Raw genomic sequence first — 57,671 nt, 5'->3', positions numbered from 1 at the left:
CGCCAGATGGGGCAGGGCCGCGCGGGTCATGTAGAAATATCCGTTGATATTCACATCCATATGGCGTTGCCACATGGCATCGGAAATATCGGTCAGATCCTCGCTGATATACTGCACGCCAGCATTGTTCACCACAATGTCGAGCCCGCCCAGCGTCCGCACCGTGGCTTCCACCGCCTTGTCGCAGACCTCGCTTTTGGAAACATCGCCTTGGATGGCGAGGGCTTTCGTACCCTCCGCCTCGATCAGACGTACGGTTTCCTGCGCATCTTCCTTTTCTTCGAGATACAGGATCGCGACGTCCGCTCCTTCGCGGGCAAAGTGCAGGGCCGCGGCCCGGCCGATACCGCTATCGCCCCCCGTAATCAGCGCACGACGCCCCTTCAGCTTCCCGCTGCCACGGTAATCGGCGCGGATATGTCGCGCCTGCGGTTCCAGCAGACGTTCGACACCCGGTTGATGACCCTGGCTTTGAGGGGGAATAGTCTGGCCCATGCGCTCTCTCCTGCATCAAGGCGGTGACAGAGGGGCAGGTGGCGGCATTACTTGAAGATCGCCTGCCACGTGCCTGATTCTAAAACTCCTATAAACAGAAAGGGTTGCAGAACCTTTAAAAGCGGGCACGGCCAGGGGGCGCGATCGGCAACCTTTTCGCCGGCTTGACCTTATCACCACGACCATTGGCATGATGCGTGGGCTCCGCCACCCCACAAAGACCCAAGAAGCCGTATTCGGGCCAGGAGCACGCAATGAAGGGATTTTCACGACTGGCCTTCGGGATTGCCAGCATCATGCTGATGCTGCTTTCATTCGGCCTCATTTTCTACGGCCTGCTCAACCTGCTGGCGGTCCTGCTGACATCCTGGCACGAAGGACGGGACGCCGTGCTTCTGGCGATCAGCTACGTGGTGATCGCGATTGCCGTTTTCGACGTGGCAAAATATTTCATGGAAGAAGAAGTCATCAAGGCGCGGGTCAATATATCGGCCGTGGAGGCACGACGCAGCCTGACCAAATTCATTACGACCATTGTCATTGCCGTCTTTATCGAAGGACTGGTGTCGGTCTTCGAGGTCAGCAAACAGGATATCGAGCAGATCGTCTATCCGATCGGCCTGCTGGTCACGGCGACCGTCCTTGTCCTGTCCCTTGCCCTGTATCAGCGCATCAGTGTTGAAACAGAACAGCGCGAATTACGCAAAATTCAGGACGGTGCCCGTGGGGCCGCTACGTCCTGACAACCATGGCGTGCGGCGGTCCTTTGGGGCTCAGGGCTCGCAGGAATCATCGTTTTGCCGGGCGGTCTCGCGTTCGCGCAATGCCTGTTCCAGACGGGTGGCGACTTTTGTTGCGAAATCCGCCGGGACGGCCTTGCCCAGTTGGGGGAGAATACGCTCCACCGCCAGCAGCACATCGGGGGTGGCATCGGGCAGGGCCTGCTCCCACCAGTGCAGGGCCTGTTGCACATCCCCCGCTTCGGCCAGCAAGGTGGCGTAGTTGTGCTGGCCCCGGTAATCGCCCTCTTGTGCTGAACGATGATACCATTGCCGGGCCATGGCCCGGTCCTGATTCACCACCCAGCCTTCTTCGTAAAACCGGGCCATGATGTTCATGGATTTTGCATGGCCTGCCTCCGCCCCGGTGCGAAAAAGCGCAAAGGCCGTGGGCAGGTCCTGCGGGCGGCCAAGCCCGCGCATGGTCAGGATGGCCAGATTATAACGGCCCCAGTTGTCACCCAGTTGGGCGGCCCGGGCATAGTGCTGCCCGGCGTCTTCCAGGCTGCGCGGGCAGCCCCAGCCAAAATGGCTGCAACGCCCCAGCATGTTGTGCGCCGGCCCATACCCCGCATCCGCCGCCATGCGGAACCATACCAGTGCCGCCTTGGGGTCGGGGGGCATGAACTGGCTGTTGAGCAATACCTTGCCCCACAGCACCTGTTCGAGATGATGCCCCAGCAAGGCCCGCTGCCGAATGGCCTGAATATCATCAGGCAGGGCAGGGCGGACCGTGCGGGGGCGCGGCCTGGGCCCCCGGCGCAGAAGCTTGCCAAACAGGGTGCGGGACATGGTACCGATCAGTAGTCCGCCGCCAGGTTGAACAGGAACGCCCGACCGATGGACGGCGTGACACGATTGGAGAACAGGCTGCCGTAATTGAGACGATTATCCAGGTTGTAGCCGTTCATCGTCACCTTCCAGTGGTTGTCGAAGTGATGCGAGATCACGGCATCGAACTCGACATTGGCAGGCACGCGCGCGGTGTTCGCGGCATCCAGGTAAACACCCTCGCGCCAGGTCAGGCCGCCACCGAACATGACGTTGTAAGGCGTCTGGGGTGCGATTTCATACGTGGACCAGACCGTCGCCTGGTTGCGCGGCACGAACTGCACCTGCTTGCCACGATCCGCCGCCGTGGCGGACGAGGTGGTCTTGCTGTCGTAACGGGCATAGGTGGCAATGATGTTCCAGTTCTTGAGGATCCGGCCGGAGGCGCTCAGTTCCACGCCCTGGTTGCGCTGGCTGTCGCTGGAAGCCGAGATATCCCCATTGCTGTCGGTCTGGATGGAATTGCCTTTCTCCAGCCGGAACACGGAGGCGGTAAAGCCCATACGATCGTGGAAAGCGGAATATTTCGCACCGATTTCATATAGGTTGCTCCGCTCGGGCTTGAAGCCTTCCGTGGTGGATTTGAGCGGCTCGGAACTGTTGGTCACGTACAGGCCCAGCGGGGTCGTCGATTGCGCCCAGTTGAAATAGATCATGGAATGACTGTTGGGCGTATACATCAGGCTGACATTCGGGTTGAACGTGTCCTGCTTCTGCCCCAGATAGGTATCGGCCGTGGCTGTGGAACCGCCCGTGGCACTGTAATGGCTGTTCCAGTGATCCCAGCGGAAACCCGCCCGGACCGAGAACCACGGCACCAGCCACGCCTGTTCGGACAGGAACGCCCCGACATCCGTGGCGTCACCCGTCTTCCACTCCTTGCGGCCGACGCCGCCGGGCATGTTGGTCAGGTTCCCCGGGTATTGACCCGCCCCACCCAGCACAAGGCCCGGCACGGCCGATGACGGATCAAGCAGGCTGGTTCCGGGTCGTGTGGTGGCATAGGCGTAATTCTGCCGCCGGTCATAGACATGTTCGACATCCACACCACCCACGATCTGGTGCCGCACACTCCCCGTTGAGAAATTGGCAACGGCGGAGGCCACGTTCTGTGCCGACCAGTCGTTCTGGCGATAGGGATTGGGCCCGCCAAGGCCGCCGTTACGGCTGATGGTGGCAAGCTGCGGTGTGCTGGAAAACAGGTAGTTGGAGCATGTCAGGTCGCACGCTTCCTGCGAGGCTGAGAAATAGCGGTGGTAGATACCAAAACGCGTGTCGTTATAAACCGAGACATACTGGTTGACGTCCCATTTCAGGCGGCCTGTCAGCATGTCGGTGCTGCTGTTGTCCTGGTCATAGGTCGTGCCGTACCAGTTGGTGCGGGAAACGCCGTATTCGGTCACCGGCTTGTTGATGCGGTTCGTAAAAGACGTGGTCGGCACGCCATAATCGGGTATGCGATTATCGGTCTGATGGAAATAGTCGATCGTATAGGAAACTTTCTTGCCCACCCCGAAGGTGATGGACGGGGCAATACCCCACCGATGCGAGAAAAGATCGTTTCGGCCCACGGTGTTGTTTTCATTGCCCATGGCGGAAAAACGCAGGCCGATACTATCGGTTATCATGTGGTTGACGTCGAGCGTGCCACGGTAATAAGCACCGCTGCCGCCCGAGAACGTGGCATTGACATGGTCCTTTGTGGTCGCGGTCTTGGTGGTGATGTTGATCGCCCCACCCGTCGTGCCGTTACCGAATAGCTGCGAGCTGGGCCCCTTGATGACCGCGACATTGTCGTAGTTGAAGCTGTCACGCGTATAGACACCGAAATCGCGCAGGCCGTTTTCGTAAATGTCGTTCTGGGCCTGGAAACCGCGGATCAGGAACTGGTCGCCCGCCATGCCGCCTTCGCCCTCACCCACGGACGCGGTAATGCCGGGCACGTTTTTCAGCGCCTCGTCAAGCGACTTCACGTTCTGCTGCTGCATCAGCATCTGCGGGACGATGTCGATGGTCTGCGGCGTATGCAGGACATCCTGCGGCAGGCGGCTGATACCCATGGGAGTATGCAGCGTATTCATGGGGGAGGCAGTGACCAGCCATTCCTCTGATTCCGTGCCGTCAGCCTGCTTATGGGTGGTCGGGCCCTTGCCACCACTATTCGCAAGCTTTGCCGTCTGCCCGGAAGACTGGACGTCCTGCGTGGTGGCGGGCGCTGCAGGCGTGGTATCCGTGGTTGTATCCGCAGCGCGTGCCGCGTCGGTCATGAAGGGGAGAGTGCCATACCCGACTGCCAGGCCAACGGCCAGGGGTGCGGAATTGATATACCGCCGGATAGGGGATGTTGCCATGACTGCTCGGTGCCTTCCGAATAATGCCTCTGATTCGCAGTTGCAAATAACTGTATCTGATAATGATTTGCAACTTCGCCACCCATGCGTGCTGGTCATGGCTTATATGACTGTGGCATTTCCATCACAGGCACTGTGACCGCACCGGCCAGATTTCAGGGAAATGGGGCGCTGATCGCGCGACACTGCTCGCAATATAGTGAACGGGTGAGGCAGGGCGTATCGGCGGCCCGGTCAAGGTGCCAGGGGTTTTATGGCACCAATTGCAAAAACATCCATCCGCGCGTGGCTATGGACGGCAGGGCCATATCGGGGGTTGGCCCGAACAGGCCTTGGCCATGTCGCCTGGCGCATAACCAGCCTTTACGCGCCGCGAACATGGCCTGGCATCAGGGCCTGGTATCGGGCTCTGGGCTTAATGAATGACGCCGCAGGCGATACGGTCCCCCGAACCGCCAATCGGCTGGCTTTGGTAATCATCGGGCTTGGCATGAATGACAAGGGCCGCGCCATCGGCATCAAGCAGGGCAGGGCGGCTGCCTTCCCCCTTGAGCGAGACCAGGGTGGAATACACTTCCACCGTAGCGGAACCATCGGCTGCGACAAAGAGATTGGGCAGGTCGCCTTCATCATTCGCGTTCGCGTTCAGCAGCCCATGCACCACAGGTTTGGTCGTATGGACATGCGCACCGGCGCTGGTGAATTTTGGTGCCTCGCACACGCCTTTTTCATGAAAATGCATGCCGTGCCAACCCGGGGTCAGTCCTTTTGCCTCGATATGGAGCAAAACCCCCTTGGGCGCATCGGTAACATGAACCGTGCCAAGGTCTTTACCATCCGCACCTGTCAGGCTTGCTGTCGCCGTATCAGCGGCAAGACCAAGAGAAGGAAGCAGGGCAAGCCCGCAGGCCAGGGCGACTATGGAGCCGTTACGTCGTGTAAACATCTGGTCTTCCTTTATCAAAAAGGGGTTATAACATCCCGCAAGCAGGCTGCCGCAATTCACGCCTCATCGCAACAAGAGCGCCTTGGGCCTTTTTGCATGGCTGTTAACGCCTGTCGGCGCATTCGTATGCTTTGCAATTTTCCGTACCACGCTGCGCTATGACCCGCTCTTGCCACCCCCCGCCGTGAATGGCAAAAAGATCGGGCTATTCGCGACCGAGAATCACTTGCATATAAAAGAATATATGAAAAACAATAAGTTATATCAATAAATTGGACATTTTCAGGCCCCACACGACCCTGATCTGTATCTGCAAAGACACAGTTTGACGGCGATGTCGAATTTTCGAGGATTATGTTAATGAGAATCTTTCTCATTCGTGCTGAAAGTCAGTCTCTCTCCTCGGCGGTATAGGAATTTTCAATCTGGAGACTGATGGATGAAACATCCCGGCTTATCTCCTGCTCCCGGCGCGGGCTCTGTTCCAGCCATGGCCCGGGCTGCTTCAACATGGCACGTCCCGCCCTTGCCGAGGGAGATCGGACCAGCGTGGCAGGGGGCATGTCTCATGACCCGATGCCGGTTTTATAATCCCGCATTTGCTTGAACCGCAGCACCGTGCCTGCATTTTTTTGCTCTAGGAGGTCTTTTTTAATGCCTGCCGATCCTTCCACGAACCCCGCTGGCACCGCTGCCCGGACCAGGACGCAGAACCCGCTGAATGTCTTTATGAACCGTTACGGCACACCGCTGACAACGGGCTTTTTCGTCATTTCCGCCGTAACCGGCATAGCCCTGTTCTTCCATTGGGGTCCGGGATCGTTTCACCCCATGCATGAATGGCTCAGCATGGTGCTGCTGGTGCCGTTTATACTGCACATGGTGCGTAACTGGAACGGGCTGGTCGGCTATGCACGCCGTGGCACGCTTTACGTGCCGCTTCTGCTTTCGGTTCTTGCGGCCGCGTATTTCGTATTCGCGCCCGCCAGCCCGCAGGTGGGCAACAGGCAGGTCGCCTTCCGTCTGGCGTCCCTGGCGACGAAGGCCCCGATCTCCCAACTCGCACCGGTCCTGGGGATGGATGTGCCGGAACTGACACACCGGCTCCGCGCGGAGCATTTCACCGTAGAGGGCGAAAACCAGTCCCTGGATGAAATATCCCAGGCCAATAGCCGCACCACGAACGAGGCACTGGCCGCCATCATGCAGATGCACGGCGGAAGGCAGGGCAGGGGCCAGTCAGCCAGACAGGCCGACGGGCAAGCGAACGGCCAGGCGGGGGATCACGCAGGCGATCAAGGGGGCAGCCATGCCGACGATCAGTCCGGTGACCCCATGAACGGCGAACACAGGGGTGACCATCACCGGGACGACAGACCTGCCGAGAATTAAGGCAAGGCCCAAACCCGTCTCAAGCGAGCATGCCTAGTCATGAACGCAGCCCCAGGCGGGTAGAGGGATGGGTACGCGCCCACATTGTAAGGCGCGGCCCATCCCCGGCGTTAAAGCAAAGCCCACGGCCTCTTTCCTGGTGACATGGTCGTTGGCAAGGCGTTAAAAGGCAGGCATGAGCGTAGTGCCCAGGCATTGGACGGGACATTCCCGGCCGCCGAGCCATTCTTTTCGGGGGCCGACTTTCGGCTTTGGGCCTCTGCATCTGTGGGCACGAAACAGGTGGGCGAAAAAGCCGTTTCCCATCCCCGGTGCCCTGTTCAAGGCGGGCTTTCATATCGCCTGTCACGGCCTGTTGGCCCTTTCCTGGCTGGCGATGGATGGCAGCGCCCATGCGCAAGGCTGCGCGCCCCTTCCTGACGGGCGTAACCCATGCCCGGTCCAGCTTGTCCGCCCGGTAGCGCGGCCTCTTTCAGCCATGGCGCAGGTCGGGCGGGACATTTTCTTCGATCAGGCTCTTTCGGGGAGCGGGCATCTCTCCTGCGCGTCGTGCCATGTGCCGCAGAATGACTACGCGCCTGCGGGCACGACCGGGTTCATGCCGGGCGGGCGCAGGCTGGAGCGCCAGGGCAGCAGGAACGTGCCCTCCCTCATGTATCTTGAACGCCAGCCCCCGTTCAGCATCGGGCCCGATAACGCCGAAAGCGAAGGAACAGGCACGCCACCCGCTGCGCCGCTTCCCACCCCAAGCCAGTCGCCGCCTGCGGGCACATCACCCACGCCTTCAACCGCCCCACCACCCGCCAAGACTGCGCGCAACACCCAGGATTCAGCCGCAAATCTTGTCCCGCAAGGCGGATTGTTCTGGGACGGCCGGGCCGACACGCTGGAGGAGCAGGCCAATGGCCCGCTTTTCAACCCCGATGAAATGGCAGCCGACAAAGCAGCCGTCATCCACCATTTGCAGCATGCATCCTATACAGCCGCACTTCTCGCGCTGATCGGCCCCAATGCCGCGAACAAGCCGGACCTCCTGCTGTCCGAAGCGCTTTTTGCGCTGGCACGCTACCAGATGGAAGAACAGCGCTTTCACCCCTATTCCAGCAAGTTCGATCTCTGGCTGGAGGGAAAAGCAGCCTTCACCCCGCAGGAACGGCGCGGCTACCTGGCGTTCAATGACCCGGACCGGGCAAATTGCGCGGCCTGCCATGTCGATCTGGTGGGGCCGGACCGCGTGCCCCCCCTTTTGACGGATTACCAGTTCGAAGCGCTTGGCGTTCCCGCCAACGCCCATACGCCCCGCCCCACGCCTGACCTTGGGCTGTGCGACAGCGGGCGGCTTATTGCCAAAGCTGCCGGCTATTGCGGCATGTTCCGCACCCCCAGCCTGCGCAATGTTTCCCGGCGACAGGTTTTCTTTCATAACGCCGCCCTGACAAGCCTGACACAGGCCGTTGATTTCTATCGGCTGCGCGACCCGATGCCGCAGGCCTTCTATCCACGCAACAGGGCCGGCCAGGTCTTGAAATACAATGACCTCCCGGAACGCTTCCACCCCAATATCGACACGCAGGACAAGCCCTTTGGCCAGGCGGAAGGGATGGCCCCGGCCTTCAGTGAACAGGAACGCGATGATATTATAGCTTTTTTAAAAACGCTTGCTGACAGACGCCAGCACTAGACAGATTACGGAACGCGCCGCATATCTTGGTATGGAAAACAGAGCTGCGGAATGGCTTTGCCAGTCTTGAGGAAAAACTCCGTAACTCTTTGTTTTTAAAATATAAATACTTTCTTTCTGCGTCATCACCACTGGGGAAAGCCATTCAGTATGCCAAAACCCGTCACTCACCTAGCTGCGATGGCATGCGTGCTTTCCCTGTGCTCCACCGCCCTGGCGGCACCGGCCCCGCACCCCAAAAAGGTTACGGCCACGCCCATCCGCCATCTGGTTGTCATCTATCAGGAAAATGTCTCCTTCGATCATTATTTCGCGACATATCCCAACGCCACCAACCCTGCCGGCGAACCCGCCTTTGTCGCCCAGCGGGGCACGCCGGGGGCGGATACGCTTATAGCCGCCGGGCTGCTGGAAAATAACGCCAATAACAGCCCGGCCAACGGGGCCGACGCCGCAGCCCCTTTCAGGCTGGACCGCAGCCAGGCCGCGACATCGGACCAGAACCACGACTACACGGCCGAGCAGATGGCTTATGACCATGGCCGGGCCGACCTGTTCCCCCGCTATACCGGCACCGCATCACCCGGTGGCGTTGGCGCCTTTCATACAAGGGGGCAGGTCATGGGGTATTTCGACGGCAACACGGTCACGGCATTCTGGCGCTACGCCCAGCGTTACGCCATGAGCGATGCTTTTTATACCGATACGTACGGCCCCTCCACCCCCGGTGCGCTGGAAGTGGTTTCCGGCCAGACCAACGGGATGATGATCAAGAAAACCACGCAGCACCTTGCTACCAGAGAGGTGACATCGCCGTTCATCAGCGACGGGCAGGGTGGTTTTACCATGATCAACGACATCGACCCGGCGGATGACGTGTGCTCGACCCCGTCGGATCAGGTGTGGATGGCAGGGCAGAATATCGGCGATCTTCTCAACGCGGCCCATATCACCTGGGGCGGCTTCATGGGCGGGTTCGACCTTTCCGTTCGGAACACCAACGCCACCACGGGGTGTGGCAGAAGCACATTCTCGCCCACTGTCTCGCAAAGCGTGGTCGATTACATTCCCCACCATAACTGGTTCCAGTATTTTCCCAGCACGGCCAACCCCACCCATGCGCGCCCGTCTTCAACGGCTGCCATCGGGCATAGCCTTGAAAGTGACGGCAAATCCCGCGATCCCGCAAACCATGAATATGACCTGAAAGATTTTCTGACGGCCGTTCGGGCGGGCAACATGCCAGCGGTCTCGTTCCTGAAACTGCCTGCCTTCCAGGACGGGCACGCAGGCTATTCGAACCCGCTGGATGAACAGGCAGGCATTGTCGGGCTGGTCAATTTCATCCAGAGCAGGCCGGAATGGAAAGAAACCGCCATTATCATCACCTATGACGATTCCGATGGCTGGTACGACCACGCATTCGTCGCCCCCGCGCATGGCTCCTTCGATCCGGAGGCTGACCAGCTTGATGGGCCGGGCCGCTGTGGCACCGCCCCCGCACCGCTGGGTGTTACGGGCAAACCGGTCAATGGCCGCTGCGGCCCGGGCACGCGCGTGCCCCTGCTTGTGCTGTCCCCCTGGGCGCGGCGCAATTATATCGGCCATACGCTGATCACCCAAAGTTCGATTACGCGCTTTATCGAGGATAACTGGCTGAACGGCCAGCGGCTGGGCAAGGGCTCGTTCGATGAAACAGCGACCCCGCTGGACGAGCTTTTCAATTTCCGCACCCGGCCTGACTTGGCTCCCCTGTTCCTGACCCCCGACAAGGCCGACCCGACATCGCGCAAAAAGCTGGCGCTGTAGAGCCCGCAAAAGCCGTGTAAAGCCTATCCGCGCGCGGCGTGCCCGCCCGGTCTCCCCCACCGGGTTGGGCCGCGATCGGGCCAGCCGCGGTTTACAAAGTCGCGTAGCTGGCCGCGTAGGCTTCAGCCAGTGCGGCTTCAAGCTCGCGGCCTTCGCGATAGGGATCGAGCGTGTGCGGGCGTTCGACCCCGGGCAACAGGCGCGGGCAGGGCTCGGGCTTGCCCAGGACCGTTCGCACCGGAATGCGCTCGGCATAGATCGGCAGGCTGTAATCCTCCTCATTATCGCCAATGCCCTTTGTACGGACCTTGGCGGAGGCCCGTTCGATATCCATGGCGATCACCGCCGTGGCCTTGATCTCCTGGGCCGAACTCTGCCGCAACAGCGCCGTCCTGTGGGGGAACAGGCGGTCCACCATCATGACCAGGGCGCGTTCCTTTTCGGCCGGATCGGTGACCAGCCTTGCCTGGCCGAACACCATGACCGACCGAAAATCCACCGAATGGTTGAACCCGCAGCGCGCCAGCACAAGGCTGTCCAGTTGCGTGACGGCAAGGCAGGCGGGTTCCCCGTTCGAGAGGTTGCGCAGCATGCGGCTTGCACTGCTGCCGTGCCAGTACAGGCGCGTACCCTCGCGCCAGTAGAGTGTCGGCGTGCAATAGGGTTGCCCCTCGATCACGTAGGAGACGTGGCACAGCATGCCGCCATCGAGCAGCGCATGAATGGTCGCATGATCATAGGCACCGCGTTGGTGAAGCCGCTTGACGCGGTTGACGGTATCCACGGGGTAGGCTGTCGCATTGTCGCTTGTCATTTCGATCTCTCCGGCGTTGTGCCCCATCACAAGCACGGATAAAGTGGTCGGAACGAGTGCCAATTATGGGCAAAGAATGCCAACCACTTTAAAGCGTCCCGGTGCCGTGCTTGATATTCCCCTGCCACTGGACCGCGCGGCAGGGGGGCAGGCGCTTCAGGTTCATGCGGGTTTGCGCGCCGCCATTCTGGATGGGCGACTGGCTGCGGGGCTGCGCTTGCCATCCACCCGCGCCCTGGCCCAGCAGTTGCATGTCAAGCGCAATGCCGTGGTCATCGCCTATGAGCATCTGCAAAGCGATGGCCTGGCCGAAGCCCGCACGGGCTCGGGCACCTTCGTTGCCGCGCTGCCCGCCACCGCCCGCCATAAATCCACGACAAAAGCGCTTTCGACCACCATAAAACCCCTGCCGGGCCGCGTGTTCGCCCTGGGCAAGACCTATGCGGACCCGCGCCTGCTGGGCAGGCTGGCCACGGCCATGCGCCGCCGGATCATGAAGGGTAATGACCTCGAATTCAGCTTTGGCGACCCGCGCGGCCACCCCCTGCTGCGCGAACAGGTCGCCCGTTATCTTGCGGCCAATCGCGGTGTTATCTGCGATCCGGCGTGTGTGGTTATCATCAACGGCACGCAGCAGGGGTTGCGGCTTTGCGCGCAGGCCCTTTTGCACCCGGGCGATACGGTCTGGGTGGAAGACCCCGGCTACCCCGCGGCCCGCGCGACCCTGGCTGCTTCGGGCCTGAACGTATGCCCCGTGCCGGTGGATGCCGAAGGGCTGGATGTCAGCCAGGGTGCTGCGCGGGCGGCAGGGGCCAGGGCTGTCTATGTCACGCCCTCGCACCAGTTCCCCAGCGGCGTTACCATGTCCATGAACCGGCGCGCAGCCCTTGTCGCCTGGGCACGCGCATCCAATGCCTGGATTTTGGAAGACGATTACGACAGCGAATTCCGCTATGCGGGCCCACCCCTGACGGCACTGGCCGGTATTGGCGGGGGTGACCGGGTTATCTATCTGGGCACGTTTTCAAAAATCCTGGCCCCCGGCCTGCGCCTGGCCTACATGGTTGTCTCGCCCGATACGGTTGAAGCCATTGTAGCGGCGCGGGCCGGGCATGACCGCTTTCCACCCGGCCATATGGCGGGGGCCGTGGCGGAACTGATGGAAGACGGCTTCGTGGCCGAGCATATCCGCCGTATGCGGCGCCGGTACCGCATTGCACGCGATACCGTCGTTGCCACGCTGCGTGCCTCGGCCGCCGGCGCGCTCGACGTGGTTACGCCCGAGCAGGGGCTGCACCTGCTGGCGCGCCTGCCACCCGGCTTACCGGATGATGCCGCAACCCATATCCGGAAGCGCGCGGGGGTCGAGGCCCGACTGCTGGCCGAAACCTATGCCGAACACGCGCCAAGCCAGGGTTTCATCCTTGGATTCAGCGGACATGACCTGCACGACCTGACCTCCGCCGCGGGCGCACTGGGTCAGGCCGCCCGCAACTATTGTAACGACAGGGGGTAACGGGAGCATCTGTCCCGCGTTGCCGAAAGGGTTTTCAGGCATCATGGGGAGAGGACTGCGAAAAATCCCCCGCCTTCCACGTGAGGTGAAAACGCGGCGTGGCGCTGGAATTATCGTAGACCGCACAGTCCACCCGTTCCGCCCCGAGTGTGAAGACGGCACTGGCCAGCGTATTTTCGTTATCCGGATCGTCGGGCTGGGTTCTGAAGATAGGCAACACCTTGTCATGCGTGTCGCGCAGGATCGCCAGGGCGCCGTTCGCATCGTAGTACGTGCAGGCTGCCAGCAAAGCATCCGCACGCTCCTGCCGCGCATGTGAAGATGGGGTGATTTTCTGCGCTGCACTGCGCATGGCGTCATGCACAAGATGGTTCGCATGCGCACCGGGGCGCACCACCGGCAGGGCCGAAAGCCTGCCATGCGTGATTTCGATGCTGAAAATATGAGCCTCCCCCGGCCGGGCCAGGGTCAGATGATAGCCACCCGAACGCGGGAGGGCGCGCAGCAGTTCCACCCCCTCGCTGATCGAACCGCAATCCAGCAAGGCCCTTGTCAACACCATGCGGGGCAGCCCTTCACCCCCTGCGAGTGAGCGAATGTTGTTCACGGTCATCACCAGCCCCGCATCATTGAGTGAAAACGCATGACCGGGGATGGACGCAGGGTAGACAAAGGCCGTAAAGGCACGCCCCTGCGTGGGGCGGATCGTCGCCAGCGCACAGCCCGGTCGCAGGCCGGGGTCGCCATCTTCGTTATGGGCCACAAGCTGGGGTGGGCCAGGGAACTGCACGGTCGTGCAGCCATCGGGGTTCATCGCCCGGATATCGCCCCGGCAGTTCCAGGCGAATACGGCATCGAACGGCAGGTCCAGGCCATCCGCCAGACCGTGCAGTTCCTCGTAGAAATGGGGAAAACGGGCCTGTGTCAGCGCGCGGGCCGCATGCACGTAGGGCTGGTCGCAAAAACTGGTCACCGCCGCCCAGGCATGGGTGCGCACAAGATGCCCGTGCGCCGTCGCAGCACCATGCCGCCCCAGGGCCAGCCCGATTTCATACGGGGTGCCGCTTATGTCCAGTTTGGCAAGACGGTGAGGGGGCTCAGTGTACATGATGCAGGAACTCACGCAGACGAGGGTTTTCGGGGTTGTCGAGCAGGGCTGCCGGGTCGCCATCGACCGTGATCTTCCCGCCTTCCATGAAAATAAGCCGCGTGCCGACCTTGCGGGCAAAGCCGATTTCATGGGTTACGACGATCATGGTCATGCCTTCCTCGGCCAGGGACTGCATGACCCGCAGCACCTCCTGGCGCAGTTCGGGGTCCAGTGCGGATGTCGGTTCATCGAACAGCATCAGCTTGGGTTTGACGGCAAGGGCCCGTGCAATGGCCACGCGCTGTTGCTGACCGCCCGACAGTTCGGCGGGATAATGGTGGCCACGTTCGCCCAGCCCCACCTTGGCCAGCAGAACCTCGGCCTGCACCAGGGCCTCGGCCCGGTGGGTGCCGCGCACATGCCGTGGGCCGAACGCCACGTTCTCAAGTGCGGTCAGTTGCGGGAACAGGTTGAACTGCTGGAACACCATACCCGCTTCCTGCCGCAGGTGGCGTATGCGCGTGCGCTTTTCGCGCACGCTGATACCATCCACCACAAGGTCTCCGCCATCGATGGTCTCCAGCGCGTTGATACAGCGCAACAGGGTGGACTTGCCTGAGCCCGAAGGGCCGATCAGCACCACGACCTCACCACGCTGTATGCTCAGGTCCACGTCCCGCAGGACCGTCACCGGGCCGAAGGTCTTGGTTACATTCCTGAATTCGACAATGCTCATAGAATGCGCATCCTCTTTTCCGTAAAGCGCAGAGCAAGGGTCAGCGCACTGGTCATGATGAGGTACAGGATCGCCACCGCCGTCCAGATTTCGACCGCGCGAAAATTCGAGGCCATGATTTCCTGCCCCTCACGCGTCAACTCACCCACACCGATCACGATGAAAAGCGACGTATCCTTGAGGCTGATAATGAACTGATTGCCCAAAGGCGGTATCATCCGGCGCAGGGCAATGGGGCCGATGACAAAGACCAGCACTTTCCAGGTCGGCAACCCCAGGGCCAGCCCGGCCTCCTTCAACCCCTTGTTGACGGACAGAAGGGCGCCGCGCACGATTTCGGCAATATAGGCCCCGGCATTGATGACGATCGTCGCAATGGCGGCACTGAGCGGGGTAATGCGGATATGGGCCAGCATGGGCAGGGCGAAATAGATGAACATGACCTGCACCACAATGGGGGTGCCACGTATGAGTTCGACATAAACCAGGGCCAGCGCATTGAGCAGCCTGTTGCCAAAGGCGCGGGCGAAACCGGCAACAGTGCCGACAAGCGTGCCGCCCACAAGCCCTGCGGCTGCGATAAGAACGGTCAGCTTTGCCCCACCCAGAAGGGCTGGCAGCGCATCGACCACCACCGACCAGTCGAAATCCATAGGCTTACTCCCCTTGGTGCATGGGCCAGGTTGAAAGTTCAGGGCTTGGGTTCAACACCGAACCATTTTTTATAAATGGCGACATATGTGCCATCTTTGCGAAGCCTGGCGAGTGACGCATTGACCCTGGCCACCAGCGGGCTGCCCTTGGGAAAGCCGAAACCATATTGCTGCCCCATCATCTGTTCGCCCACGGTCTTGACCTTCCCGCGTCCGATCGTGTTGATGTAGTACAGGACATTGGGGCTATCGTGCATGGCGGCATCGACACGGCCGGTCATCAGTTCCAGATAAGCATTGTCGAAATTCGGAAACAGCCGAAATTCCGTATCCTTGAAATGCTCCTTGGCGTAATCGGCCGATGCCGTGCCGGTCTTGAGCGCCAGGATCTTGCCCTTGAGATCCTGCGGGCCGGTAATCGCGCTGTCCACAGGTACCATCAGCAGGACGCCGCTATCGTAATAGCTGTCCGAAAAATCGATGACCTTGCGGCGTATTTCCTTGATGGTCATGCCTGAAATGGCCACATCAACCTGGCCGGTCTGCAAGGCGGGAATAATACCGCTGAAATCCATGGGCTGGAGGGTATAGGTCACGCCGATATCCTTGGCGATGGCATCCCACAGGTCGATATCGAAGCCGACATACTTGCCGCCCTGCTTGAATTCGAACGGCATGAACGCCGTATCGGTCGCAACCACAAGATCGGCGGCAAAAGCCGGGCAGGCCGACAGCACAAGGGCGAAAAGCCCAAAAAGCCAGCGGGGAATACGCATTGTCATGAAAAAAATCCTTTACGCCTGAAAACGTGTATCACCCCAAGCAGGCCAGACCGACAAACCCGCCTGCCACGATCAGAACGAGACCAGGGCCGCATCCACCGCATCGCCCAGGCGTTCGACAATCGCTGCGATATCGGTCTGCGCGACAATGAAAGGTGGGGCTATCAGGACATGATCGCCGTTCTGCCCGTCGATCGTCCCACCCATGGGGTAGACCATCAGGCCGCGGGCCATGGCTTCCTTCTTGATGCGGGCGTGCAGTTTCAACCCTGCATCGAACGGGGTCTTGCTGCTGCGGTCCTGCACCAGTTCCACCGCGCGGAACAGCCCGCGCCCACGAATATCGCCAACATGCGGGTGATCGGCAAAACGCTGGACCAGACCGGCATGCAGCGCATCCCCCATGGTCCGGACATTGTCCAAAAGCCCGTCACGTTTGAGAATGGTCTGCACCGCAAGGCTTGCGGCGGCCGCCATCGGGTGCCCGGCATAGGTATGGCCGTGCTGGAAATACCCCGAACCCTGGGCGAAGGCCTCGAAAATACGCCCCGACAGCAGCACGGCCCCCACGGGCTGGTAGCCACCCCCCAGCCCCTTGGCGATGGTCATGAGATCGGGGGCGATGCCATCCTGTTCGCAGGCATGCAGCGTGCCGGTCCGGCCCATGCCGCACATGACTTCATCCAGGATCAGCAAAACACCGTATTTATCGCAAATGCGGCGAATATGCCTGAAGTAATCCGCAACCGGCGGCACTGCGCCCGCTGTGGCCCCCACCACGGTTTCCGCCACGAAGGCCATGACCTGATCCGCGCCGAGTTCTAGAATTTTCGCTTCCAGTTCTCCTGCGGCCCGCCGGGCATAATCACCATCGCTTTCGCCCTCACGCTGGCCGCGATAAGCGAAGCACGGTGCGATATGATGGGTTTCGATCAGCAGGGGCAGGAACCGCGCACGCCGCCATTCATTGCCGCCCGTTGCAAGTACGCCCAGCGTGTTGCCGTGGTAGCTCTGCCTGCGTGCGATGATATGGCGGCGCTGGGGTTCGCCTTTTTCGACAAAATACTGCCGCGCCATCTTCAGCGCCGCCTCCACCGCTTCAGACCCGCCGCTGACAAGGTAGACGTGTTCCAGCGCTGCTGGCGCATCGGCAATCAACCGGTCCGCCAGTTCCTCCGCCACCTGGGTGGTGAAAAAGCTGGTATGCGCATAGGCCAGCCGGTCAAGCTGGGCATGCAGCGCGGCCTGGACCTCGGGGTGGTTATGACCCAGACAGGAGACCGCCGCCCCGCCCGATGCATCGATATAGGATTTGCCATCCGCATCGAACAGATGAATGCCCTTGCCACCCACGGCAACGGGCAATCGGCCATGAATGGAACGATGCAGCAGATGTGTCATGAGCCTGTCCTGACAGTAGAGGCGGGAAGATGGGCCTGAACGGCGTCAAGCCATGCGTCGGAGCGTTTTAGGGCCGCCAGCGTGCGTTCACCCCCATGGCCCGCAATCAGCGCGCCCAGCACCTCCGCCACGGCAAAGGCAGGCACCAGGCTGTGAAAGAAGGAGGGGCTGTCCGTCTGCACCAGGACGGAGGCATCCGCCATGAGGGCGAGGGGCGAGACCTCGCTATCGGTCACGGCAATAACGGGCACGCCCTGGCTGCGTGCATATTCGGCAATTTCTATGCTTGTACGCGTATAGGGCATGATACTGACGACCAGCAGCGCGTCATCCTTTTCCGCCTGGGCGATCGGGTCGGCCCCGGTGCCCGCGATCCCGTCGAGCAAAACGGATTTGCCCCCGCTGAGCGAAAGGATGTAATGCAGGTGCCATGCCACGGGGTGGCTGGCCCGCAGCCCCAGGCAATAAACAGTGCGGGCCTGGGCCAGATGTGTTGCAGCCGCCGCAAGCCGGGGCAGGGCGTGCGGGGCTGCCAGATGGGCGATCTGCTCACGCATCGAGGCCAGTATTTCCGCCGCCAGCGCGCCATCCCCCAGCAGCTTCTGGTGCTGCGCCTGTGCCCCCGCCTTGCCCGCAAAACCTGCCAGCCTGTCGCGCATGGCGTCCTTGTACAAGGTGCGGATCGCATCGTAGCCGTCATAGCCAAGATGCTTGGCCAGGCGTGTCATGGTTGCGGGTTGCAGTTCCGCCCGCCGGGCCTGTTCACGCATGGACAGCAAGGCGACATCCCGCGGGTTATCGACAACATACCGCGCCGCAGCCTGAAGCTGGGGGGAAAGCGCTTCAAAACCAGCGATAAGCGCGTCGTGCAGGGGGCCTTTGTCCACGGAGTGCCTTCGGTCTGATAGGGAGAATGAAACATACGTATCATAATATGAAATTAAAATACAAATGTATCTTTCAGGCAAAACAGGGAGAATCTTTCAAACTCCCGCGACCTGCCGCAAAACCGGTGACATGTTATTATTCATATGTATAATTATCCCATGTCCGATCTTCCGTGGACCCCAACATATCCGAGGAATGGCGGGCAGGGGGCTGTGTGCGGGCCGACTTGCTTGCAAGGGATCCGGACCAGCGCGGGCGGAGCCGGGGTAGGGGGCGTTCTTTTACCCGGCCCTAGCCTCAACCCTGCGCAGGGTCTGATAACCGATCGTAACATTTTCATTGTTCGGGCTGATTTTTTATATTAAACACATGACTAATATCAGCGTAGCGTCGTGGCGAGTCCGCCGTGGAGACCAAGACCATGAACACCAGAGCCCTTCCCATCACCGAGCGTGACGGCTGCCAGGACCCCGTGCTGCTCAATGACTGGCACGTCGTCGGCTTTTCGACCGATTTCGAACCTGGAAAACTGTATCCGCTGACACTGCTCGAACGCGACCTTATCGTCTGGCGTGACACGCATGGGGCCGTCCATGTATGGGAGGATCTGTGCATCCACCGCGGGGCGCGCCTGTCCAAAGGGTGGGTGCAGGACGACCAGGTCGTGTGCCCCTACCATGGCTGGCGCTACAATACGCAGGGCCGCTGCACCCTGATGCCCGCCGCCCCCGATGAAACGCCCATGAAAAAAGCCATGGCCTTCACCTACAAGGTGGTGGAGCGCTACGGGTTTGTATGGATGAGCCTGGGCGAACCTTCCCATGATATTCCGGTCTTTCCCGAATGGGATGATGCGGATTTCATCAAGGTGCATTCGGGCCCGTATATTTACGAAGCCAATGGCTACCGCTCCGTCGAGAATTTTATCGACGCGACCCATTTCCCCTTCGTCCACGCAGGTCTTAACGGCGTTACGGACAACCCCGACCGTCTGCTGCCCTACAGCGTCGAACTGACACCGACAGGGCTTAAATCTTCCGAGGTCAGGGTGTTCCAGCCGCAGGGGGATTTCCGGGGCATACCGGTGGTGGCCTTCTATACCTACCACGCGTTTCGCCCGCTGGTGGCCTATTTCTCCAAGCGCACGCAGGATGCGGACGCACAGGGCAACCCTGTCACGGATAAAAGCAATCTGTTCACGACGTTCTTCACGGTCCAGGCCGTTAACGACAAACAGTCGATCGTGCGGATCTGTGCCGCACTCGACATCAAACCGGCCCCTGACGCGGAACAGACACGCAAGCGGGCCGACGTAGTCTTCAACCAGGACCGCGAGATTGTCGAAACCCAGCGCCCCGAGCGCATTCCCGTGGAACTGCGCTACGAACTGCACCACCGCACCGATCTGATGGGCCAGCGCTATAGGTCCTGGCTGCGCGACCTGGGAGTAACCTACGGTGTCTACTGAACCGCAAAGCCTGCTGCTGCGGCTTGACGCCGTTGAACAGGCCGCCCGCGACATCAGGATTTTTCGTTTCAAGCCCGCCAATGGGGGAACACTTCCCCCCGCCAGCCCCGGTGCGCATATCGACCTGGAGATCGCCCCCGGCATGACGCGGCAATACAGCCTGGTGGACCTTGACCCATCGGGGAGCACATACAGCATTGCCGTGCAACGCCAGCCCAACGGGCGGGGCGGATCGGAAAGCCTGCACGCCCAGGCCACGATCGGTACGGAGTACCGGGCCCACGCCCCGCGCAACACCTTTCCCTTAAGCGAGAGACAGGGGGAAAGCGTGCTTTTTGCCGGGGGGATCGGTGTCACCCCACTGCTGACCCATTACAACGCCCTGCGTACGCGGGGGGAGGCTGTGCGCCTGTTCTACTGGGCCCGCACATCCGATGCATTTCTACACCATGCCACCCTGGCGGCGGACCCGAATGTCACCCTCTACGCCACCGAGGAAATGACAGCCCCCCGGCTTGAAGCGCTGCTCCCCGATATCGACCCTTCGGCACAGCTTTACTGCTGCGGCCCGGTGCGCATGCTCGAAGCCTTCAACCGCGCGACAGCCGACAGGGCAGCGGACTGCCTGCACACAGAGTATTTCGAAGCCCCTGCGGCAGCACCCGGCACATGCTCGGCCCCTTTCCGCGTGACCCTGGCGCGGCAGAACCGCACGCTGGAAATTGGCGCGGAACAGACAATTCTGGATGCGTGTCTCGCCGCAGGCATAGACGTTCCCTATTCCTGCGAGGAAGGGGTTTGCGGCGCCTGCCAGGTGCGTGTGCTCGAAGGCGGCGTGGACCACCGCGACACGGTCTGGCCTGCCGCCACCCATGAGCGTGAAAGCACCATGATCATCTGCTGCTCCCGCGCATCGGGCGATAGCCTGGTTCTGGATATCTGACGGCAGATACGAGATTTTTCAAATTATTCCGCCACTTCGCCATGAAGCCGAAAGCCTTTTCTTCATGCAGCCAAGGGCGCAGCAGACTGGATGACACCATGAGCAAGACATTAACGGTAGGCATTATCGGCGGCGGCATTGGCGGTGTGGCACTTGCCCGGGCACTTTTGCAGGCAGGCATCGAGGTGCGCCTGTTCGAAAAAGCCGCAGCCTTCGGCGAGGTAGGGGCCGGTATCCAGATGACCCCCAACGCTGTGAAAGTGCTCCAGGCACTGGGGCTGAAGGAAGGGCTGGAAAAAATCGCCTTCCTGCCGCAGGCCCTGGTCGGCCGGAACTGGAAGACCGCGCAGGAAAACTTCCGCACCCCGTTGGCGGGCGAATGCCCACGCCTGTATGGCGCGCCCTTCTACCACGTCCATCGTGCCGATCTGCATGCCCTGCTGGCGTCCGACCTGCCGGCCGATATCACGCAGTTCAATACCGGCTGCGTGGGGGTCGAACAGCGCGGCGACAAGGCTGCGGCCCTTTTCGAAGATGGCAGCGAATTCGAAGCCGACCTGATCGTGGGGGCCGATGGCGTACGCTCCACGGTGCGTGGCGCTCTTTTCGGGGCGGAAGCGCCGAATTTCACGGGCAAGATGTGCTACCGCGCGGTCGTACCGTTCGAGCATATGCCCGATTTCGTCAGCCCCGATTCCTCCTTCTGGATGGGACCACGCGCGCATGTCGTAACCTATTACGTGCGGTGTGGCGCCGCCGTAAACATTGTGGCGGTGACCGAAACCAGCAACTGGGTCGAGGAATCCTGGAGCGTTCCCAGTTCGCGTGAGGAACTGCTGGGCGTGTTTTCGGGCTGGCATGAAAACGTCATCAAGCTGTTCGAACGCACGGATACGGTTTTCAAATGGGGCCTGTTCGATCGCGACCCCATGAAAACCTGGTCCGTCGGTCATGTCACGCTGCTGGGTGACGCCGCCCACCCCATGCTGCCCTTCCTGTCGCAGGGGGCCGCCATGGCCATCGAGGATGCATTCGTCCTGGCCAAGGCCCTTGCGGCGAAGGGCCACGACATACCGGCCGCCCTGGCCGCGTATGAGGGCGAGCGCCTGCCCCGCACCAGCCGCGTGCAGCTTGAATCGCGCGAACGCGGCAAGACCTACCACAAGCAAAGCCGTTTCGCGCAGTTCAAGCGCGATCTCAGCTACAAGATAAAGGGGCTGTTCAACCCCCATGCCTCGGGCATTCAGGCCAGTTGGGTCTATGCCTATAACGCAACGGATTTCGACCCCAACCGGGTAAAGACCGCCGCATAAAGGCAGGGAGAAGCGTCAATGCTCTCTCTCGCCACCCAATGTCCGCCCTGCCGGGGCCTGACAAGCCCCGGGCCTTTCACGCCTGACTGGTGATGCATGGGGGGATTGGCCCAAACATCCCTATGTGTTCTGGATTGGACTTTCCCCCCTGTCTTCAAGGGGCTAAACCCCTTGAAGGGGAGAGAGACAGGACCATGACCAAGACAGCCAAAGCACCACGCAGGCCAGGCCGACCGGTGGAATCCCTTGATACCCGCGACACCATTCTCGACGTGGCGGAGCAGCAATTCGCAGCACTGGGCTTTGCGGGCACGACCCTGCGCGATATCGCCCGCCAAGCAGATGTCAATCAGGCGCTGATCGGCTATTATTTCGGTTCCAAGCAGACCCTGTTCGAAGCCGTGTACAAGCGCCGCGGGAGCGAGGTCAGCACCCTGCGCATGCGCGCCCTGGACGCCGTGGAGGCCGCAGCCAATGGCAGCCCGCCCGACGCACGCAGCATCATTCTTGCTTATTTAAGGCCGCAATTCGATATCAAGCGGCAATATTCCGCCTGGAGCAGGCTTCAGGCCCGTATCCATACCGAACCCGAATACAATGCCTTCCAGATCCGCAAGGATGTTTATGACGTTGTCACCCAGCGTTATATCGCAGCACTCGAAAAAGCCCTGCCGCATATAGACCCCGCAGATATCCACTGGCGCATGACCTTCATGATCGGGGCCTATCTGTACGTGCTGGCCGATGTCGCGCGACTGGATGAAGTCTCCACCCAGCGTTACAGGGGCGACGATATCGATGAAACGATAGACAGGCTCGCCAGCTATTTCGTGGGCGGCATGCTGGCCCCCAGCACCTATGCGTTCCCGCCCGCCCCGGAAAAAAGCAGGCCCGCAAAGGACAGGACTGCGGGCCGTTCAGCGGTGCAAACCCAGCCTGGCTCCCCCGCGCCGGGTTAGGGGGGACGTTTCGTAAATCTATCCGCGAAATATTCTGTCGTTGCATAGTAGTCTTTGGCCGTTACCTTCTTAAAAGGTGGTGTTCCCTAAAGCTTTTGGAAAAAAGCTTCACCAAAAACTTTTATTTTTATTGTTCACTGCGTTATTTTGAGGCAACTTTTGACGGGTACAGCAGCCTATTACCGTCAGGCTTCTTCAACCGTTAGCGGACGGGCACCCAGAAAACACCCTAATCCCGCGCTGTCAGCGCCACTTTTTTCGTGTCTTTTGCCATGCAGACAGCCAGAAGCGTCAGCCACGCCGCACCGATAATCCAGCTTGCGGACAGGAAATATGCGTATTTCAGATGCGTGAACAGGGTCATGACCAGCGGTGTCGTACCACCAAAAACCGTGTTGGAGAGATTGAACGCCACGGCAAAGCCGGAATAACGTACCTGGGCCGGGAAAAGACCTGCCAGGAAGAACGGCAACGCCCCGTCTGCCAAGGCAAGAAATGCCGCCAGCAGCAATTCGCACGCCAGAATTCCGCCGGGCGGCAGATGCGGCATCAGCCACAATATGGGCAGGTAGAAAAGCATGAAGCACAGGGCCGATATGGCCAGGACTTTTCGCGCCCCCAGCCGATCAGCCAGGAAACCCGCCCCCATGACGGCCGGAACAAAGACCAGCAGGGGCAGTATTTCCCATTTCACAGTGTTCCGTCCCGCGATCAGGCCGGATGAGAGCAGGAAAGTCGGCAGAAAGGTCAGCACAAAATAAAAGCCCACTGCGTCCAGAACGGCAGCCAGGAACCCGATCAGCAACGTGCCGCGATACTGGCCGACAAGATGGCGGATGGGCGTGATATCGTGGGTAAAGGTGCTTGGTGGCGTGGCATCGAACACGCGCCTGCGCAGGAAAAACGCCAGAAGACCAAGCGGGATCGAGACCAGAAAAGGCGCGCGCCACATCCAGTCCTGCATTGGACCGCCATGTGACAAGATGGAAAAACCATAGATTAGGCACGCACCCGCCAGTAGCCCCATGGCTTCCCCCGCGGGCACGACCGCCGTCAGCACGCCACGCAGTCGGGCGGGCACGGTTTCGGCCAGGATAATGGCCGCACCGGCGTATTCACCTGCCGCAGACAACCCTTGCAAGAGCCTGAAGAACAGGAGCAGGCAGGGCGCGTAAATCCCGATTGCATGATAGGCGGGAATAAGCCCGATACAGGCCGTACTGCCCGATATCAGCAAAATGGAGGCCGAAAGCGAGACCTTCCGGCCGAAGCGATCCCCGATAAAGCCCCAGAACACACCGCCCAGGGGACGAACCAGAAAGGACAGGGCAAAGACCGCGAATGTTTCCATCAGCGCGATCGAGGCATCCCCTTTCGGGAAAAACGTGACTGAAATGGATGTCGCCAGATAACTGTACAGCGCATAGTCGTACCATTCCAGGAATGTTCCCAAAAAGCACCCGAGCACAAGCGGTATCAGACGACGATCCATGGTACTTTACCCGCTTTCAGTGTTCATGACCCGCACGACCCACATCTGCGCGCCAGGCAGACAGATGCAGGCAATAACGGACACAACCCGACGCCACGCCCCGCTTATTCGCCCGCCGTCACGGCTTTTGTGGCGCGGCAATGCAGGATACGGCCGATCAGGTTCAGCAGAAGCTGGGCGGCCAGGATGGAGGTGATCTCCGTCGGATCGTAAGGGGGGGCCACCTCCACCAGGTCAATCCCCACAATCGGGCCTTTGGCCGCAACACCCGCCAGCAGTTCCAGCACCTCGTAATACAGGAAGCCCCCATGGCTGGGCGTGCCCGTTCCGGGCGCTATGGACGGGTCGAAGCCGTCAATATCGATCGTGAGATAATAGGGTACGCCCTCGGGTATGCGTGCCAGAACGGCCTCAAGCCCCAGGCGGCGGACATCGCGGACCGAGAGAATATCGCACCCGGCGGCCCGTGCCGCTTCATAACCTTCCCGCGCGGTGGATGATACATTGCGGATACCGAACTGGGAAATGCCTTTGACATGCGTATGTTCGGATGCCCGGCACATCGGATTGCCGTGACCGTTGCGCACGCCATGCCGTTCATCCACAAAATCGAGATGCGCGTCGATCTGGATAATGTAGATCGGCCCGAAATCCGAAAACGCATTGACACAGGGAATGTTGATCGAGTGGTCCCCCCCGATCACGACCGGAATGGCCCCCGCTTTCAGGATCGCGCGCACACCTTTTTCAATATTGGCGTGGCTGGTCTGGGTATCGGTGTGCACCATATCGGCATCGCCAATATCCACGATACGGGCCTGTTCCAGGTAGGTCACATCGTCTTCATGGTCGTATGCGCCGGCATGCCCGAAGGAAAACAGGGTGGATGCCGCACGCACGCCACGCGGCCCGAACCGCGTGCCTGAACGAAACTGCGTTCCCATGTCGAACGGAGCGCCAAGGATCGCGACATCGGCCTGGATGTTGTCCCAGTCCAGGGCAAGGGGGAATTTGCCGAAGGTTGAAATACCCACAAAAGGCAGGTCGAGCCGCCCGGAGTCATAGCTGTTGCCCAAGAGATATCTCCCTGTCGTGATGAATGCCCGGGCCGATACTGCACGTCACGCAAATGGCCTGTTTCATTACCGATACGATATGTGGCAGACCTTGCACATACGGAAGTTTTGATCTTTATATTGGCCTTGCTTATGTAAAAAGGCGTCACGCTTCCATGCAGCTTGCCCCGGCCGATATTCGCGCCCTTCAGGTTTTCCGCGCGGTGGTGGAGCATCAGGGCTTTCTGGGGGCGCAGGTCGCCCTGGGGCTGAGCCAGCCTGCCATAAGCCAGCATCTCAAATCGCTGGAGGAACGGCTGGGCGCGGTACTGTGCCACCGGGGCCGCCAGGGTTTTGCCCTGACCGAGCAGGGGCGACTGGTTTATGAGGAAAGCAGGCCGCTTTTTTCCGCACTGGGTGCGTTCAACAGCGCGGTGCAGCATCTGGGCCATGATATTCGGGGCATGGTCAGGCTGGGGGTGGTAGACAATACCATCACCAATCCCGATCTGCCTGTTTCCGTGGCATTGCACCGCTTTGGCCTGATTGCGCCCGATGTCTCCCTTGGCGTCAAGGTCGCAGCACCCGAAGAACTGATAACCGAACTTTCGAACGGTCATCTGGATATCGCGATCATGCCCGCCTTCATGGACAATGACAGTATCGTCTTCATTCCCATGATCTTGGAATATCACGCGCTTTTTTGCGGCAAGACGCATCCTCTCTACCAGCGGGCGGACGAACCCGGGCTGACGCGGGACGATGTAGCGGCCCATCCTTTCGTGGTCCGCCGCTATGCCTCCAGCCAGGATCTGAGCGAATTTCCCAACGCCCGGGCCACGGCCGCCGCGTCGAATATGGAGGCGCAGGCTATCCTGATCCTCTCGGGCCGCTATATCGGCTTTCTGCCCGAACATTACGCGCAGATCTGGAGCCGACAGGACGAATTGCGCTGCCTTGGGCAAAGCCAGTGGCGCCAGATCTCGCGCTTCGGCATTGCCGTGCGCCGCTCGGACCGTCAGTCCGCGGCACAGAAAATCCTGATCCGCGAACTGCTTTGTGCCTGCACAGGCACGCCCGACGCCGCCTAGCGAAGGCAGCGCTCGGGACTGGCCAGCAAAGTCTGGAGGAAACCCCGCCACAAAAGGGCCGCGCACAGCCTGCCACGCACAATGACGCGCGATGCATTCAGGCAGGCAAGGTACACGCCCCGGCCAATAGGGCGCGTTCAGGCGGGCAGGGCGTTCGGGTGGAGTGTGGTGGCGGGCTGCAACCATGCGGGCGGATTGTCCGACACTGCACCGGTGCGGGCGGCCTCGACACAATCCGCCAGACTGCCGAAGCGCACGCGACAGCCGACCAGCCCCGGCGCATAATGCGCGTATTTACCGGAATTGGTCATGATCGTATGCGTATCGGGTGGGACGATCGGCTCACCCAGCATGCACCAGCACGTGTCCTGGATGACCTGCACCCCAAAAGCGTCCAGGCGTGCAATATCCCCGGCCTGTGTCGCCTGCTCGAACACGGCTCGCCCACATGTCACGACGATTTTGACCTGTTCGCTGCACATGCGGCCTTCCAGCAGGTCGGCAAGGCGGTGCATTTCCGAGGCCGAAAAATGCGGGTTCCCCAGGCTGACCAGGCCGATACAGCCTGCATCCCCCGTGTTCAGTTCCTTCCACCCTTCCAGAAGATCCGCAACCGACAGGATGGTTCGGGGCAGGTCGGGCTGCCGGTCGGCCTCTGGCGTCACACCCGCAATATGGAACATGGGCGCTCCGGCCGATGTCGCAAAGGCCGCGCCAAAGGCCTTGAGATCGTCCAGCGTCGGGCAAGTGTTCTCCAACCCGCGCACAAGCGGGATTTCATGCCGGGCAATCGCTCCGCAGCAATACCCCACCAATGGCCAGAAGGAGTCATCGGCCCCTTCGGGCATTTGCACATCGATGGCGCAGGTTGCGCGGCGGCCTTCGTCCCGGTGGCAGCCCGCATAGGGGGCACGGCCGGTTATGGCGATACAGATATCCATGAAATCGGGGTATTTCATGGTCCGGGCCCCCAGCACGCTGTTGGCGTAGACCACGGCGTTGGATTCCGCCCAGCCAATTTGCGCACCGAAGGCGGGCGCGCTGTCCAGCAGGTATGGCGCGCAGGTAAAGGTGGGCCGTGCGCCCATGTCGGTATAGGTATCGGCCAGGGCACTTGCCGGCTCGCCCAATGTCGCATCCACCCCCAGTTCGCGCCAGCGCCGCCGGTCCACCGAGATGGCGTTGAGCGTGGTGGGCACGCGCACCTTCGCCCCCAGGTCGCGCAGCATCTGTGCAAAACGCAGGCTGGCCGGGCCGATATAAATGCAGCCGTCGATATGCGCCTGGGTCACATCCATGAACCGTGTGGCCCCTTGCAGTTCCGCCATTTTCAGCACGAGCCGCATGGCCACCTGGGCCGCCTTGCCGTGCTCGCCCGCAAGAAGGGCCCTGTCGATGGGGGCGAGTGCGATGTCGTGCCCCCCGGGCTCCTGCGCGATGGGCGCGGACGGGGCTGGCATGGCCGTTGTCGGTTCGTCGGACAGGATAAGTGTCTGCCCTTCGATCCGGGCAAAACGATACTGGCCGAGCAGGACGAATGCTTCGCGGCTGATTTGCAGGACCGGCATGGTGCGATCGAAAAACACCTGGGCGATCAAGGCACCCAGCGTATAAATTTCCTCATGCTCGCATACGATAATGGCCGCAGGGGCCACGCCGTTCAGAATGAGTTCGAGCATGACGCAACTGCCCGTGCAGGACCCGCGCCCGCCCGGTACCGCCAGCACCTTGCCGGTCAGGCATTCACCCGCAAGGGGATGGTGCCGGTCAAGCACGATCCCGTTCAGCGGATCCACCCCACCCCAGAAACTCAACCCGACGGGGGCGGTCACGACCGGACCACCTGCCTGACCGGAACACAGCATACGACCACTGACCTGAACGGACCTGCTCAACACGACATCCTTTTGCATTCATTCATGCGACCAATTTCCCGCACCTGATCCAAGGCAGCCTCGCCGTTTTTTTTTAAGCGCTGCCCGAACTGCAAACGGGAATAGCGTTTACAGACTAGCACCGCCTGCATCGGACCTGAACAGGCCAGCCACCGATTACGGGCCCGATAGAATTCAGCGTGCTTTGCGCAGGGCAAGAAAGGCAAGAAGCGTAACAGGGGGTGATACCAGCCAGCCTATATTGATACCGTGCAGCAGCGGCACGAGAGGGCCCGTGAAAAAGGCGTTTGTCGTAATGGGAATTTGCACGGCAACACCGATCAGGAACGCGGTGCAGGCGGGCCAGTCGAACAACCCGTAACGCCCGCCATCGGCCCGGAAGAACGACGCGATATCGTACCGCCCTTTCCGCAGAATATAAAAATCGCACAGATTGATCGTCACCCACGGGACCAGAACGATCAGCAACGCCACCACGATATCGATAAAGACCGGCACCGCGCTATCGGGGAATGCACCTGCAACGCCCAGGCAGCCGCACAGGACCACCCCGGCAATACCGATCCGTGCCCCGCGCCCGGGCTCCCACGACGCTATAAAGGTCTGCAACATGGTGATCAGGGCAAGCACTGCGCCATAAACATTGAGCGCGTTATGGCTGATGATATTAAGCAGGAACAGGAACAGCAGAACCGGCCCCACCAACCCCGTGGCCGACGATACCGCCAGCATGGGGTCGCCCAGTTGGGGCATGCTGGCCGCGACAACCGCGCCGAAGATAAAGCTGAGCGAAGCCCCGGCCGCCGAGCCTGCCAGGCTGGCCAGAAAAGGCCGCCTCAACCCGACTGTTTGCGGCAGGTAGCGCGAATAATCGGAGGTATAGCACGCGTAGGATGTGTTCCACACAAGGGCTGTCGAAAAACACAACAGCCAGCCCAGCGTGTTGAAGCCATGCAAAGTCCAGGCGGCAGCGGGCATGCGCACCATGACACAGGCAAACGCCGCCAGAAGGGCCGCGGCCATGAACCACATGCCCACCCGGTTGAGCAGGTGGATGGTCCTGTAGCCCAGCACACCGATCGTGACCGCGCACAAGGCAGCAAGCACGCCGCCCACACCAATGCCGATCACGGGCACCAGCCCATGCAGGGCCTGGCCCGCCAGAACGGTATTGGAGGTAAAAAACCCCAGATACAGAAGCGCCGATATGGAGACGATCAGCAGCGCGCCATACCGGCCGAACTGGCCGCGCGCCTGAACCATCTGTGCCAGCCCCATTTGCGGCCCCTGGGCGGAACAGGCGGCCAGAACCAGGCTGCCCAGCAGGTGGCCGCATAAAATCGCACTGATCGCCCATAGCAGGGACAGATGCGACTGCGCGGCAATGGTCGCCCCCGTTACAATGGGAAAAGGGGCGATACTGGTGGTGAACCACAAGGTGAACAGGTCCTTGACCTGCCCATGCCGCGCGGAAGGCGGAACAAAGGAGGTGCTGTTCTGTTCGACAATCTCGTACGGACTATCCCCGGAGACAGCACCTTCCATCATGCAGGGGCAGCGTCAAAAAAGGGCAGGGGTTTCATGATCTTGTTTTCCATCGTCTCGATCAGACACTGGATCTTGGGCAGGAACGCCACCCACCTGGGGTCGGCCGCCAGGGCCGCGCGCCGCGCGTCACGATCGGCCAGGTCCTGATACGCCCAGATATGCACAATTTGGTTAAGCGGGCCGATTTCGGAAAAGAAATACCCCGCCAGCGTGCCAAGATGCGGCTTTTGTATAAGAATACCCTCTTCGGAGACGACCTTGACGTAGGCAGGTACTGCCCCTGTCTTGAGCTGGTAGGTGCGAATCTCGTAAATCATGGAAATCTCCTTATCGCATCACGAATGGATCGGCGATCGGCTCGTCCGACGTGCGGACCCAGACCGACTTCGTGCGCATGTAATCGAGAATGGCCTCGCTCCCGCCCTCGCGCCCCAGACCGCTCAAGCCAAATCCGCCAAATGGCATGAGAGGGGAGATCATGCGATAGGTGTTGACCCAGACAATGCCCGCCCGCAGCCGCGCTGTCACGCGCTTGGCCCGTGCGAGATCCCGTGTGAACAGGCCCGATGCCAGGCCAAAGGGCGTATCGTTGGCATTGGCTATGGCATCTGCCTCATCCTCGAAAGGCAGGACACTCAGCACGGGGCCGAAAAATTCCTCGCGCAGGCAGGGGGTCTGCGGGTCGTCGCAGAGCAGGATGGTGGGTTCGAAATAAAAGCCGGTCTCGAACCCCGGGGGCACCTGCCCACCCGTGACAAGCGTCGCACCCGCCGCAAGGCTGCGTGCGATCAGGTCCACAATATGCCGGCGCTGCCGGTCGGTGGCCAGCGGGCCGAATTCTGTCTGCATGACATCGGGTGGGCCGATACGAATTGTCTTGGCCCGTTCACTCAGGCGGTCGAGCAATGCCGGCAGAATGTCGCGATGGGCGAGCAGGCGCGATCCGGCAACGCAACTCTGCCCCGTGGCCGCGAAAATGCCCGAGATAATGGCGTTGACCGTACTGTCCAGATCAGCATCGGGGAAAACCACCACGGGCGATTTTCCGCCAAGCTCAAGTGTCAGATACGCCAGGTTATCGGCACTGTTGCGCACGATATGGCGCGCGGTTTCCGGCCCGCCCGTAAAGGCAATACGCGAGACTAGGGGGTGGCTGGTCAGGGCCTTGCCGCAATCCTCCCCAAACCCGGTCAGGATCGAGACGACACCGGGGGGAAAACCTGCTTCATGAACAAAGCGGGCAAAGGCAAGCAGGGGGGCCGGGCCGTCTTCGGATGCCTTGAGCACCACGGTACACCCTGCCGCCAGAGCCGGAGCCAGCTTGACGGCGGCAAGGAAAAGCTGCGAATTCCACGGCACGATCGCCGCGACAACGCCTATGGGCTCGCGTTGCTGGTAGGCTTCGGTATCCGCCTTGTCGATAGCGACATAGCGGCCATCCATCTTGTCGGCCAGGCCGCCGTAATAACGATAATATTCAGCGATATACGCGATCTGGGCACGGGTTTCGCGGATGATTTTCCCCGTATCGCGCGTCTCCAGTTCCGCAAGGTCAGGAACCGCCTGTTCCAGCAGGTCCGCCAGCCGGAAAAGCAGCTTGCCACGCTGCGTCGCCGTCAACCCTGTCCATTGGGGGTCGGCAAAGGCCCGCCATGCCGCGCGCACCGCACGATCGACATCCTGCGCCCCGGCACGCGGCATCAGCGCCCAGGGCTTCTGCGTTGCGGGATCGATGCTTTCAAAGGTCGCCTGACCTTTTTCAAAGCGACCGTCTATATACTGCTCGAATTCCCGCATGGGGCTGTTGTCCTTCGGCACGTCGGGGATCAGGCGAAAGCGGGCATGACCTCATTGATGAATCGCTCGAGCGAAGCCTTCTTGCGCTCGAAGGGCATAAGGCTGTCGATCCAGAAGCTGTACTGGTCGTAGCCCATGGCTTCGTAGCTTTTCAGCCGCCCGATCACTGAATCCGGCTTGCCGATAACCAGGTTCTTGCGGATCACATCCGGGCTGAACATGGTCATTTCGGCCATGTCCTGCTCGCTGAGCTGTTCGATAAACCCGTTTTCTATCGTGCGCTGGTTCTTGAACCACGCGCCGAAGTAACAATAAAAGCGGCTCAGTTCACGGACTGCCTGTTCGGTATCCGCATCGTCCGCTCCGACATAGGTGTGCAGCAGCAACATCACCTCGGGGCGGGAAACATGCGGGTGCAGGGCGCAGGCGGCCTTGAACCGGTCCATGAGGCTCTGCACCTCCTCATCGCCCGAAGCCAGCGGCGTGACCTGGACATTGCAGCCGTTTTCCACCGCGAAAGCGTGCGAATTGGGGTCGCGCGCGGCAAGCCAGAGCGGCATGTCACCCCCCATGGGCTTAGGGACCGCCGTCGATTTGGGAAAGCTCCAGAACTCGCCCTCATGGGCGTAATCGCCCGCCCATAGCTTGCGCAGCGTCGGCACCAGTTCGCGCATGCGCTGCCCCGCTGTCCAGGCATCCAGGCCGGGCAGCATGCGTTCATATTCGAAGGCATAGGCCCCCCGGGCAATGCCCAGGTCGAGCCGCCCCTTGGTGGCGATATCGGTCAGGGCCGCTTCCCCCGCAAGGCGCAGCGGGTGCCAGAACGGCGCGATAACCGTGCCCGTGCCCAGGCGAATGCGCGATGTCTTGCTGGCCAGGTACGCGATGTTGATGAACGGGTTGGGAGCGATGGTAAATTCCATGCCATGGTGTTCACCGATCCAGGCGGTTTCCATGCCACCGGCTTCGGCGATCTGAACGAGTTGTTCCAGTTCATCGAACAGTTCCGCATGGCTCTGCTCGGCCCGGTACCGTTCCATATGAACAAAAAGCGAGAACTTCATGGTGTAGGACTCCTGAAAACGGGAAGATCCGGGCTGCCCGTTTCATGCAGAAATTCTGTAATGGCGCGATTGGTGGAAGCGGGATGGACAAAACTCATCATATGCCGCTCACCGGCCAGGATGCAGGCCCGCCCGTCGGGGCAGGCGGCAGCCATGGCCTCGGACATGGCGGGGGTGGAGTTCGGGTCCAGCTCGCCCGTCAGGAACAGGGCAGGGGCCCTGAGCGTGCGCAGGGTTTGCACATGCGCCTGATCCGCATGCGCGAAAAGACGATAGGTTCGCGCATAGCCCTCGGGCTGAATGCGCTGGAGCAGATCGTGCAGGCTGGCCCGCTCCGCCGCCTGCTCCGACGGCGCTGCCCCGAACCACCGATCCAGCGTTGCCGACCAGTCCGGCATTTTGCCATCAAGCTGGGCGACACGGGCGGCGATCGCGGCACTTTGGGCAGGCGTGCGGTCATACACACCGTTCATGGCGACAAGCCGCTCGACCCGATCAGGGTAACGGATCGCCGCGTCAATGGCGATCAGCGCCCCCATGGAATGACCGATGAACGTGACCGGCCCCAGGGACAGATGCTCCACCACCTGCGCGAATTGCGCACTGTAATCCGCAAGGGTGGGGGATTGCGGCGGCAGTGGGCTGTCGCCATGGCCGAGCATGTCATAGGCGACACAGCGATAGTTGCGCGAAAAATACGCAAGCTGGGGCTGCCAGAATTCCAGTTGCATACCCACGCCGTGCAGGAAGACCAGCGTCCGGGCAACGGGGCGGGCAGGCTGCACGACCCTGAACCGGGTGCCGGCTGCGTGGCCATCCTGCACGTGCGGGGTTTCAGCCATGCGTGCTGCCAAGCTCGGCCAGGTCCTGATACCGATCGCCGATACGGTGATGCGGGCGACCGCCAATGGACGCACCCAGCGCCACCACCACCTCATCGGGGGCCGGGGCGTCGCTGATGCTGAACTGGATGGTCAGGTAATGCGAGCGTCGGCCTTCGTCATTCTTGTCCATCAGCGGGATCATGATCGGCGCGTTGGGGCCGCCGCGTGTGTTGGTGAAGGCCAGATAGGACTTGGCCCCCACGGCGCGCCGGAAATGATTGCCGAAACGCAGGGTATGGATCAGGCCCGACGCATGCTCGATTTCGCCTTCGGTGCCGACCACGGCGGCCTTGCCGTAACCTTCGATCTTGTCACCACCACCCGTCATGGCGATGATGCGCGAGGTCAGGAGTTCACCCAGAACGGGGGCGGCTGCATGAATTTCAGGCTTGAGATCCTCGACAAATCCACGGCCGGCCCAGGGGTTCCGGATAACGGCCGCAACAGCGAAAAGCTGGAGCGGAACGGGGGCGACTTTTCCCCCTTCGATCAGGACGTCTTCCTGATAGCAAACGACTTTTCTTACAGACAGTGTCATGGGCGCGAACTTCCGATCAAGAGGAATGCAGGGGTTGGAGCCGTGCGGGAATTATCGGGTCGTTATCAGCCGAAAGCAATAAAAATTTCTTAAAACGAAAATTTCTTTCCTGCAATGGTGACGAAAGTCGAATTCCGCCAAGCGAACGGATTGGCACGCCACCCGCGCCACCACCCCTGATCAGCATCGGAAAAGCCCGCCGAATGTTGCCCGGACACGGGCCGGACGCTGGCGGCACCGGATGGTGTCCCCACCGGATCTGGCTTTATCTCAGCCATGTTATTATTAATTGCTTGTCATGTTGCGCATTATTGATATCGGTCAATTCCATCACGCGCCGTGGCGTGTAGAGTGCCTGAGATGAAGAACCCACCCCTTCCGTTCTGGTGCCTGCATGACGTCCGCCACGGTCGTCCCATGCGCGGCGCAGCGGTTCTTGCCGATCTGTCCGCACAAGAAGGGTTCCCTCCCGCCGGTCCGGGCGACTACAGGCCCAAATTACAGGGACAGGCAGGGGCTGAGTCACGTCATGCCTGTGTAAAAGGGAAGGCGTTCGCTCCGAATCCGGACGGGAATCGCGCCTGTTCTCGGGCTTTCGTCTCCACGCCTGCGCGGAGTTCGGATGTCGCCCGCGGGGCAGCGTGGTTGTGCGGGTTCGTCGCCTGCAAGATACAGGGTGTGAGCACCGCCTCGCGAAGCGGGATGGTGGCACTTTCACGTGCCGATATTTTTCCTTCGGGCAATAATAATAAAAAAAATCATATTCACTCAGGAGAAAAACGAGATGTCATACACAGTTGGTACTTACCTTGCTGAACGTTTTGCCCAGATTGGCCTGAAACATCATTTCGCTGTCGCTGGTGACTACAATCTTGTCCTGCTCGACCAGCTTCTTAAGAACAAGGATTGCGAACAGGTTTACTGCTGTAACGAACTGAACTGCGGTTTCTCGGCCGAAGGCTATGCCCGTGCGAACGGCGCGGCTGCCGCTGTCGTGACCTTCAGCGTCGGTGCCCTGTCCGCCCTGAACGCCATTGGCGGCGCCTATGCCGAAAACCTGCCTGTCATCCTGGTTTCGGGCGCTCCCAATTCCAACGACCATGGCAGCGGGCATATCCTGCACCACACGATCGGCACCCCCGACTACGGCTACCAGCTTCGCATTGCCAAGGAACTGACCTGCGCGGCCGTTTCCATCACGTCGGCTGAAGACGCACCGGAAAAAATCGATCACGTGATCCGTACCGCCCTGCGTGAAAAGAAGCCGGCCTATATCGAAATCGCCTGTAACGTCTCCGGCCAGCCCTGCCGCGCACCCGGCCCGATCAGCGCGGTCGTTACCGAGCCCGCATCCGATGCCGCGACCCTCAAGGCCGCCATTGCCGCCGTGTCCGCTTTCATCGAAGGCAAGGAAAAGCCCGTTATCCTGATCGGCAGCAAACTGCGTGCCGCCGGGGCGGAAGCCGCGGCTGTTCGCCTGGCCGATGCACTGGGCTGCTGCGTTGCGACCATGGGGGCCGCCAAGAGCTTCTTCCCCGAAGATCATGCAGGCTATATCGGTGCGTTCTGGGGCAGCGCCAGCTCCCCCAAGGTGAACGACATCTTCAACTGGGCCGACGGCATTCTGGCGCTGGGCTGCATTTTCAACGACTATTCGACCGAAGGCTGGACCGCCTGGCCCAAGGGCGCGAATGTCGTGAACGCGGACAAGGACGTGACCAAGCTGGGTGATGTCAGCTTCAACGCCATTCACCTGCGTGACCTGCTGGACGGTGTCGCCAAGCATTTTGCCGGCAAGGCGAAAAAAGACGCAACCATGGTGCAGTACAAGCAGATCGGTGGCGGTGCCGCCGTGGTGGCCCCCGAAGCCCCGGCCAAGGGCGCCAAGCTGACCCGCGAGCACATCCAGCGCACGCTCCAGTCGATCGTCACCCCGGACACGACCATTTTCGGTGAAACGGGCGATTCCTGGTTCAATGTCAGCCGCACGAAACTGCCGCGTGGCGCACGCGTCGAATACGAAATGCAGTGGGGGCATATCGGCTGGTCCGTTCCCGCCATGTTCGGTTATGCCGTTGGCGCACCAACCCGGCGCAACATCCTGATGGTGGGTGACGGTTCCTTCCAGTTGACGGCGCAGGAAGTCGCGCAGATGACCCGCCGCAAGCTGCCGGTCATCATCTTCCTGATCAACAACGCCGGTTATACGATCGAAGTGGAAATTCACGACGGTCCGTACAACAACATCAAAAACTGGGACTACGCGGCAGTTGTCGAATCGTTCAACGCCCAGGACGGCAAGGGCAAGGGCCTGCGCGCCACGACCGCGGGTGAACTGGATGACGCCGTCAAGACGGCACTTGCCCATAAGGACGGGCCGGTGCTGATCGAATGCGTGATCCCGCGCGATGACTGCACGAGCGAGCTGATTTCGTGGGGACGGCATGTGGCCACCGCCAATGCCCGCCCGCCTGCCCAGTAAGCCGCAGTCCGGCAAGTAACTGTACTGTATGGCAGGCGGCTAGGTGGCCGCCTGCCACATCTGAACCCATCAGAGATTCTGCGCAGCGGGAGCACTCATGCCGCCCACACCTTCGCCCACCGGGGCACCAGCCACACCGGCCGCCACTGCACAGCCCCAGAAGCTCCAGCCGCTTTATGTCCTGGCCTGGTTCTTGTGTGCGTTGTTCTATTTTTACCAGTACGCCATCCGTTCCGCTCCCGGCATCATGCAAAATGAGCTGACGCAAGCCTGGGGCAACAGCCATCTGGGGCTGATGATCGCGTCCTATTACATCGTCTATGCGCTGATGGCGCTGGTGGTCGGCGTGCTGCTGGACCGCTACGGCGCGCATGCGGTCCTGCCGGGCTTTATCGCCATAACCGGTATCGGCTGCCTGATCTTTGCCCAGGGGAGTGCCGCCGCCGGTGTGGGCGGATATGTCATTCAGGCTATTGGCGCGATCTGCGCCTTCGTGGGGTCATCCTACGTTGCGGCGCGCTACCTGCCCGCGCGCACGCTGGCCCTGTTCGTGGGCCTGACCCAGTGCCTTGGCATGGCGGGGGCGGCCTTCGGGTCCAAGCCCACGCGCATGCTGATCGACCCTGCCGGGTCGTTCCATGTCTCCTGGCCCCATATCTGGCTGGGCTTTGGCGTGCTGGGGCTGGCCCTTGCCGTGGCCGTGTGGTTTATCATGCCGCACGATTCCGGAGACAGCGCGCAGCACCATGGCGCCCTGACGCTGGGCAACCTGCTGCAGCCCTTCAAGATCATTTTCTCCAACCCGCAAAGCTGGTACGCCGGCTTGATCGGCGGGCTTCTGTTCGTGCCGACTACAATCGGTGCACTGGGCTGGGGTGCGTCCATGCTGAGCAATGGCGAACACACCACCATGGCGTTCGCCGCGTCCGATGTGTCCATGGTGCCGATCGGCTGGGTGATCGGCTGCCCGCTGCTGGGCTGGATTTCCGACAAGATTGGCCGGCGCAAGCCCGTGCTGATCGGTGGCGCGCTGGTTCTTCTGGCGTCCAGCCTGTGCGCGCTTTACGTGCCCGTTGGCGTCATGCCCCGCTACATGACCGCCCTGATCATGGGCATTTCCTCGGGTGCTGCCATGATCCCGTTCTCGTCCATGAAGGAAGCCAATCCGCCCCAGGTCAAGGGAACTGCCGCCGGGGTCATGAACTTCCTGGTCTTTGGCACGACGGGCGTAGTTTCTCCGCTGGTATCGGCCCTGATGGGTTCGACACAGACCATGACCATGGCCGATTACCACGAGGCATTCATGCCGCTGATTATCGGCATTGTCATTGCCATTGGCCTGTCCTTCGTCCTGCGCGAAACCGGCTGGGCCGTAACCCGCAAGCAGTAAGCTTCGCAACAGCCGCATCCATGAAAAACGCCCGGTCTCTGGCCGGGCGTTTTTTGTCCGGTGCCGGGCGCAAAGCTGGCACACGTCATTTTCGAAGCGCCACCGATGGCGTCAGTGCGCAAGGGCGTCCAGCAAGGCCTTGTGAAAGCGCTCGGGATCCTGAAGTTGGGGCGAATGCCCCAGATCGGGAAATTCCACCAGCTTTGCGCCGGGGATGGCAGCAACGGTCTTTTTTGCCAGGACCGGATAATGCCCCAATGTGGCCCGGACCTGTGGGGGTGCGGCATCGCGCCCGATGGCTGTGGTGTCCTTGTCACCCACCATCAGGACCGTGGGCACGCGCAATAGCCCCAGTTCATAAACGACGGGCTGGGTATAAATCATGTCGTAAAGGCGGGCTGAACTCCACGCTACGGCATCGTGGCCGGGGCCACGGTACATGCCCGCCAGCATCTGCACCCATTTTTCATACGCGGGTTTCCAGACCCCGGCATAGTAAACCTGTGTTTCGTACGCGCGGATGCTGGCATCGGTGGTCTTCATCTCCCGCGCGTACCAGTCATTCACACTCAGCGATGGCACACCCAGGGCTTTCCAGTCTTCCAGGCCGATGGGATCGACCAGCACCAGTTGTTCGACCGCCGTGGGGTACATCAGCCCATATCGTATGGCCAGCATTCCGCCAGTGGAATGCCCGACCAGCACCGCACGGTCTATGCCCAGATGGGCCAGCAGGTCATGGGTATTGCGCGCAAGTTCCTGAAAGCTGAACTGGTAATTATCGGGTTTGTCCGATTTGCAAAAGCCAAGCTGGTCGGGCACGATCACGCGATAGTTCTGCGCGATCAGCACGCCGACAGTATTGGCCCAGGTCGCGGCGCAGAAATTCTTGCCATGGAGCAGAACGACCGTACGCCCATTCGGCTTTTCAGGCCGGACATCCATATAGGCCATATGCAGGGTCTGCCTTTGGGAGACAACGTCGAATGTCTCCACCGGCCAGGGATACGCAAAACCTTCGAGATTGGGGCCGTAAACCTCGGCGGCAACACCTGGCCGGGCGGAAAGCGACAAGGCGGCAAGCCCCACGCATAACGCAATCATCGGACCATGGCGCACGGGCTTTTTCATTTTCTTTCTCCCTGCGGGCGGCGTGAGCGTCCTGCGCGCCGCGACCTGCAAGCCGGGCGCGCAAGGCATTGTCAGATCGACACCTGAACGCTTTTCAACACGCGCACGATACGCCCCGGATCACGGATCCGCCAGATTTTCCAATCCACGGTCCGGAACGCTGCGGCGCATTGGCAGGGGTCAGGGTTTTTCCTTGGAAAAAAAGCGAAACAGGGGGCCGGTCAGGGTTGTGGAGATCACGGCCAGCACCATCAGTGCTGCAAAGGCGAATTCCGACAACATGCCCTGTTCGTGCAGGATCGTGGCCGCGACAATTTCCATCAGCCCCTTGCACTGCAACAATGCGCCAATGCTCATGGCTTGCCGGGTATTCAGCCCCGAAACAGGCGGGAACAGCCACACAGCCCCCATTTTGGTCACGATGGAGATCACCACCAGGAACAACGACGCCTGGACCGAAGGCCAGGTCAATGCATCGCCATCGATCCGCAGGCCGCTATGGCCGAAGAACATCGGGGCCAGCCACATCAGTGAAAAAATCCCGACCTGTTCCACCGGCAGGCGCCTGACCCAGCTTGGCGGCATGATAGCACCGGCAAAATACGCACCGATCAGTTCATGCAATCCAAGCTGGTGGCTCGCCCACGACCCGGCAGCCAGATAGACAGGCACGGTGGCCCATATCACCCATTGCGGCGGATGACGGAAATGGCGCGCAGCCCAAAGCCCCGCATAAGTCAGGGCGACCAGAAGCGCTATTGCCACGAATTGCAGATGGGTCCAGCCATGCAGGGCGGAGGGGCCCCTGGCAATGAACTGGAGCACAGCAAGCCCGATCCACAAGGCCGCATCGTCAATGACGGCAAGCTTCAACGCCAGTTGCCCGACACGATTATGCACCGGGTCCAGTTCGCGCACGACGCCAATAAGAACGGGCAGGGCGCTGACGGCAATGCACAACCCGATGGAGGCAGCGGCAACGCCAGGGCCCACCCGTGGGGCGTGCCAGCCGGGCAGGGGCAGGAAAAACCAGTAGACCAGCGCCGAGCCCACGATAAAAGGCCCACCCAACGCAACGACAGCCCCACCCAGAAGCCGCCCGATGGAGGGGGAGGGCGGCGCATCGGGGCCGGTGGCCTGCCCGGGGTGCTGCCACATTTCAAGACCCGCGGTAAAGGCCATGACCAGCACGGCAATCCAACCGATTTCCTCACCCAGGGCGGAGGGAATGCCCACATCGGACACCGGGACGTGGAACGCGGCCAGAAGAATGCCGATCAATATTGGTATAACGGCAATAGGTATCTGCCGCCGCAGAGCACGCCAGATCAGCCATGGAAGAAGAACAAATACAAATATATCAGATATAATACCAAACATATTTGCCATCGCCTTATCCGTTTTTTTTCATGCCGGGGAACTCTTATACATAAAAATGATAAATATGCAAATATCATTCCACCATGCTGGAATTCCGGGGTCTCTATGACATTATAGCAGGATTATATTCCGCACCCTGAGACTATAAAAAATAAAATGACTTTTATAACGAAAATTCTTTCTGACAATATTTTACAAAAGAAAGAATTGTATCACGCAGCCCTACGTAATACCAGGTTCGACACCCCCAACGCGCCCGACGAAACCGGGCCCACCCTTGGCGGAAGGCCCCGGGGGCGAACATCCCTACATGGGGGGAACGCACGGGGTGGCACGCGGTCGCACCCTCTTTTCACCCTTGCGATCCAACCCGGGGCCTGGATCCGAACAGATTGCTTGTCGGATTCAGGGCACGCCGGGGCAGGGGAGAATACCCGGATATCGGGGCTGGATCAGTTCTCGGCCTGCAAGGCTTCGCGTTTGAGTTCCAGTTCAAGCCAGCGCTCTTCACATTCCGCCAGCCGGCTTTCTGTTTTTTGCAATTCGTCAGTATAGCGTTCGAATACTGCCTGATCGCGCGTGTATAGATTGGGATCGAGCAGTTTTTCACGCAGCGCCTGCGCCTGGGATTCAAGCTTTTCCATTTCAACCGGCAGGTTATCGAGCGCGTATTGATCCTTGTAGCTCAGCTTTTTTGCCGTCGTCCTGGGCTGTGCCGCGCGGGGCCTGGCCGGTGTTTCCAGCACAAGCTCGGCCACGTTGAGCGGCTCCTGGTTGCGCTGGGCCAGCATGTCGGTATAGCCCCCGGCATATTCGATCCAGCGGCCATCGCCCTGCGTTGCCAGAAGGGATGTGGCCACCCTGTCCAGAAAATCACGATCATGGCTGACAAGCAGTACCGTGCCCTCATAGGCGCAGAGCATGTCTTCCAGAATATCCAGTGTTTCAAGGTCCAGATCGTTGGTCGGTTCGTCCAGCACCAGCAGGTTGGACGCCCGCGCCAGGGCACAGGCCAGCATCAGCCGCCCCCGCTCACCGCCGGAAAGGGCGCCTACGGGCGTGCGGGCCTGTTCGGGCCGAAAGAGAAATTCCTTCATATACCCGATCACATGGCGCTTTTCGGTGCCGACCTGCACCATGTCGCCCCCGCCTTCGGTCAGCGTGTCGGCCAGGGTGCGTTCGGGGTCCAGCATGCGGCGCTGCTGGTCGAGCGTGACCATGCTAAGGGACGGGCCCAGGGTTATGCTGCCCTCATCGGGCGTATCCTGCCCGGTCAGGAGCCGCAGCAACGTCGTCTTGCCCGCTCCGTTCGCCCCGACAATGCCAAGCCTGTCGCCCCGCAGCACCCTCAGGTCGAGCTTGTCGATAACCCGTTTTTCACCCCAGGATTTGCTGACATGCTCCGCCACGGCCACAAGCCGGCTGGATGTGGGGGCGGCCTGGGTTGCCAGGTTGACCGTGCCGACCGCGCGCACCGCATCGCGCCGGGTGGCGCGCAGGGCAGCCAGTTCACGCACCCGGCGGACATTGCGCTTGCGCCGGGCTGTCACGCCATAGCGCATCCAGTCTTCTTCACGGGCAATCTGGCGGTCGAGCTTGTGGGCGTCACGCTCTTCCTGTTCCAAAAGCTCTTCGCGCCAGGCCTCGAAACGATCGAAACCTTCGTCCAGCCGCCGGGTCTGGCCCCGGTCCAGCCAGACGACCGAACGCGACAGCGTGGCAAGCAGACGCCGGTCATGGCTGATAATCACCAGTGCCGTGCCCAGGCCCAGCAGTTCACGCTCCAGCCATTCGATGGTGGGCATGTCCAGGTGGTTGGTCGGTTCGTCCAGCAAAAGCACATCGGGGGCAGCGGCCAGAACACCGGCTATGGCGCAACGCCGTGCCTCACCCCCCGACAGGTGCTGCGTGCCCTCATTACCCGTAAGGCCGAGTGCATCGAGCATGGGGGCCGCCCGCCAGGCCTTGTCCGGCTCGGTGATCTGCGCGCTGACATAATCGCCCGTGGTGGCATAAGCGCTCAAATCGGGTTCCTGGGGCAGGTAGCGCAGGGACGCGCCGGGCTGGACAAACACCGTGCCGGAATCGGGCTGGATCACACCGGCCGCGATTTTCAGCAAGGTTGACTTGCCCGAGCCATTACGCCCGACAAGGCAGAGCCGTTCACCCCGGCCGGCGGCAAACCCCGCACCTTCGAGCAGCGGCCTTCCACCCAGTGTGAGTGTAATATCCTGCAGGTTCAAAAGAGGAGGAGACGCCATGGAAAACTGCTCGCCGGGGGCTTAACGCCACTTATCTGGTGTTCGAATACAGACCGGCAGCGCCATGCCCCTTGTGGGGTCAGGCCCTGGCCAGTCCCGCGCTGCTTACGGCCTGATAGGTGGCAACGGCAAGGGTCATCGGGTCGAAGGGTTTTGTTATAACAAAACAGGGCTCCAATGTCTCCCCGGTCAGCAGGCGTTCGGGGTAGGCTGTCACGTAAATGACCGGCACGTCGAACAGGGCCGTAATGGAAGCCACCGCGGCCATGCCGTCACCACCCGCGCCAAGGTTGATATCGGCCAGCACCAGACCGGGTCGTGTCTCGCGGGCAAGTTCCACCGCGTCGGCCTGCGTGTGGGCGACACCTGCGACCTTGTGCCCGCATTGCAGCACAAGCTGTTCGATATCCATGGCGATAATCGGCTCGTCCTCGATGATCAGAACCGATGTCTGGACCCCTTCATGCAGCAGGGTCTGGGCAAGCTCCAGTTCATCCTGGGCCTGTGCAGGGGGCAGGTCGAGGATTTTTGCCGCGATCTCGACACTGATTTCCTCAAGCGTTGTCAGCAGCAGAAGCTGGCGCTGGCGCAGGGATATCCCGCTGGGGTAAGATGCATGCCCGACAGGGCGGGGTGTGTATTGCCTCGAAATAGCCTGATAAAGCTGTTGCAAGGGGGTAAGGCCTTCCGTCGGCCGTTGGGTGGTAAGCCCGCGCAGGCTTTCGGCCACAAGGAGATCACCCGCAGGCTGGCTGCCCGTCAGCGCCCGCGCGTAACGTCGCCCATAGGGGAGGGCCCGGATCAGACCGTCACGCAGCGACTCTGCCATGGCAAACTTCCTTCATGACTGGATCATGACAAACACAACCGAGGGCGCAATGATGGCACGCTCCGCCATCCGCCGAAAGGGGTATCAACTCTGGCTCACGATGGACAGCCTTCGGCCGATGCCCGGCGCGACATTTTTCGCACGGAATTGCTGGCAGTAGTGCCGGCCCTGCGGGGCGGGGCAAGGTTTTATACGCGCGATCCGGCCCAGGCCGACGACCTGGTGCAGGAAACGGTACTGCGTGCCCTGGCCGCGGCCGACACGTTCCTGCCGGGCAGCAACATGCGGGCGTGGTGCTTTACGATCCTGCGCAATTTTTTCCTAGAACAGATGCGCAAGGGCAAGAAGGAACGCGAATTGCTGGCGCAGTACAGCAAGGACACGGAACAGTCCGCGCCAGGTTCCGCCGCGTGGGAGGGGGAAGACGTGCAGGAGCTGGAAAACCTGCTGTGGCAGCTTTCCCCTGTCCTGCGCGAAGCCCTGGTTCTGATCGGCGCGCAGGAAATGACCTACGCGGAAGCGGCCCAGGTCTGCGGGGTGGAGGTCGGCACAATGAAAGCCCGCGTCTCCCGCGCCCGCTCGATGCTGCGCACGATCATGGAACACCGCGCCCAGGACCCGGCGCCGAGCGACCGCCGGTCCTGAATCGCCTGCCCGGGCAGATCCGCCCTGCCGTGGCCTTGCCCGTACCCCATGCCCTCGCAATGCCGTGGGGCAGGGTGCGATACCTCCTGGCAAAAAAATGCGCTCTCTTTTTCGTGATCACAATCGGTACGAAGGATGTAACCTTTCCCGCTCCCCCGACATTGAACCCACAAGAACATAACAAGCGGGGGGAAAAGAACAATGTCAGACACGTTCCACGATCAGATCATCGCCATCCTGCCCAAGCTCCGCGTTCAAGCCCTGGCACTGACCCGCAACCGCACCGTTGCGGAAGATCTGGTCCAGGACGCGGTCTGCAACGCGCTGTCGGCGCGGACCAGCTTCATGCCCGGCACGAATTTCGGGGCGTGGATGCACCGCATCATGCGCAACCGCTTTATCTCCGACCTGCGCAAGAAACGAGAAACCACCGACCTGGACGACGCCCCCCAGTCCTTCCTTGCAATCGGCCCCACGCACGACGACCGGCTGGCCCTGCGGGAACTGGATGCAGCGCTTGCACGGCTGCCAGACGACCAGCGGGAAGCTTTGGTGCTAGGGGTTCTGGAAGGGATCAGCTATCAGGAACTGGCTGAGATTTCGGGGTGCGCCGTCGGCACGGCCAAGAGTCGGGTGTTCAGGGCCAGAAGGCAGCTTGAAATCTGGCTTATGGGGGACGAGCCCGCGGCGGACCGCAAAACCGTGGACAAGAAAGACCGCAAGGCCGCACTTCCGGCCCAGCCGACCGGAAGAAAAGTTACGGACGTGGTATCTTACGCAGTGACTGCGGAGGTTTGATTGTCATGGCACAGCCTGGGCTCGACACGCAGCAGGACGGCACGGTCACTCAGCAGACCGGAGAGCGGGTACCATTGCCCCGCAAGGGGCACTGCACGCTGGAGTTCAGATTGGGTAAGAGTATGGAAGACACTCCCTCCCGGAAGCCAAAGAAAGCACGGGACCAGGCGTTCAATATCTGGCTTCGGCGAGGATTGCACCAGTTGTTCGATGACGTCGTCAACGAACCGGTGCCAGAGGAACTGCTCAAGCTTATTCAGGAAGATCGCGAGAAACAGGACTGACGCTTCTTGAAAGCTCTTTCATGGTGGTTTTCCGTCGCCCGGCGGGTGGCTTTTGGCTTCCTGTCGGGGCTGGGGCGCATCTTCAGCACCACCAGCGCGCGCATGCGGGTTCTGATCTGCCTTTCCGCCATTCCGGTGATGGTGATCGGAACCGCACTGGCGTTACGCAGCTACCAGGAAAGCACCATCGGCAGCGCCCAGCGGGCCGCATCCGCCATCATGCGGCTCGACCTGCAGTTCCGGCACGATACCGACCGCCTGCGCAGCGCGCTCGAAACCATCGGCAACATGGATCTTACACCCGACCAGCTCGTGCATTCGCTCAGACTTGCCGAAACCATCAGCGGGCAACGCTATTGCCTGCTGGCCGTGCTTGACGGGGACCGGCACGCCCTTGCATCCGTTGCACCTCCGGGGCGTTCATGCGCGCGCGTGGGCACGCTGGCCCCGCCCGGCCCTATCAAGGAAACACTGATCGAGGCGGTGCAGAAAAGTGGCGGGACGGAAGATAACGGCGCCTTCCTGCGCATTACCGTGCCCGCGGTCTTTCTCGCTCTGCCCGAAAACCGTGGCTACCTGATGGGTATCATCCAGATCTCGCGCACCAGCGCCTATCTGGCGGGCACATCGGGGTGGGAGGCATTCTCCGACGAAACCAGCCCCGTCAAGGCGTGGCTGATCATGCATAATGGCGAGATATTTCCCGTCTGCACCGATTGCGGCTGGAGCGCGCCGCCACCCGCCCTTGTCGATGTGCTGAAAAACCGGCTGGCCGATACGGGCCGCTCCATTGTCTCGCTCCCCTCGGCCGAAGGGGGCTACGCGCTCGGCGCCATTGCAGGCGGGGCCGATATCCTGGTCTCCACCCAGCGCACACCGCTGGAAGCCGCAGCCCTGCGCAACATGCTGTTCCAGATCACCGCCCTGCTGGTCTTTCTGGCGGCAGGCCTGATCGGTGTCACCCTGGCGGCCAATATCGTTCTGGTATGGCCCCTGCGCCGGCTGACCTATTCCGTGCAGAAATGGCAGATGGAAGGCGTGTTCGACACCCACATCACACGCTCCATGCCGCTGGAACTGCAACGGCTGGGCCAGGCCTTCACGCGGGCGACACGTCGCCTGTCACGGCATGAAGCGCGCCTGAAGAAGGCCGTGGCACACCAGCAACTGCTGATGAAGGAAATTCATCACCGCGTTAAGAACAACCTCCAGATCGTGGCATCCTTGCTCAATCTGCAGGCCAACCAGATATCCCACCCAGAAGTGCGGGCCGAATTTGCCCTTGCCCGTGACAGAATCCGTGCATTGTCCACCCTGCATCGCACCCTATACGCCGAAGACGCGCTGACCAGCCTGAACATGGCGGTTTTCCTCAAGGATCTGTGCGAACAGACACTCGATATCGCGGGGGAGGCCGAAGCGGGACGCATCACGCTCGATATCCGTTCCGACAATTTCTGGATGGACCCCGACCAGGCCGTTCCTCTGGCCCTGATCGTCACGGAGGTTGTCACCAATTCCATCAAATATGCCTTTCCCGGCGGGCGGGGCGGCACCATTTACATGTCCCTGCGGCGTGAGGGTAATCTGGTGACATTGCAGATCGGCGATGACGGCGTGGGCTGCGATTTCCAGCAGGCCGCGTCCCAGGGCATAGGGCTCAAGCTCATTCACGGCTTTGCACGGCAGTTGAAAGCCACGCTGACCTATACGGGGGAAGGCGGGGTACGCTTCACGCTGGTCATGCGGCTTGACGAGCGGCTACCCGCCACCCAGACGATTTCTGAATAAAAGTTATGACGCCAATGCAGCATCGCGCCGCGTTCTAAAGTGTTTGCGTCCTGCTCCAAGCGGTATAAACGCCTTACCTATGAGTAATGAAAAAGCAGCAATACGCGAGTGGACACGCGCGCAATCCCGGCTGGGACGCAAGGCGGTGCGCTCGGTCGTGGGTTCGGGGCTGCTCGCGGGTCTTGTCGGCATCGGCCAGGCCTGGTGTGTAGCTGTCATCCTCGGGCATGCCCTTGCCCTATGGAAGGCCGGGGGCAGTGGCGATACGTTCCCGCTATGGCCCTTCCTGCTTTTCCCCTGCCTTGCCGTCCTGCGCGCATTGGCGATGGTCGGGGGCGACATGGGGGCCGCGCGGGCCGGAATTGCCGCACGGCAAAGACTGCGGGCGGAGGTTCTGTCCTCCATCCTGGCAGGCGGGCCGAGCCTGCTCCGGCGCACCCATAGCGGTGCGCTGGCCGCCACCGTGGTGGACCGGATCGAGGCGCTGGACGGTTTTTTCGGCCACTGGCTCCCCGCATCCATCCTGTGGATCGCAACCCCCCTTGTCATTCTGGTGCCGGTGGGGCTGGTCCAGCCCCGCGCGGCCCTTGTCCTGGGGCTGTGCGGCCTGTCCGTGCCCATCTGCCAGGCGGTGTTCGGCATTGGTGCGGCTGTTGCCTCCCGCAACCAGTTCCTGGCCATGACACGCCTGCAAGCCCGTTTTCTCGACCGGGTGAAGGGGATTGCGACAATCGTCCTGGCAGGCCGGGCGGATGACGAGGCGCGCAAGCTGGCCGCCTCCGCCGAGGATCTGCGTCTGCGCACCATGAAGATCCTGCGCGTGGCGTTCCTGTCCTCCGCGTCCATCGACTGTGCCATGGCCGTCGCCTTCATCCTTCTGGCCATCATGGACGGGCGCCAGGCGCTGGCCGTGCTTGCCGGCGGCAGTACAGGGGCCGCGCCCGTACCGGGGCTTGAAGGCAGCATGACTGCGGGTCTGTTCGCCCTGCTGGCCGTGCCCGAATTTTTTGCCCCCCTGCGGGCGCTGGCCCTGGCCTATCAGGACCGCGCCCATGCCCAGGGTGCGGCCACCGCCATACTGGAACTGCCCGCGGCCGATGCAGGCCCTGCTTCGCCCAGCGGCCCGGTGGTTCTGCCCTCCAGCGTAAGCGTTGCGATGGAGGATGTCAGTTTCACCTGGGATGCCGCCCGTGGCCCGGCACTGGAGCATATCAGCTTCATGGCCCAGCCGGGCGAGACACTGGTGCTGGCAGGTGCCTCGGGCTCGGGCAAGTCCACGATCATGGAACTGCTTCTGGGCTTTATCCGACCGGATACGGGCCAGGTTCTGTTCAACGGCACGCCGGTCGAAAACATTGCCCCCGAAATCCTGTCGGGCATGATTTCATGGATCGGGCAAAAACCGGTGCTCTTCGCCGGAACCTTGCGCGAGAACATTCTTTTCGCCAAGCCCGGCGCCAGCGAGGCCGCCCTGGCCAGTGCCGTCAAGGCCGCATCGGTGGACGAGTTCCTGCCCGCCTTGCCTGAAGGGCTGGAAACACAGGTGGGCGAGGGGGGCTTTGGCCTGTCCGGCGGACAGGCGCAACGTGTCGCCATTGCCCGCGCCTATCTGAAGAATGCGCCCGTCCTGCTGCTGGACGAACCCACCGCCCACCTGGACCCGGAGACCGAAAAGACCGTGTTCGAAAGCCTGCAACGCCTGGCGGCGGGCCGCACGGTCATTCTCGCGACCCATTCTGCTGCGACCCATATGTTTTCGGGCCAGCGTATCGACCTGCAAAGCGGTCATATCGTCCTTCGGCAGGGAGCCGCCTGAGCATGAACACGCCCCCTCCCGCCCATATGACCGACCGCCAGGCCATTGCCACCCTTGTCAGCCTCTGGCGCGCGCAGGCCGCGCGGCTGGCTGGCGGGGTCATTCTCGCACTTCTGGCGCTGGCCTGCGGCCTGGCCCTCGTGCGTTCATCCGGCCTCAGGCTGGCCGGGTGTGTCACGGGGGAGATCGTGATCGCGACCGCGTTCCTGCAATGGGTGGGTGCCGGCCGCGTCGTGTTACGCTACGCTGAACGCCTGTGCGCGCATGACGCCATGTTCCGCGCCCTGGCCGATCTGCGGGTATGGTTTTTCCGCTCGCTCGCCCATGGGGCAGCCGCCGGGCTGGGCTTTCGCCGCGCGGGCGACATGCTTTCGCGCCTGGTATCGGATATCGGCACGCTGGACGGGCTGTACCTGCGTATTGTCGTGCCCCTGGCCTGCGCGTGCGTGACCTTTCCGATCCTGCTTGTATTCGCGGCCCAGCTCAATGTGGGTCTGGCTGTCGTGATCGGCGTGCTGTTTGCCTGCGGGGCGTTCGTCATTCCCTGGCGCATCGCACGCTCGGGCCGCGCGGCCGCAGGGCAGATGGCAGCACAGCTTGCGCATTTGCGTGTCAATGTACTGGACCTGATCGGCGGGCTGCGCGAAATCCGGGCGTTTGGCGCGCAAACGCGCATGCTCGCCCGTGTCAGGGCAAGCGATACGGCACTTCTGCAAAGCCAGATGGCGCTTGCCCGCCGTTCGGCCCTGGCCAATGCGGGGGCGTTCCTGTCCGGACAGGCGGCGATTTTCATCGTGCTGCTGGCGATTGCGGGTATCCTGTTCCCTGCCATTCCGGTCCTGAAAGGCGTGGGGCTGCTGTTCCTGAGCGTTGCCGCATTTGAGAGTGTCAGCACGCTGACACGTGCCGGGCTGCAAGCCGGAGCCATGGGGGCGGCTGCCGTCAGGGTGGTGGATATTGCCAGCGAAAACCAGCCCCACGCCCCCGACCGCGCCTTGACCAAGGCACCGGCAGGTACGGATATTCGCTTTACGGATGTCGCCTTCCGCTGGTCGGATGAGCGTGCATGGGTTTTCAAGGGGCTGGACCTTGATATTCCCGCAGGGGCACGCGTGGCCATTCTGGGGCCATCGGGCATTGGCAAGTCCAGCCTGGCGGCCCTGCTGCTGCGTGCGGCGACCCCGCAGGCGGGCACCATCACCCTGGGCGGGGAAGACATCGCCCGTATCCGCCCCGACAGCCTGCGCGCGCGCATGGCCTGGCTGTCACAGGCGACCCATCTGTTCGACGATACGATACGCGCCAACCTGCTGCTCGGCCGCCCCGATGCGACCGAGGCCGATCTGTGGCAGGCCCTGGACGATGCCGCCATTGGCGATGTCGTGCGCGACCTGCCCGAAGGGCTGGACACATGGCTGGGTGAAGGCGGGCTCAAGCTCTCGGGCGGGCAGGGCAGGCGGATCGCACTGGCGCGCACGCTGCTTACCCAGGCCCCGATCCTTATTCTGGACGAACCCGCAACCGGGCTGGATGCGCAGACGGAGCAGGAATTCCTGCTCACACTCAATGCCGTCACGACGGGACGCACGGTTATTCTCATCACCCACAGGCTGACCGGCGTGGAAAAACTGGACCAGGTCTGGCGCCTGTCAGGGGGGATCGCCAGGGTTGCGAGCGCGTGAGGGGACAACCCGGAGTTGACGGATTGGACCCGCCTGGGGCACCAAGGGTGGACGGTTTCAATATTTCAGCCGGGAATTATCATGATACGTCGTCTTATCCCCGTTGCGGGGCTCTGCCTGCTTAGCGCCTGCGCCGCCCAGGCACCGCGTAAATATGTGGTGTTTTTCGCCAACCAGTCCGCCACGCTGGATGACGGCGCCAATGCCGTCATTGCGGAAGTCGCCGACAAGGCCCGCGCCCATCCGTCGCGTATCGTGAAGGTGGAAGGCTATGCCGCCGCCGGAAGCAATCTTTCAGCCGATGCGCTGCTGGCCATCGACCGCGCCAAGGCCGTGACCGCCAAGCTGTTCGAGGACGGGGTGCGGGGCGACCGCATTATCCAGACCCCGCGTGCCCCCAGCAATGTGGAAGGCATGGAAGTAGGCGCGCGGCGTGTGGAAATCGAGATTACCCGCCCCTGAACACAACGCCCGCCCCATCCGCCATGCCTGACATGGACCAGGGTTTTGCAACCCTGCCCCCCGGGGGGCCTGCACATGGCCCCCCGCGCGACCGCTTTGTCGACAAAACGCCCGAGCAGGTTCTTCACGACGTTTTCGGCTTCCACGGATTTCGCAGCCTGCAATCCAGGGCGGTCGAAAACGTCATGCACGGGCGTGACACGCTGGTGCTGATGCCAACTGGTGGGGGCAAGAGTATCTGTTATCAGGTGCCCGCCTTGTGCCGCCCCGGCATGGGGCTGGTGATCTCCCCCCTGATTGCGCTGATGGACGACCAGGTAGCCGCCCTGCGCCAGGTGGGTATCAATGCCGCGGCCATGCATTCCGAACTGGAGGCCAGCGAATCTGCCCAGGTCCGGGCCGATCTGGCGCAGGGCCGGGTCGATCTTCTATATATTTCCCCTGAACGGCTCCTGTCATCGGGCACGCTGGACAGGCTTGCGACAATCCCGCTTTCGGTCATCGCCATTGACGAAGCGCATTGTATTTCGGCCTGGGGGCATGAATTCCGTCCCGAATACAGGGCACTGACGGCACTCCCGCGCCATTTCCCCAACGTGCCGCGCATCGCGCTGACCGCAACGGCGGACGAACGCACGCGCGAGGATATTCTGGCGGCCCTGGACATGCCGCATGCGGATGTCCTGGTCTCCAGCTTCCATCGGCCCAACCTGAACATTGCCGTCCACCCCAAGGGGTCCGAACTCAAGCAGTTGCAGGACGCGCTGGCACGGCACAGGAATGCGGCCAGTATCGTCTATTGCGGCAGCCGCGCCAGAACGGAGCGGATTGCCGCCGCCCTGCGCGAGAAGGGATGGGCGGCCCTTGCGTACCATGCCGGGCTGTCACCGCTGGAAAAAAGGGCGGCCCTGCTGCGGTTCCGATCGGGGGAACCGCTGGTGATCGTGGCCACCATCGCCTTCGGCATGGGGATCGACCGGCCCGATGTGCGCGCCGTGGTACATCTGGACATGCCCGCCTCGCCCGAGGCCTATTACCAGCAGATCGGCCGGGCCGGGCGCGACGGCCTGCCATCCGACACGGTGCTGCTTTACGGGGGGGAGGACATGGCCCGGGCGCGCTACTGGCTGGACCAGTCCGCCGCCCCCGACCATGAAAAACGCGTCATGAGCAGCCGCCTGGAAGCCATGATCGCGCTGACCGAAACCACCAGTTGCCGCACCCGCGCGCTGCTGCACTGTTTTGGCGAAGAACTGCCCGAACCCTGCGGGCATTGCGACAACTGCCTGCACCCGGCCCTGACATTCGACGGGACGGAGGCCGCCCGCAAGCTGCTTTCAGCCGTGTACCGAACGGGCGAAAGCTTTGGCGCGCTGCATGTCATAGCCGTACTGCGCGGCAAGATGACGGACGCCGTCAGCCGCCACGGCCATGACAAGCTTTCGGTCTGGGGTATCGGCAAGGACCAGAGCGAGCCCTTCTGGCGCAGCGTTACCCGGCAGTTGATCGCACGCGGGGCGTTGCGGACGCAGGCGCAATATGGCGGCCTTGTACTGAACCAGGGCGTAGCCCGGCCGATCCTGCGCGGCACGGAGGAAGTGCACCTGCGGGCCGATCCCATCATGCATGCCGCGCGCGCGTCGTCCCGGCGGGGGACCGATACCGATCTCGACCTGTCCGAGGACAGCCTGGCCCTGTTCCACGCCCTGCGCAAATGGCGGCGTGAGGAAGCGCAGGAACAGGAAATCCCGCCCTACGTTATTTTCCATGACTCGGTTTTGCGGGACATTGCGCAGGAAAAACCGGGCGATCTGGATACGCTGGGCGACATAAAAGGGGTCGGGCGTTCAAAACTGGAACGATATGGCGAGGCGGTCCTGGCCGTCATTGAGGCAAAAGACGCATGACAAGTGCAGTCGCGCTCCGGCGTGAACGTATTCAGGAACTGGTCAACCAGCGCGGCTATCTGAGCAGCGAGGAACTGGCCCGCATGCTCGACGTCACGGTGCAGACCGTCCGGCGCGATGTGAACTGCATGGACGCGCAAGGCCTTCTCGCCCGCCACCATGGGGGGGCCAGTTCGCTTTCCCAGGCTGAGAACATTGCCTATTCCGACCGCCAGATCCTGCACCTGCGCGAAAAGGAAGCCATAGGCCGCGAAGCCGCCCGCGCCATACCGGACGGGGCTTCGCTGTTCATCAATATCGGCACCACGACCGAAGCGTTCGCCCGCTGCCTGCGCTCCCACAAGGCGTTGCGGGTCATTACCAATAATATCCATGTGGCAAGCCTGCTGGCGCCGGCCCCCGATTGCAGCCTGATTATCACGGGGGGCAGCGTGCGCCTGCGCGATGGTGGCATAGTCGGCCCGGCGGCCGCGGCCATGATCGAGCAATACCGTGCGGATTTTGGCGTGATCGGTATCAGCGGCATTGACGAAGACGGCACGCTGCTCGATTTCGACGCCGATGAAATCAGCGCGGCACAAGCCATCCTGCGCAATGCGCGGGTGGTCTTTCTGCTGGCCGACCACACTAAGTTCCGCCGCAGGCCCATGGCCCGGGTAGGCCATATTTCGCAGATCAGCGCCTTTTATACCGATCAGCCGCCCCCGGCCGCCATCCGCACGATCCTGCGCGACAACGACGTGCACCTGCATGTGGTGCCGAAGTAGGTTTTTCGTTCGGGGCTGATTTCCTTTCGTAAACGAACACTAGGCTGACTACCGCCAGCGATCACGTCCAATTATCTTGCCATTCCTTTTCGTTTTCGAATAAACTGCACCGACTTTCGTTTTGATGGAACCGGCCCAGATCATGTCACAGACTGAATCGTCCAACGTCCCCTATGACCTGCTGATCGTCGGCGGTGGCGTAAACGGCGCAGGTATCGCGCGCGACGCCACGGGGCGTGGCGCTTCCGTATTGCTGGTCGAACAGGATGACCTGGCCAGCTATACGTCATCGGCCAGCACCAAGCTTATTCATGGCGGCCTGCGATATCTGGAATATTACGAATTCCGGCTGGTGCGCGAAGCCCTGATGGAGCGCGAACGCCTGCTGAAAATGGCGCCGCATATCATCTGGCCCATGCGATTCGTGCTGCCGCACTCCAAGCTGGTCCGCCCGGCCTGGATGCTGCGGGCAGGCCTGTTCCTTTACGATCATCTGGCGTCCAACATGACGCTGCCCAAGTCGCGCGGCATCGATTTCCGGACCCATTCGTCGGGCCGCGCCCTCAAGCCCGAATATACCAAGGGCTTCGTCTATTCCGATGGCTGGGTGCAGGACAGCCGCCTGGTGGTACTCAACGCCATCGACGCAGCGCAGCGCGGGGCGGATATCCGCACCCGCACCCGGCTTGTTGCCGCAAGCCGCGTCAACGGGCTGTGGGAAGCAACGCTGGAAGACCGTACCACGGGGGCGACCAGCACCGTGCGGGCCCGCGCCCTGGTCAACGCGGCGGGGCCCTGGGTCGCCCGCCTGCTGGCCGATACGCTGAAGGTGCCCAACTCCAAGTCGGTCCGGCTGGTCAAGGGCAGCCATATTGTCGTCCCCCGCGTGTTCGAAGGGCCGCAGGCCTATATTTTCCAGAACCCCGACAAGCGCATCGTCTTCGCCATTCCCTACGAACAGGATTTCACCCTGATCGGCACCACCGATATTCCGTGGGAGCAGGAACCGGGCAAGGTCGCGATTGCTGCCGACGAAATCAGCTATCTGTGCGAAAGCGTGAACCGCTATTTCCGCGCCACGGTCAAGGAATCCGACGTGGTCTGGAGCTATGCGGGCCTGCGCCCCCTTTATGACGATGCATCGGCCAACGCGTCCGCCGTCACGCGCGATTATGTGCTGGACCTGGACACGCAGAACGGCGCACCGTTGCTGTCCATTTTCGGCGGCAAGATCACGACCTACCGCAAGCTGGCCGAACACGCGCTTGAAAAGCTCGCCCCCGTGCTGCCCGCCGTGGCCGGCCAAAGCTGGACCGCCAATGAGGTACTGCCCGGCGGCGATATAGGCGAAGGCGGGTTTACCGCGGCACTGGACAGGCTGCGCCGCGCGGCCCCCTGGCTGCCCGAAGGCCTGGCCTGGCGGCTGATGCGCAATTACGGCAGCCGCGCTTACGAGATCATCGGGGAAGCCACGTCCCTGGCCGAGATGGGCCTGCTGCCGGGCGGAGACCTGGGCACGCGTGAGATCGACTACCTGATCACGCATGAATGGGCCCGCACGGCGGAAGATGTCCTGTGGCGGCGCAGCAAGCTGGGCCTGCATATCAATGACGCGGCCAAGGCCGGGGTGGAAACCTATATGCGCCAGAAGCTGGGATAAGCTTCAGCCCCTTGCCCGAGCCCTTTCCTGGAAAATAAAAACAAGAACGAGGAAAGATATGAACAAGACCACTTTTGCCCTGCTGGGCGAGCTGATCGCCGAATGCCTGGCTACGCTCATTATCGTCATGATCGGGGATTCGGTCGTGGCCATGTATGCGCTTTATGACCCTAGCCCCTACCGGCTGTCCTATTGGGGGCTGTCCATTACATGGGGGCTGGGGGTCACGATCGCCATTTACGTGACCGGGGCCGTATCGGGCACCCACGCCAACCCCGCCGTCACACTCGCATTGGCCTGCTACCGTGGCTTTTCATGGAAAAAAGTCGTGCCCTACTGGGTGGCCCAGGTCGTGGGCGGCTTTTTGGGGGCGGCACTGGTCTACACCCTCTACAGCCCGGTCATCGTGCATTTCGCGCAGGCCCATCACCTGGATTTCGTCCATGACGGGGCGGCGGGCGGTGTGTTTTTCACAGCCCCGGGCGATGCGATCACCCCGCTGCACGCCTTGGGTGATGAGATTATCCTGACCGCTTTCCTGGTACTCGGCATTTTCGCGATAACATGCGAATACAATACCGTCGCACCCCAGGCCAATTCCGGTGCGCTGATCATCGGCCTGCTGGTTGCCATTATCGGCGCGTCTTCTGGCAATCTGGAAGGCTGGGCGATCAATCCGGCCCGCGATTTCGGGCCGCGCCTGTTCTGTTTTATCGCGGGCTGGGGGCCTTCCGCCCTGCCGGGGCCCCAGAACTACTGGTGGGTGCCCGTTGTCGGGCCGTTGCTGGGCGGGCTTGCCGGGGCCACGCTGTACCAGGTCCTGCTCCGCCCATTCATGCCCGCCAGATCGGCCAGATCCGCAACCCCGGCTGACTGAGCGTTCCACGCAGAAGGATTATTCCACATGAGCAAGCAAGACTGTGTCCTGGCGATTGATCAGGGAACGACATCAACCCGCAGCATCGTCTTTGACCGGCATGCTCAGGAACTGGCGGCGGCACGGCAGGAATTTCCCCAGCATTACCCGCATGCCGGATGGGTGGAACATTGCCCCGAAGACATCTGGCGCGACGTGCTGAGCACTGCGCGCGCAGCCCTTGAAAAAAGTGGTGCTGCCGACCGGGTGGCGGGGATCGGCATTACCAACCAGCGCGAAACCATCGTGGTGTGGGAACGTGCGACGGGCAAGCCCATTCACCGCGCCATTGTCTGGCAGGACCGCCGCACGGCCGCGACCTGCCAGAAACTGCGCGAGGACGGGGTGGAAGACCTGGTGCGCGAACGCACCGGCCTGCTGCTGGACCCGTATTTCTCGGCCACGAAACTGGCCTGGATCCTCGATAACGTGCCCGATGCACGCGCCCGTGCCGAAAAGGGGGAACTGGCCTTCGGCACGATCGATTCCTTCATCCTGTGGCGGCTGACGGGGGGCAAGGTCCACGCGACCGATGCCACCAACGCCGCGCGGACGTCCCTGTTCGATATCCATCGCCAGATATGGGACGATGAGCTTTTGCGACTGTTCCGTGTGCCCGCCGCCCTTCTGCCCGAAGTCAAGGACAGCAGCACATTATATGGCGAGACCGACCCGGCCCTGTTCGGCCGCGCGATCCCCATTGCCGGGATCGCGGGGGACCAGCAGGCCGCCGTGGTGGGGCAGGCCTGCTTTACGCCCGGCATGGCCAAGGCAACCTACGGCACGGGCTGCTTCGTGCTGCTCAATACCGGGGACAAGCCGGTTATCTCGCGCAACCGCATGCTGACCACCATTGCCTACCGGCTGAACGGCAAGGCCACCTACGCGCTGGAAGGCTCCATTTTCGTGGCCGGTGCCGCTATCAAATGGCTGCGCGACGGCCTGCACCTGATTACCCATGCCTCCCAGACCGATGACATGGCCACCCGTGTGCACCACAGCCATGGTGTGTACATGGTGCCCGGCTTCGTGGGCCTGGGCGCTCCGCACTGGGACCCCGACGCACGCGGGCTGATCTGCGGGCTGACGCTGGACGCCACGGCCGCCCATATTGCCCGCGCGGCACTGGAATCAGTCGCCTTCCAGACGCTGGATCTGGTCACGGCCATGCAGCAGGATGGTGGGGGTGCGACCGAGAGCATCCGTGTCGATGGCGGCATGTCGGCCAACGACTGGTACTGCCAGTTCCTGGCCGATAT

Annotated in this window: 48 protein-coding genes (2 of these 48 only partly in view); 24 read left to right on the top strand and 24 right to left on the bottom strand. The window is 61.6% G+C overall.

The window, feature by feature from the left end; all coding sequences use genetic code 11:
• Window positions 1–495: the 5' portion of a glucose 1-dehydrogenase gene (locus J2D77_RS03840; protein WP_207844924.1), read on the bottom strand. The gene continues 366 nt to the left of window position 1, outside the view; the window shows 495 of its 861 coding nt (coding positions 1–495); its start codon is at window positions 493–495; its stop codon lies beyond the left edge, outside the window.
• A 254-nt stretch (window positions 496–749) separates the two neighbouring features.
• Between J2D77_RS03840 and J2D77_RS03835 the strand changes: the two genes are divergently transcribed.
• Window positions 750–1,238, top strand: coding sequence for a hypothetical protein (locus J2D77_RS03835; protein WP_207844923.1), 489 nt, complete (start codon window positions 750–752; stop codon window positions 1,236–1,238).
• Window positions 1,239–1,268: 30 nt separating this feature from the next.
• Here the strand turns inward: J2D77_RS03835 and J2D77_RS03830 are convergent, their stop codons facing one another.
• The 3 genes from J2D77_RS03830 to sodC form a co-directional block, all read right to left on the bottom strand.
• Window positions 1,269–2,066, bottom strand: a complete 798-nt coding sequence (locus J2D77_RS03830) for a tetratricopeptide repeat protein (protein ID WP_207844922.1) — start codon at window positions 2,064–2,066, stop codon at window positions 1,269–1,271.
• An 8-nt stretch (window positions 2,067–2,074) separates the two neighbouring features.
• Window positions 2,075–4,456: a TonB-dependent receptor gene (locus tag J2D77_RS03825; protein WP_207844921.1), complete on the bottom strand. Its 2,382-nt coding sequence runs from the start codon at window positions 4,454–4,456 to the stop codon at window positions 2,075–2,077.
• A 415-nt stretch (window positions 4,457–4,871) separates the two neighbouring features.
• Window positions 4,872–5,402 carry a superoxide dismutase[Cu-Zn] gene (gene sodC, locus J2D77_RS03820; protein WP_207844920.1) on the bottom strand — a complete coding sequence of 177 codons (531 nt, stop codon included), beginning with the start codon at window positions 5,400–5,402 and terminating at the stop codon, window positions 4,872–4,874.
• A gap of 654 nt (window positions 5,403–6,056) precedes the next feature.
• On the opposite strand from sodC, the gene J2D77_RS03815 reads away from it, so the two are divergent.
• The 3 genes from J2D77_RS03815 (at window position 6,057) to J2D77_RS03805 (ending at window position 10,284) form a co-directional block, all read left to right on the top strand.
• Window positions 6,057–6,794 carry a DUF4405 domain-containing protein gene (locus J2D77_RS03815; protein ID WP_207844919.1) on the top strand — a complete coding sequence of 246 codons (738 nt, stop codon included), beginning with the start codon at window positions 6,057–6,059 and terminating at the stop codon, window positions 6,792–6,794.
• A gap of 355 nt (window positions 6,795–7,149) precedes the next feature.
• The gene (locus tag J2D77_RS03810; protein WP_230975429.1) at window positions 7,150–8,475 is read left to right on the top strand and encodes a cytochrome-c peroxidase; all 1,326 of its coding nucleotides are present in this window, start codon (window positions 7,150–7,152) and stop codon (window positions 8,473–8,475) included.
• A 150-nt stretch (window positions 8,476–8,625) separates the two neighbouring features.
• Window positions 8,626–10,284: a phospholipase C gene (locus tag J2D77_RS03805; RefSeq protein WP_207844918.1), complete on the top strand. Its 1,659-nt coding sequence runs from the start codon at window positions 8,626–8,628 to the stop codon at window positions 10,282–10,284.
• Between the two features lie 91 nt (window positions 10,285–10,375).
• Here J2D77_RS03805 and J2D77_RS03800 read toward each other — a convergent pair whose 3' ends face one another.
• Complete coding sequence (locus J2D77_RS03800) at window positions 10,376–11,098, bottom strand: pyridoxamine 5'-phosphate oxidase family protein (protein ID WP_207844917.1); 723 nt, start codon at window positions 11,096–11,098, stop codon at window positions 10,376–10,378.
• A gap of 76 nt (window positions 11,099–11,174) precedes the next feature.
• Here J2D77_RS03800 and pdxR point away from each other — a divergent pair, with 76 nt between their 5' ends.
• The gene (pdxR, locus tag J2D77_RS03795) at window positions 11,175–12,614 is read left to right on the top strand and encodes a MocR-like pyridoxine biosynthesis transcription factor PdxR (RefSeq protein WP_207844916.1); all 1,440 of its coding nucleotides are present in this window, start codon (window positions 11,175–11,177) and stop codon (window positions 12,612–12,614) included.
• 34 nt (window positions 12,615–12,648) lie between these two features.
• Here pdxR and J2D77_RS03790 read toward each other — a convergent pair whose 3' ends face one another.
• The 6 genes from J2D77_RS03790 to J2D77_RS17490 all read right to left on the bottom strand — a co-directional run bounded on the left by J2D77_RS03790 (window position 12,649) and on the right by J2D77_RS17490 (window position 18,163).
• Window positions 12,649–13,722, bottom strand: coding sequence for a C45 family autoproteolytic acyltransferase/hydolase (locus J2D77_RS03790; protein ID WP_207844915.1), 1,074 nt, complete (start codon window positions 13,720–13,722; stop codon window positions 12,649–12,651).
• The gene (gene glnQ / locus J2D77_RS03785) at window positions 13,712–14,440 is read right to left on the bottom strand and encodes a glutamine ABC transporter ATP-binding protein GlnQ (RefSeq protein WP_207844914.1); all 729 of its coding nucleotides are present in this window, start codon (window positions 14,438–14,440) and stop codon (window positions 13,712–13,714) included. The genes J2D77_RS03790 and glnQ overlap by 11 nt, the downstream gene beginning before the upstream one ends.
• Complete coding sequence (glnP, locus tag J2D77_RS03780) at window positions 14,437–15,093, bottom strand: glutamine ABC transporter permease GlnP (protein ID WP_207844913.1); 657 nt, start codon at window positions 15,091–15,093, stop codon at window positions 14,437–14,439. The genes glnQ and glnP overlap by 4 nt, the downstream gene beginning before the upstream one ends.
• A gap of 38 nt (window positions 15,094–15,131) precedes the next feature.
• Complete coding sequence (gene glnH, locus J2D77_RS03775) at window positions 15,132–15,875, bottom strand: glutamine ABC transporter substrate-binding protein GlnH (protein WP_207844912.1); 744 nt, start codon at window positions 15,873–15,875, stop codon at window positions 15,132–15,134.
• Window positions 15,876–15,947: 72 nt separating this feature from the next.
• Window positions 15,948–17,276 carry an aspartate aminotransferase family protein gene (locus tag J2D77_RS03770; protein ID WP_207844911.1) on the bottom strand — a complete coding sequence of 443 codons (1,329 nt, stop codon included), beginning with the start codon at window positions 17,274–17,276 and terminating at the stop codon, window positions 15,948–15,950.
• Window positions 17,273–18,163 (bottom strand): MurR/RpiR family transcriptional regulator, encoded by an 891-nt coding sequence (locus J2D77_RS17490; protein ID WP_207844910.1) that lies wholly within the window; start codon window positions 18,161–18,163, stop codon window positions 17,273–17,275. The genes J2D77_RS03770 and J2D77_RS17490 overlap by 4 nt, the downstream gene beginning before the upstream one ends.
• Before the next feature lie 422 nt (window positions 18,164–18,585).
• Between J2D77_RS17490 and J2D77_RS03760 the strand changes: the two genes are divergently transcribed.
• The 4 genes from J2D77_RS03760 (at window position 18,586) to J2D77_RS03745 (ending at window position 22,847) form a co-directional block, all read left to right on the top strand.
• The gene (locus tag J2D77_RS03760; RefSeq protein WP_207844909.1) at window positions 18,586–19,632 is read left to right on the top strand and encodes an aromatic ring-hydroxylating oxygenase subunit alpha; all 1,047 of its coding nucleotides are present in this window, start codon (window positions 18,586–18,588) and stop codon (window positions 19,630–19,632) included.
• Window positions 19,622–20,575, top strand: a complete 954-nt coding sequence (locus J2D77_RS17485) for a PDR/VanB family oxidoreductase (RefSeq protein ID WP_207844908.1) — start codon at window positions 19,622–19,624, stop codon at window positions 20,573–20,575. Before J2D77_RS03760 ends, J2D77_RS17485 begins: the two co-directional genes overlap by 11 nt.
• Window positions 20,576–20,673: 98 nt before the next feature.
• The gene (locus J2D77_RS03750) at window positions 20,674–21,888 is read left to right on the top strand and encodes an FAD-dependent monooxygenase (protein WP_207844907.1); all 1,215 of its coding nucleotides are present in this window, start codon (window positions 20,674–20,676) and stop codon (window positions 21,886–21,888) included.
• A 194-nt stretch (window positions 21,889–22,082) separates the two neighbouring features.
• Window positions 22,083–22,847 carry a TetR/AcrR family transcriptional regulator gene (locus J2D77_RS03745; protein WP_207844906.1) on the top strand — a complete coding sequence of 255 codons (765 nt, stop codon included), beginning with the start codon at window positions 22,083–22,085 and terminating at the stop codon, window positions 22,845–22,847.
• A gap of 229 nt (window positions 22,848–23,076) precedes the next feature.
• Here the strand turns inward: J2D77_RS03745 and J2D77_RS03740 are convergent, their stop codons facing one another.
• Both J2D77_RS03740 and speB read right to left on the bottom strand, forming a co-directional pair.
• Window positions 23,077–24,339, bottom strand: coding sequence for an MFS transporter (locus tag J2D77_RS03740; protein WP_207844905.1), 1,263 nt, complete (start codon window positions 24,337–24,339; stop codon window positions 23,077–23,079).
• Window positions 24,340–24,443: 104 nt separating this feature from the next.
• Window positions 24,444–25,415, bottom strand: coding sequence for an agmatinase (gene speB / locus J2D77_RS03735; protein ID WP_207844904.1), 972 nt, complete (start codon window positions 25,413–25,415; stop codon window positions 24,444–24,446).
• A 155-nt stretch (window positions 25,416–25,570) separates the two neighbouring features.
• Here speB and J2D77_RS03730 point away from each other — a divergent pair, with 155 nt between their 5' ends.
• A complete protein-coding gene (locus J2D77_RS03730) occupies window positions 25,571–26,485 on the top strand; it encodes a LysR family transcriptional regulator (protein WP_207844903.1) in 915 nt (304 codons plus the stop codon).
• 137 nt (window positions 26,486–26,622) lie between these two features.
• Here J2D77_RS03730 and lhpI read toward each other — a convergent pair whose 3' ends face one another.
• The 7 genes from lhpI to J2D77_RS03695 all read right to left on the bottom strand — a co-directional run bounded on the left by lhpI (window position 26,623) and on the right by J2D77_RS03695 (window position 34,211).
• Complete coding sequence (gene lhpI, locus J2D77_RS03725; protein ID WP_230975428.1) at window positions 26,623–28,380, bottom strand: cis-3-hydroxy-L-proline dehydratase; 1,758 nt, start codon at window positions 28,378–28,380, stop codon at window positions 26,623–26,625.
• Between the two features lie 174 nt (window positions 28,381–28,554).
• On the bottom strand, window positions 28,555–29,928 hold the full coding sequence (locus J2D77_RS03720) for a purine-cytosine permease family protein (RefSeq protein ID WP_207844901.1): 1,374 nt from the start codon (window positions 29,926–29,928) through the stop codon (window positions 28,555–28,557).
• A complete protein-coding gene (locus tag J2D77_RS03715; RefSeq protein WP_207844900.1) occupies window positions 29,925–30,245 on the bottom strand; it encodes an NIPSNAP family protein in 321 nt (106 codons plus the stop codon). Before J2D77_RS03715 ends, J2D77_RS03720 begins: the two co-directional genes overlap by 4 nt.
• A gap of 10 nt (window positions 30,246–30,255) precedes the next feature.
• Window positions 30,256–31,725 (bottom strand): aldehyde dehydrogenase, encoded by a 1,470-nt coding sequence (locus tag J2D77_RS03710; RefSeq protein ID WP_207844899.1) that lies wholly within the window; start codon window positions 31,723–31,725, stop codon window positions 30,256–30,258.
• Window positions 31,726–31,754: 29 nt separating this feature from the next.
• Window positions 31,755–32,789 (bottom strand): LLM class flavin-dependent oxidoreductase, encoded by a 1,035-nt coding sequence (locus J2D77_RS03705; RefSeq protein ID WP_207844898.1) that lies wholly within the window; start codon window positions 32,787–32,789, stop codon window positions 31,755–31,757.
• Window positions 32,786–33,631, bottom strand: a complete 846-nt coding sequence (locus J2D77_RS03700) for an alpha/beta fold hydrolase (protein WP_207844897.1) — start codon at window positions 33,629–33,631, stop codon at window positions 32,786–32,788. The genes J2D77_RS03705 and J2D77_RS03700 overlap by 4 nt, the downstream gene beginning before the upstream one ends.
• Window positions 33,624–34,211: an amino acid synthesis family protein gene (locus tag J2D77_RS03695; RefSeq protein WP_207844896.1), complete on the bottom strand. Its 588-nt coding sequence runs from the start codon at window positions 34,209–34,211 to the stop codon at window positions 33,624–33,626. Before J2D77_RS03695 ends, J2D77_RS03700 begins: the two co-directional genes overlap by 8 nt.
• 784 nt (window positions 34,212–34,995) lie before the next feature.
• On the opposite strand from J2D77_RS03695, the gene J2D77_RS03690 reads away from it, so the two are divergent.
• Together J2D77_RS03690 and J2D77_RS03685 are read left to right on the top strand one after the other, a co-directional pair.
• The gene (locus J2D77_RS03690) at window positions 34,996–36,693 is read left to right on the top strand and encodes an alpha-keto acid decarboxylase family protein (protein WP_207844895.1); all 1,698 of its coding nucleotides are present in this window, start codon (window positions 34,996–34,998) and stop codon (window positions 36,691–36,693) included.
• A 97-nt stretch (window positions 36,694–36,790) separates the two neighbouring features.
• Window positions 36,791–38,083: an MFS transporter gene (locus tag J2D77_RS03685; protein ID WP_207844894.1), complete on the top strand. Its 1,293-nt coding sequence runs from the start codon at window positions 36,791–36,793 to the stop codon at window positions 38,081–38,083.
• A gap of 111 nt (window positions 38,084–38,194) precedes the next feature.
• Here J2D77_RS03685 and J2D77_RS03680 read toward each other — a convergent pair whose 3' ends face one another.
• The 4 genes from J2D77_RS03680 to J2D77_RS03665 form a co-directional block, all read right to left on the bottom strand.
• The gene (locus J2D77_RS03680) at window positions 38,195–39,214 is read right to left on the bottom strand and encodes an alpha/beta fold hydrolase (protein WP_230975427.1); all 1,020 of its coding nucleotides are present in this window, start codon (window positions 39,212–39,214) and stop codon (window positions 38,195–38,197) included.
• Window positions 39,215–39,394: 180 nt separating this feature from the next.
• Complete coding sequence (locus tag J2D77_RS03675; RefSeq protein WP_207844893.1) at window positions 39,395–40,603, bottom strand: cation:proton antiporter; 1,209 nt, start codon at window positions 40,601–40,603, stop codon at window positions 39,395–39,397.
• Between the two features lie 443 nt (window positions 40,604–41,046).
• Window positions 41,047–42,855: an ABC-F family ATP-binding cassette domain-containing protein gene (locus J2D77_RS03670; RefSeq protein WP_207844892.1), complete on the bottom strand. Its 1,809-nt coding sequence runs from the start codon at window positions 42,853–42,855 to the stop codon at window positions 41,047–41,049.
• A 79-nt stretch (window positions 42,856–42,934) separates the two neighbouring features.
• Window positions 42,935–43,684, bottom strand: a complete 750-nt coding sequence (locus tag J2D77_RS03665; RefSeq protein ID WP_207844891.1) for a PhyR family response regulator anti-anti-sigma factor — start codon at window positions 43,682–43,684, stop codon at window positions 42,935–42,937.
• Between the two features lie 168 nt (window positions 43,685–43,852).
• Between J2D77_RS03665 and J2D77_RS03660 the strand changes: the two genes are divergently transcribed.
• The 12 genes from J2D77_RS03660 to glpK all read left to right on the top strand — a co-directional run.
• Window positions 43,853–44,329: a sigma-70 family RNA polymerase sigma factor gene (locus tag J2D77_RS03660; protein WP_230975506.1), complete on the top strand. Its 477-nt coding sequence runs from the start codon at window positions 43,853–43,855 to the stop codon at window positions 44,327–44,329.
• 201 nt (window positions 44,330–44,530) lie between these two features.
• A complete protein-coding gene (locus J2D77_RS03655) occupies window positions 44,531–45,127 on the top strand; it encodes a sigma-70 family RNA polymerase sigma factor (protein ID WP_207844889.1) in 597 nt (198 codons plus the stop codon).
• Between the two features lie 5 nt (window positions 45,128–45,132).
• Window positions 45,133–45,411 (top strand): NepR family anti-sigma factor, encoded by a 279-nt coding sequence (locus tag J2D77_RS17595; protein ID WP_207845031.1) that lies wholly within the window; start codon window positions 45,133–45,135, stop codon window positions 45,409–45,411.
• A 102-nt stretch (window positions 45,412–45,513) separates the two neighbouring features.
• Entirely contained in the window at window positions 45,514–47,202 is a 1,689-nt protein-coding gene (locus J2D77_RS03645; protein ID WP_207845025.1) for a sensor histidine kinase, read from the top strand.
• Window positions 47,203–47,281: 79 nt separating this feature from the next.
• Window positions 47,282–49,018, top strand: a complete 1,737-nt coding sequence (cydD, locus tag J2D77_RS03640) for a thiol reductant ABC exporter subunit CydD (protein ID WP_207844888.1) — start codon at window positions 47,282–47,284, stop codon at window positions 49,016–49,018.
• A 2-nt stretch (window positions 49,019–49,020) separates the two neighbouring features.
• A complete protein-coding gene (gene cydC, locus J2D77_RS03635; RefSeq protein ID WP_207844887.1) occupies window positions 49,021–50,700 on the top strand; it encodes a thiol reductant ABC exporter subunit CydC in 1,680 nt (559 codons plus the stop codon).
• Window positions 50,701–50,784: 84 nt separating this feature from the next.
• Window positions 50,785–51,162: an OmpA family protein gene (locus tag J2D77_RS03630; protein ID WP_207845024.1), complete on the top strand. Its 378-nt coding sequence runs from the start codon at window positions 50,785–50,787 to the stop codon at window positions 51,160–51,162.
• 32 nt (window positions 51,163–51,194) lie between these two features.
• The gene (gene recQ / locus J2D77_RS03625; protein ID WP_207845023.1) at window positions 51,195–53,069 is read left to right on the top strand and encodes a DNA helicase RecQ; all 1,875 of its coding nucleotides are present in this window, start codon (window positions 51,195–51,197) and stop codon (window positions 53,067–53,069) included.
• Window positions 53,066–53,836, top strand: coding sequence for a DeoR/GlpR family DNA-binding transcription regulator (locus J2D77_RS03620; protein ID WP_207844886.1), 771 nt, complete (start codon window positions 53,066–53,068; stop codon window positions 53,834–53,836). The genes recQ and J2D77_RS03620 overlap by 4 nt, the downstream gene beginning before the upstream one ends.
• A gap of 124 nt (window positions 53,837–53,960) precedes the next feature.
• Window positions 53,961–55,496 carry a glycerol-3-phosphate dehydrogenase gene (glpD, locus tag J2D77_RS03615; protein ID WP_407927075.1) on the top strand — a complete coding sequence of 512 codons (1,536 nt, stop codon included), beginning with the start codon at window positions 53,961–53,963 and terminating at the stop codon, window positions 55,494–55,496.
• A 58-nt stretch (window positions 55,497–55,554) separates the two neighbouring features.
• Window positions 55,555–56,373 carry an MIP/aquaporin family protein gene (locus tag J2D77_RS03610; protein WP_207844884.1) on the top strand — a complete coding sequence of 273 codons (819 nt, stop codon included), beginning with the start codon at window positions 55,555–55,557 and terminating at the stop codon, window positions 56,371–56,373.
• Window positions 56,374–56,400: 27 nt separating this feature from the next.
• On the top strand, window positions 56,401–57,671 hold the 5' portion of the coding sequence (glpK, locus tag J2D77_RS03605; protein WP_207844883.1) for a glycerol kinase GlpK. Its footprint extends 232 nt past the window's final position; the window shows 1,271 of its 1,503 coding nt (coding positions 1–1,271); its start codon is at window positions 56,401–56,403; its stop codon lies beyond the right edge, outside the window.

Source organism: Acetobacter garciniae, assembly GCF_017377735.1.
In the GTDB taxonomy this organism is placed as follows: domain Bacteria; phylum Pseudomonadota; class Alphaproteobacteria; order Acetobacterales; family Acetobacteraceae; genus Acetobacter; species Acetobacter garciniae.
This window is presented reverse-complemented; position numbering and strand designations above follow the sequence as displayed.

Coding starts and splice junctions, on each gene's coding strand:
- J2D77_RS03835 (WP_207844923.1), top strand. CDS start 750: ATGAAGGGATTTTCACGACTGGCCTTCGGGATTGCCAGCATCATGCTG.
- J2D77_RS03830 (WP_207844922.1), bottom strand. CDS start 2,066: ATGTCCCGCACCCTGTTTGGCAAGCTTCTGCGCCGGGGGCCCAGGCCG.
- J2D77_RS03825 (WP_207844921.1), bottom strand. CDS start 4,456: ATGGCAACATCCCCTATCCGGCGGTATATCAATTCCGCACCCCTGGCC.
- sodC (WP_207844920.1), bottom strand. CDS start 5,402: ATGTTTACACGACGTAACGGCTCCATAGTCGCCCTGGCCTGCGGGCTT.
- J2D77_RS03815 (WP_207844919.1), top strand. CDS start 6,057: ATGCCTGCCGATCCTTCCACGAACCCCGCTGGCACCGCTGCCCGGACC.
- J2D77_RS03805 (WP_207844918.1), top strand. CDS start 8,626: ATGCCAAAACCCGTCACTCACCTAGCTGCGATGGCATGCGTGCTTTCC.
- J2D77_RS03800 (WP_207844917.1), bottom strand. CDS start 11,098: ATGACAAGCGACAATGCGACAGCCTACCCCGTGGATACCGTCAACCGC.
- pdxR (WP_207844916.1), top strand. CDS start 11,175: ATGCCAACCACTTTAAAGCGTCCCGGTGCCGTGCTTGATATTCCCCTG.
- J2D77_RS03790 (WP_207844915.1), bottom strand. CDS start 13,722: ATGTACACTGAGCCCCCTCACCGTCTTGCCAAACTGGACATAAGCGGC.
- glnQ (WP_207844914.1), bottom strand. CDS start 14,440: ATGAGCATTGTCGAATTCAGGAATGTAACCAAGACCTTCGGCCCGGTG.
- glnP (WP_207844913.1), bottom strand. CDS start 15,093: ATGGATTTCGACTGGTCGGTGGTGGTCGATGCGCTGCCAGCCCTTCTG.
- glnH (WP_207844912.1), bottom strand. CDS start 15,875: ATGACAATGCGTATTCCCCGCTGGCTTTTTGGGCTTTTCGCCCTTGTG.
- J2D77_RS03770 (WP_207844911.1), bottom strand. CDS start 17,276: ATGACACATCTGCTGCATCGTTCCATTCATGGCCGATTGCCCGTTGCC.
- J2D77_RS03760 (WP_207844909.1), top strand. CDS start 18,586: ATGAACACCAGAGCCCTTCCCATCACCGAGCGTGACGGCTGCCAGGAC.
- J2D77_RS03750 (WP_207844907.1), top strand. CDS start 20,674: ATGAGCAAGACATTAACGGTAGGCATTATCGGCGGCGGCATTGGCGGT.
- J2D77_RS03745 (WP_207844906.1), top strand. CDS start 22,083: ATGACCAAGACAGCCAAAGCACCACGCAGGCCAGGCCGACCGGTGGAA.
- J2D77_RS03740 (WP_207844905.1), bottom strand. CDS start 24,339: ATGGATCGTCGTCTGATACCGCTTGTGCTCGGGTGCTTTTTGGGAACA.
- J2D77_RS03730 (WP_207844903.1), top strand. CDS start 25,571: ATGCAGCTTGCCCCGGCCGATATTCGCGCCCTTCAGGTTTTCCGCGCG.
- J2D77_RS03720 (WP_207844901.1), bottom strand. CDS start 29,928: ATGATGGAAGGTGCTGTCTCCGGGGATAGTCCGTACGAGATTGTCGAA.
- J2D77_RS03715 (WP_207844900.1), bottom strand. CDS start 30,245: ATGATTTACGAGATTCGCACCTACCAGCTCAAGACAGGGGCAGTACCT.
- J2D77_RS03710 (WP_207844899.1), bottom strand. CDS start 31,725: ATGCGGGAATTCGAGCAGTATATAGACGGTCGCTTTGAAAAAGGTCAG.
- J2D77_RS03705 (WP_207844898.1), bottom strand. CDS start 32,789: ATGAAGTTCTCGCTTTTTGTTCATATGGAACGGTACCGGGCCGAGCAG.
- J2D77_RS03700 (WP_207844897.1), bottom strand. CDS start 33,631: ATGGCTGAAACCCCGCACGTGCAGGATGGCCACGCAGCCGGCACCCGG.
- J2D77_RS03695 (WP_207844896.1), bottom strand. CDS start 34,211: ATGACACTGTCTGTAAGAAAAGTCGTTTGCTATCAGGAAGACGTCCTG.
- J2D77_RS03690 (WP_207844895.1), top strand. CDS start 34,996: ATGTCATACACAGTTGGTACTTACCTTGCTGAACGTTTTGCCCAGATT.
- J2D77_RS03685 (WP_207844894.1), top strand. CDS start 36,791: ATGCCGCCCACACCTTCGCCCACCGGGGCACCAGCCACACCGGCCGCC.
- J2D77_RS03680 (WP_230975427.1), bottom strand. CDS start 39,214: ATGAAAAAGCCCGTGCGCCATGGTCCGATGATTGCGTTATGCGTGGGG.
- J2D77_RS03675 (WP_207844893.1), bottom strand. CDS start 40,603: ATGGCAAATATGTTTGGTATTATATCTGATATATTTGTATTTGTTCTT.
- J2D77_RS03670 (WP_207844892.1), bottom strand. CDS start 42,855: ATGGCGTCTCCTCCTCTTTTGAACCTGCAGGATATTACACTCACACTG.
- J2D77_RS03665 (WP_207844891.1), bottom strand. CDS start 43,684: ATGGCAGAGTCGCTGCGTGACGGTCTGATCCGGGCCCTCCCCTATGGG.
- J2D77_RS03655 (WP_207844889.1), top strand. CDS start 44,531: ATGTCAGACACGTTCCACGATCAGATCATCGCCATCCTGCCCAAGCTC.
- J2D77_RS17595 (WP_207845031.1), top strand. CDS start 45,133: ATGGCACAGCCTGGGCTCGACACGCAGCAGGACGGCACGGTCACTCAG.
- J2D77_RS03645 (WP_207845025.1), top strand. CDS start 45,514: ATGCGGGTTCTGATCTGCCTTTCCGCCATTCCGGTGATGGTGATCGGA.
- cydD (WP_207844888.1), top strand. CDS start 47,282: ATGAGTAATGAAAAAGCAGCAATACGCGAGTGGACACGCGCGCAATCC.
- cydC (WP_207844887.1), top strand. CDS start 49,021: ATGAACACGCCCCCTCCCGCCCATATGACCGACCGCCAGGCCATTGCC.
- recQ (WP_207845023.1), top strand. CDS start 51,195: ATGGACCAGGGTTTTGCAACCCTGCCCCCCGGGGGGCCTGCACATGGC.
- J2D77_RS03620 (WP_207844886.1), top strand. CDS start 53,066: ATGACAAGTGCAGTCGCGCTCCGGCGTGAACGTATTCAGGAACTGGTC.
- glpD (WP_407927075.1), top strand. CDS start 53,961: ATGGAACCGGCCCAGATCATGTCACAGACTGAATCGTCCAACGTCCCC.
- J2D77_RS03610 (WP_207844884.1), top strand. CDS start 55,555: ATGAACAAGACCACTTTTGCCCTGCTGGGCGAGCTGATCGCCGAATGC.